Source organism: Kitasatospora sp. NPDC048407 (genome assembly GCF_043200475.1).
GTDB lineage: Bacteria > Actinomycetota > Actinomycetes > Streptomycetales > Streptomycetaceae > Kitasatospora.
Genome location: NZ_JBICXW010000018.1, coordinates 1 through 55,873 on the forward strand (window position 1 = coordinate 1; position 55,873 = coordinate 55,873).

The 55,873-nt window shown below is 72.3% G+C and carries 52 protein-coding genes (1 of these 52 cut by a window edge); 31 read left to right on the plus strand and 21 right to left on the minus strand.

Annotated features, from left to right (window positions below; genetic code table 11):
• The coding region (locus ACGFWJ_RS27355; protein ID WP_392954363.1) for an FtsX-like permease family protein at positions 1 to 1,580 on the minus strand (1,580 nt) is incomplete at its 3' end.
• Between the two features lie 402 nt (positions 1,581 to 1,982).
• Here ACGFWJ_RS27355 and ACGFWJ_RS27360 point away from each other — a divergent pair.
• The 6 genes from ACGFWJ_RS27360 (at position 1,983) to ACGFWJ_RS27385 (ending at position 10,003) form a co-directional block, all read left to right on the plus strand.
• Positions 1,983 to 2,846: an inositol monophosphatase family protein gene (locus ACGFWJ_RS27360; RefSeq protein WP_392954365.1), complete on the plus strand. Its 864-nt coding sequence runs from the start codon at positions 1,983 to 1,985 to the stop codon at positions 2,844 to 2,846.
• 133 nt (positions 2,847 to 2,979) lie between these two features.
• A complete protein-coding gene (locus tag ACGFWJ_RS27365; RefSeq protein WP_392954367.1) occupies positions 2,980 to 4,557 on the plus strand; it encodes an AMP-binding protein in 1,578 nt (525 codons plus the stop codon).
• A gap of 53 nt (positions 4,558 to 4,610) precedes the next feature.
• Positions 4,611 to 5,225: a TetR/AcrR family transcriptional regulator gene (locus ACGFWJ_RS27370; RefSeq protein ID WP_392954369.1), complete on the plus strand. Its 615-nt coding sequence runs from the start codon at positions 4,611 to 4,613 to the stop codon at positions 5,223 to 5,225.
• Positions 5,226 to 5,365: 140 nt separating this feature from the next.
• Positions 5,366 to 7,891 (plus strand): SpoIIE family protein phosphatase, encoded by a 2,526-nt coding sequence (locus ACGFWJ_RS27375; protein WP_392954371.1) that lies wholly within the window; start codon positions 5,366 to 5,368, stop codon positions 7,889 to 7,891.
• A gap of 110 nt (positions 7,892 to 8,001) precedes the next feature.
• Positions 8,002 to 8,472, plus strand: a complete 471-nt coding sequence (locus ACGFWJ_RS27380; protein ID WP_392954373.1) for a hypothetical protein — start codon at positions 8,002 to 8,004, stop codon at positions 8,470 to 8,472.
• Between the two features lie 130 nt (positions 8,473 to 8,602).
• A complete protein-coding gene (locus ACGFWJ_RS27385; RefSeq protein ID WP_392954375.1) occupies positions 8,603 to 10,003 on the plus strand; it encodes an MFS transporter in 1,401 nt (466 codons plus the stop codon).
• Between the two features lie 181 nt (positions 10,004 to 10,184).
• Here the strand turns inward: ACGFWJ_RS27385 and ACGFWJ_RS27390 are convergent, their stop codons facing one another.
• The 5 genes from ACGFWJ_RS27390 to ACGFWJ_RS27410 all read right to left on the minus strand — a co-directional run bounded on the left by ACGFWJ_RS27390 (position 10,185) and on the right by ACGFWJ_RS27410 (position 14,412).
• On the minus strand, positions 10,185 to 10,760 hold the full coding sequence (locus ACGFWJ_RS27390) for a hypothetical protein (RefSeq protein WP_392954377.1): 576 nt from the start codon (positions 10,758 to 10,760) through the stop codon (positions 10,185 to 10,187).
• On the minus strand, positions 10,757 to 12,157 hold the full coding sequence (locus ACGFWJ_RS27395; protein WP_392954379.1) for a hypothetical protein: 1,401 nt from the start codon (positions 12,155 to 12,157) through the stop codon (positions 10,757 to 10,759). The genes ACGFWJ_RS27390 and ACGFWJ_RS27395 overlap by 4 nt, the downstream gene beginning before the upstream one ends.
• Entirely contained in the window at positions 12,154 to 12,960 is an 807-nt protein-coding gene (locus ACGFWJ_RS27400; protein WP_392954381.1) for an ABC transporter ATP-binding protein, read from the minus strand. The genes ACGFWJ_RS27395 and ACGFWJ_RS27400 overlap by 4 nt, the downstream gene beginning before the upstream one ends.
• Positions 12,961 to 13,036: 76 nt before the next feature.
• On the minus strand, positions 13,037 to 13,855 hold the full coding sequence (locus ACGFWJ_RS27405) for a zf-HC2 domain-containing protein (RefSeq protein WP_392954382.1): 819 nt from the start codon (positions 13,853 to 13,855) through the stop codon (positions 13,037 to 13,039).
• Complete coding sequence (locus tag ACGFWJ_RS27410; protein WP_387641289.1) at positions 13,852 to 14,412, minus strand: RNA polymerase sigma factor; 561 nt, start codon at positions 14,410 to 14,412, stop codon at positions 13,852 to 13,854. Before ACGFWJ_RS27410 ends, ACGFWJ_RS27405 begins: the two co-directional genes overlap by 4 nt.
• Positions 14,413 to 15,166: 754 nt before the next feature.
• Between ACGFWJ_RS27410 and ACGFWJ_RS27415 the strand changes: the two genes are divergently transcribed.
• Both ACGFWJ_RS27415 and ACGFWJ_RS27420 read left to right on the plus strand, forming a co-directional pair.
• Positions 15,167 to 15,655 (plus strand): hypothetical protein, encoded by a 489-nt coding sequence (locus tag ACGFWJ_RS27415; RefSeq protein WP_392954384.1) that lies wholly within the window; start codon positions 15,167 to 15,169, stop codon positions 15,653 to 15,655.
• 430 nt (positions 15,656 to 16,085) lie between these two features.
• The gene (locus ACGFWJ_RS27420) at positions 16,086 to 16,472 is read left to right on the plus strand and encodes a hypothetical protein (RefSeq protein ID WP_392954386.1); all 387 of its coding nucleotides are present in this window, start codon (positions 16,086 to 16,088) and stop codon (positions 16,470 to 16,472) included.
• Positions 16,473 to 16,673: 201 nt separating this feature from the next.
• Here the strand turns inward: ACGFWJ_RS27420 and ACGFWJ_RS27425 are convergent, their stop codons facing one another.
• Positions 16,674 to 18,344: an FAD-dependent oxidoreductase gene (locus ACGFWJ_RS27425; protein ID WP_392954388.1), complete on the minus strand. Its 1,671-nt coding sequence runs from the start codon at positions 18,342 to 18,344 to the stop codon at positions 16,674 to 16,676.
• A 216-nt stretch (positions 18,345 to 18,560) separates the two neighbouring features.
• Here ACGFWJ_RS27425 and ACGFWJ_RS27430 point away from each other — a divergent pair, with 216 nt between their 5' ends.
• Genes ACGFWJ_RS27430 through ACGFWJ_RS27475 form a run of 10 tightly spaced genes read left to right on the plus strand, consistent with a single transcriptional unit; the run spans position 18,561 to position 27,299 of the window.
• On the plus strand, positions 18,561 to 19,709 hold the full coding sequence (locus ACGFWJ_RS27430; RefSeq protein ID WP_392954390.1) for a SchA/CurD-like domain-containing protein: 1,149 nt from the start codon (positions 18,561 to 18,563) through the stop codon (positions 19,707 to 19,709).
• Positions 19,710 to 19,751: 42 nt separating this feature from the next.
• On the plus strand, positions 19,752 to 20,183 hold the full coding sequence (locus tag ACGFWJ_RS27435; protein ID WP_387641304.1) for a cupin domain-containing protein: 432 nt from the start codon (positions 19,752 to 19,754) through the stop codon (positions 20,181 to 20,183).
• Positions 20,180 to 21,442, plus strand: coding sequence for a beta-ketoacyl-[acyl-carrier-protein] synthase family protein (locus ACGFWJ_RS27440; protein WP_392954392.1), 1,263 nt, complete (start codon positions 20,180 to 20,182; stop codon positions 21,440 to 21,442). The genes ACGFWJ_RS27435 and ACGFWJ_RS27440 overlap by 4 nt, the downstream gene beginning before the upstream one ends.
• The gene (locus tag ACGFWJ_RS27445; RefSeq protein ID WP_392954394.1) at positions 21,439 to 22,662 is read left to right on the plus strand and encodes a beta-ketoacyl synthase N-terminal-like domain-containing protein; all 1,224 of its coding nucleotides are present in this window, start codon (positions 21,439 to 21,441) and stop codon (positions 22,660 to 22,662) included. Before ACGFWJ_RS27440 ends, ACGFWJ_RS27445 begins: the two co-directional genes overlap by 4 nt.
• A 26-nt stretch (positions 22,663 to 22,688) precedes the next feature.
• The gene (locus ACGFWJ_RS27450) at positions 22,689 to 22,943 is read left to right on the plus strand and encodes an acyl carrier protein (protein ID WP_392954396.1); all 255 of its coding nucleotides are present in this window, start codon (positions 22,689 to 22,691) and stop codon (positions 22,941 to 22,943) included.
• 1 nt (position 22,944) lies between these two features.
• Positions 22,945 to 23,403, plus strand: a complete 459-nt coding sequence (locus tag ACGFWJ_RS27455) for an SRPBCC family protein (protein ID WP_392954398.1) — start codon at positions 22,945 to 22,947, stop codon at positions 23,401 to 23,403.
• The gene (locus ACGFWJ_RS27460; RefSeq protein ID WP_387641319.1) at positions 23,400 to 23,729 is read left to right on the plus strand and encodes a TcmI family type II polyketide cyclase; all 330 of its coding nucleotides are present in this window, start codon (positions 23,400 to 23,402) and stop codon (positions 23,727 to 23,729) included. Before ACGFWJ_RS27455 ends, ACGFWJ_RS27460 begins: the two co-directional genes overlap by 4 nt.
• 34 nt (positions 23,730 to 23,763) lie before the next feature.
• A complete protein-coding gene (gene accA / locus ACGFWJ_RS27465; RefSeq protein ID WP_392954400.1) occupies positions 23,764 to 25,440 on the plus strand; it encodes an acetyl-CoA carboxylase carboxyl transferase subunit alpha in 1,677 nt (558 codons plus the stop codon).
• The gene (locus tag ACGFWJ_RS27470) at positions 25,437 to 25,934 is read left to right on the plus strand and encodes an acetyl-CoA carboxylase biotin carboxyl carrier protein (RefSeq protein ID WP_392954402.1); all 498 of its coding nucleotides are present in this window, start codon (positions 25,437 to 25,439) and stop codon (positions 25,932 to 25,934) included. Before accA ends, ACGFWJ_RS27470 begins: the two co-directional genes overlap by 4 nt.
• Positions 25,935 to 25,943: 9 nt before the next feature.
• Positions 25,944 to 27,299 carry an acetyl/propionyl/methylcrotonyl-CoA carboxylase subunit alpha gene (locus ACGFWJ_RS27475; protein WP_392954404.1) on the plus strand — a complete coding sequence of 452 codons (1,356 nt, stop codon included), beginning with the start codon at positions 25,944 to 25,946 and terminating at the stop codon, positions 27,297 to 27,299.
• A gap of 66 nt (positions 27,300 to 27,365) precedes the next feature.
• Here ACGFWJ_RS27475 and ACGFWJ_RS27480 read toward each other — a convergent pair whose 3' ends face one another.
• Together ACGFWJ_RS27480 and ACGFWJ_RS27485 are read right to left on the minus strand one after the other, a co-directional pair.
• A complete protein-coding gene (locus tag ACGFWJ_RS27480; RefSeq protein ID WP_392954406.1) occupies positions 27,366 to 28,481 on the minus strand; it encodes a methyltransferase in 1,116 nt (371 codons plus the stop codon).
• 46 nt (positions 28,482 to 28,527) lie between these two features.
• Positions 28,528 to 29,730, minus strand: coding sequence for a nitrous oxide reductase family maturation protein NosD (locus tag ACGFWJ_RS27485; protein WP_392954408.1), 1,203 nt, complete (start codon positions 29,728 to 29,730; stop codon positions 28,528 to 28,530).
• Between the two features lie 228 nt (positions 29,731 to 29,958).
• On the opposite strand from ACGFWJ_RS27485, the gene ACGFWJ_RS27490 reads away from it, so the two are divergent.
• Positions 29,959 to 30,246, plus strand: a complete 288-nt coding sequence (locus tag ACGFWJ_RS27490) for a hypothetical protein (protein WP_392954410.1) — start codon at positions 29,959 to 29,961, stop codon at positions 30,244 to 30,246.
• 91 nt (positions 30,247 to 30,337) lie between these two features.
• Here the strand turns inward: ACGFWJ_RS27490 and ACGFWJ_RS27495 are convergent, their stop codons facing one another.
• Positions 30,338 to 31,042: a hypothetical protein gene (locus ACGFWJ_RS27495; RefSeq protein ID WP_392954412.1), complete on the minus strand. Its 705-nt coding sequence runs from the start codon at positions 31,040 to 31,042 to the stop codon at positions 30,338 to 30,340.
• Positions 31,043 to 31,296: 254 nt separating this feature from the next.
• Here ACGFWJ_RS27495 and ACGFWJ_RS27500 point away from each other — a divergent pair, with 254 nt between their 5' ends.
• Together ACGFWJ_RS27500 and ACGFWJ_RS27505 are read left to right on the plus strand one after the other, a co-directional pair.
• Positions 31,297 to 32,073, plus strand: coding sequence for an alpha/beta-hydrolase N-terminal domain-containing protein (locus ACGFWJ_RS27500; protein ID WP_392954414.1), 777 nt, complete (start codon positions 31,297 to 31,299; stop codon positions 32,071 to 32,073).
• Positions 31,956 to 32,321, plus strand: a complete 366-nt coding sequence (locus tag ACGFWJ_RS27505) for an alpha/beta-hydrolase family protein (protein ID WP_392954416.1) — start codon at positions 31,956 to 31,958, stop codon at positions 32,319 to 32,321. The genes ACGFWJ_RS27500 and ACGFWJ_RS27505 overlap by 118 nt, the downstream gene beginning before the upstream one ends.
• A gap of 55 nt (positions 32,322 to 32,376) precedes the next feature.
• Here ACGFWJ_RS27505 and ACGFWJ_RS27510 read toward each other — a convergent pair whose 3' ends face one another.
• The 4 genes from ACGFWJ_RS27510 to ACGFWJ_RS27525 form a co-directional block, all read right to left on the minus strand.
• Complete coding sequence (locus ACGFWJ_RS27510) at positions 32,377 to 33,960, minus strand: MFS transporter (protein ID WP_392954418.1); 1,584 nt, start codon at positions 33,958 to 33,960, stop codon at positions 32,377 to 32,379.
• Positions 33,957 to 34,511, minus strand: coding sequence for a TetR/AcrR family transcriptional regulator (locus ACGFWJ_RS27515; RefSeq protein WP_387641350.1), 555 nt, complete (start codon positions 34,509 to 34,511; stop codon positions 33,957 to 33,959). The genes ACGFWJ_RS27510 and ACGFWJ_RS27515 overlap by 4 nt, the downstream gene beginning before the upstream one ends.
• 285 nt (positions 34,512 to 34,796) lie before the next feature.
• A complete protein-coding gene (locus ACGFWJ_RS27520; RefSeq protein WP_392954420.1) occupies positions 34,797 to 35,192 on the minus strand; it encodes a cell division protein SepF in 396 nt (131 codons plus the stop codon).
• A 424-nt stretch (positions 35,193 to 35,616) separates the two neighbouring features.
• Positions 35,617 to 36,150 carry a DinB family protein gene (locus ACGFWJ_RS27525; protein ID WP_392954422.1) on the minus strand — a complete coding sequence of 178 codons (534 nt, stop codon included), beginning with the start codon at positions 36,148 to 36,150 and terminating at the stop codon, positions 35,617 to 35,619.
• A 147-nt stretch (positions 36,151 to 36,297) separates the two neighbouring features.
• Here ACGFWJ_RS27525 and ACGFWJ_RS27530 point away from each other — a divergent pair, with 147 nt between their 5' ends.
• Positions 36,298 to 36,654: a YrdB family protein gene (locus ACGFWJ_RS27530; protein WP_392954424.1), complete on the plus strand. Its 357-nt coding sequence runs from the start codon at positions 36,298 to 36,300 to the stop codon at positions 36,652 to 36,654.
• Between the two features lie 175 nt (positions 36,655 to 36,829).
• On the opposite strand, the gene ACGFWJ_RS27535 is transcribed toward ACGFWJ_RS27530, so the two are convergent.
• On the minus strand, positions 36,830 to 37,609 hold the full coding sequence (locus ACGFWJ_RS27535; protein WP_392954426.1) for a TVP38/TMEM64 family protein: 780 nt from the start codon (positions 37,607 to 37,609) through the stop codon (positions 36,830 to 36,832).
• 115 nt (positions 37,610 to 37,724) lie between these two features.
• Positions 37,725 to 38,627: a deoxyribonuclease IV gene (locus ACGFWJ_RS27540; RefSeq protein ID WP_392954428.1), complete on the minus strand. Its 903-nt coding sequence runs from the start codon at positions 38,625 to 38,627 to the stop codon at positions 37,725 to 37,727.
• Positions 38,628 to 38,807: 180 nt separating this feature from the next.
• Between ACGFWJ_RS27540 and ACGFWJ_RS27545 the strand changes: the two genes are divergently transcribed.
• The gene (locus tag ACGFWJ_RS27545) at positions 38,808 to 39,452 is read left to right on the plus strand and encodes a class I SAM-dependent methyltransferase (RefSeq protein ID WP_392954430.1); all 645 of its coding nucleotides are present in this window, start codon (positions 38,808 to 38,810) and stop codon (positions 39,450 to 39,452) included.
• A 146-nt stretch (positions 39,453 to 39,598) separates the two neighbouring features.
• Here the strand turns inward: ACGFWJ_RS27545 and ACGFWJ_RS27550 are convergent, their stop codons facing one another.
• Positions 39,599 to 40,792 (minus strand): MFS transporter, encoded by a 1,194-nt coding sequence (locus ACGFWJ_RS27550; RefSeq protein WP_392954432.1) that lies wholly within the window; start codon positions 40,790 to 40,792, stop codon positions 39,599 to 39,601.
• Between the two features lie 86 nt (positions 40,793 to 40,878).
• Here ACGFWJ_RS27550 and ACGFWJ_RS27555 point away from each other — a divergent pair, with 86 nt between their 5' ends.
• The 4 genes from ACGFWJ_RS27555 (at position 40,879) to ACGFWJ_RS27570 (ending at position 45,932) form a co-directional block, all read left to right on the plus strand.
• A complete protein-coding gene (locus ACGFWJ_RS27555) occupies positions 40,879 to 42,186 on the plus strand; it encodes an ROK family transcriptional regulator (protein ID WP_392954434.1) in 1,308 nt (435 codons plus the stop codon).
• 324 nt (positions 42,187 to 42,510) lie between these two features.
• Entirely contained in the window at positions 42,511 to 42,924 is a 414-nt protein-coding gene (locus tag ACGFWJ_RS27560; protein ID WP_392954436.1) for a molybdopterin-binding protein, read from the plus strand.
• Positions 42,925 to 43,121: 197 nt separating this feature from the next.
• Positions 43,122 to 43,823, plus strand: a complete 702-nt coding sequence (locus tag ACGFWJ_RS27565) for a glycerophosphodiester phosphodiesterase (RefSeq protein WP_387865060.1) — start codon at positions 43,122 to 43,124, stop codon at positions 43,821 to 43,823.
• A gap of 975 nt (positions 43,824 to 44,798) precedes the next feature.
• A complete protein-coding gene (locus ACGFWJ_RS27570) occupies positions 44,799 to 45,932 on the plus strand; it encodes an AI-2E family transporter (RefSeq protein ID WP_392954438.1) in 1,134 nt (377 codons plus the stop codon).
• 180 nt (positions 45,933 to 46,112) lie between these two features.
• Here ACGFWJ_RS27570 and ACGFWJ_RS27575 read toward each other — a convergent pair whose 3' ends face one another.
• Complete coding sequence (locus ACGFWJ_RS27575) at positions 46,113 to 47,066, minus strand: alpha/beta hydrolase (protein ID WP_387865054.1); 954 nt, start codon at positions 47,064 to 47,066, stop codon at positions 46,113 to 46,115.
• 187 nt (positions 47,067 to 47,253) lie between these two features.
• Here ACGFWJ_RS27575 and ACGFWJ_RS27580 point away from each other — a divergent pair, with 187 nt between their 5' ends.
• Positions 47,254 to 48,099, plus strand: coding sequence for a spermidine synthase (locus ACGFWJ_RS27580; RefSeq protein WP_392954441.1), 846 nt, complete (start codon positions 47,254 to 47,256; stop codon positions 48,097 to 48,099).
• 213 nt (positions 48,100 to 48,312) lie between these two features.
• On the opposite strand, the gene ACGFWJ_RS27585 is transcribed toward ACGFWJ_RS27580, so the two are convergent.
• Together ACGFWJ_RS27585 and ACGFWJ_RS27590 are read right to left on the minus strand one after the other, a co-directional pair.
• A complete protein-coding gene (locus ACGFWJ_RS27585) occupies positions 48,313 to 49,317 on the minus strand; it encodes a GNAT family N-acetyltransferase (protein WP_392954443.1) in 1,005 nt (334 codons plus the stop codon).
• Between the two features lie 736 nt (positions 49,318 to 50,053).
• Positions 50,054 to 50,269, minus strand: a complete 216-nt coding sequence (locus ACGFWJ_RS27590; RefSeq protein ID WP_387641386.1) for a heavy-metal-associated domain-containing protein — start codon at positions 50,267 to 50,269, stop codon at positions 50,054 to 50,056.
• Positions 50,270 to 50,814: 545 nt separating this feature from the next.
• Between ACGFWJ_RS27590 and ACGFWJ_RS27595 the strand changes: the two genes are divergently transcribed.
• Both ACGFWJ_RS27595 and ACGFWJ_RS27600 read left to right on the plus strand, forming a co-directional pair.
• Positions 50,815 to 51,387: a chloramphenicol phosphotransferase CPT family protein gene (locus tag ACGFWJ_RS27595; RefSeq protein WP_392954446.1), complete on the plus strand. Its 573-nt coding sequence runs from the start codon at positions 50,815 to 50,817 to the stop codon at positions 51,385 to 51,387.
• Positions 51,388 to 51,875: 488 nt separating this feature from the next.
• Positions 51,876 to 52,607 carry a carbon-nitrogen hydrolase family protein gene (locus ACGFWJ_RS27600; RefSeq protein ID WP_392954448.1) on the plus strand — a complete coding sequence of 244 codons (732 nt, stop codon included), beginning with the start codon at positions 51,876 to 51,878 and terminating at the stop codon, positions 52,605 to 52,607.
• Between the two features lie 33 nt (positions 52,608 to 52,640).
• Here the strand turns inward: ACGFWJ_RS27600 and ACGFWJ_RS27605 are convergent, their stop codons facing one another.
• Complete coding sequence (locus ACGFWJ_RS27605) at positions 52,641 to 53,135, minus strand: DUF5709 domain-containing protein (RefSeq protein WP_387641394.1); 495 nt, start codon at positions 53,133 to 53,135, stop codon at positions 52,641 to 52,643.
• 381 nt (positions 53,136 to 53,516) lie between these two features.
• Here ACGFWJ_RS27605 and ACGFWJ_RS27610 point away from each other — a divergent pair, with 381 nt between their 5' ends.
• A protein-coding gene (locus tag ACGFWJ_RS27610) for an AAA family ATPase (RefSeq protein ID WP_392954450.1) crosses the window boundary here: on the plus strand, positions 53,517 to 55,873 show its 5' portion. Its footprint extends 469 nt past the window's final position; only the first 2,357 of its 2,826 coding nucleotides appear in the window; it begins with the start codon at positions 53,517 to 53,519; its stop codon lies off the right edge, out of view.

A 55,873-nucleotide genomic window follows, 5' to 3' on the forward strand; every position in this document is an offset into this window, starting at 1 on the left:
AGCAGCACCGGGCCGTTCGCCCGGCCGGGGCGGCGGGCCAGCTGCCAGCCGCCGAGCGCCGCGCCGAGGCCGCGGCCCCGGGCGGCCAGCCGGGCCCCGAGCCGGGCCGCGAACGGCAGCACCCGCAGCACCAGCAGCGTTCCCGCGCACAGCGCCAGGGTGGGCGCCGCGACCAGCACCGGGTCGATGCCCAGCTGCCCGGCGGCGTCCATCGAGAGGCCGCCGGTGCGGGCGGCCAGCTGCTGGTAGGTGATCACGGCCAGCGCCAGCAGGGTCAGGTCGGCGCCGGAGCGGGCCACGGTGCTGACCACGGCCTGTCGGCGCGACACCACCCGGTCGGCGTCGCGCCGCAGCACGGGCGGCAGCGCGACCAGCGCGACACAGGCCAGCGCGCAGGCCGCGGCCACCGGCCAGCGGACGGTGGTGTCGGTGTGGTCCAGCGGCATCCCGGCCAGCGGGCCCCAGGAGGTCAGCAGCCGCAGCACCGGCCCGGTCAGCAGCGGGGCGAGTACCGCGGCGGGCAGGGCGAGCAGCAGTGCCTCGACGGCCGTCCAGGCGGCGAGTTGCCGCCGGGTCGCGCCGCGCGAGGTGAGCAGGGCGTTCTCCGGGCGCTGCCGTTCCGCCACCAGGTGCACCACCAGCAGCAGCGCGGCCGCGGCCAGCACCGCCAGTTGCAGCGCCCCGATCAGCAGGCTGGAACGGGCGACCAGCGTCGCCGAATGCAACTCGCCGAGCAGGGCCGGCAGTTCGGTCTGCGGTTGGAGTCCGGCGCTGTAGTGCCTGACCAGGTCGGGCAGCTTGTCGGCGCGGGCCCGGACCTGGTCGACGCGCTCCGGGTCGGCGGCGGAGAAGTCGGCGGTCAGCAGCAGGCTTCGTCTGTCCTGCGGCAGCAGGCCGGAGGTGAAGAGGCCGTCGTCCACCGCCATCGGACCGTACGTGGTGAAGCCCTTGACCTGGATCTCGCGGCCGCCGAGCGGGTCGAGCCGCCAGTAGGGGGCGTTCCGGTCGGCGACCTGGTAGGCGCCGGTGACCTCGACGGTGAGCGGCCGGCCGCCGTACCGGTCGGACAGCGTGACCTTGGCGGGCAGCGCGTCGTCGGTCAGGCCGAGCCGGCTCAGGGCGCTCTCCGGCACGGCGGCCTGGACGGTCCCCGCGGTGTCGGGGCCCGCGGGGGCGCCCTTGGCGGTCGGCCACTGGCCGGCCGCCAGCTTCAGCCGGCCGCGGTCCAGTGAGGCCAGCACCGTCAGGTCCGGGTCCTGGGCGTTCGACAGTCCGGGCAGCCCGTACGCGCGGCTGAGCGCGAGGGACTGCGTGGCGACCGGCAGCCCGTTGAACAGCTGGGTGCCGAGCGCGGCGGCCTTCGCGTCGTCCGCCGCCCGGGCGTCCACCGCGTCGTCGGCGCTCAGCACCACACCGACCCGGTTGCCGCCGTCGAGATTCCGGCGCAGGCCGGCCTCGGCGGCGGTGCGGTTGAAGGCCACCAGGGCGGTCAGCACGGTGGTGGTGATCAGCACCGTGAACAGCACGGCGGCAGCCAGCGGCAGCCGCCCGCGCAGTCGGCGCAGCACAAAGCCAAACATTGTTCCCCGTACCCCCGTTCCGGTCAGCGTGTACCGGATGGCGGACGACTCTGTCAGATGGGATCGGGCAGCGGAAGGGGCTTGCGCGAACCGTTGTCAGAGTGAGTAGAACGAGGCCATCCGCTCCCAACTGCCCATGGGAGTAGGTGAGATGACGGAACCGCCAGCTCCGGAAAGCCGCCCTCCGAGACCGGACCGGCCGTGCTGGAGCTGCCGCGCGCGGCGGGTGCGGCCGCCTGATCCCGCTCCGGTCGCGCCGAGCACGAGGGCGCGCGCTCCGGTGCCGGCGTCCAACGGGCCCAGGCGCCCCGGACGCCGTCGCGGGCGGCCTCCGCGCACCGGTGCGCGGTCACATTCGGCGGATCATCGGACTGCACCGGCGCGGGCGGTTACGCTCCCGCCATGCCGATCACGAACAAGTCCGACGAGCGCACCGACGCCGACCTCGCCCGCCGGGCCGCCGAGGCCGGCGCCGAGGCGGTTCGCGCCCAGTCCTGGGCCACCGCCGAACGGCACCACAAGGGCGGCGGCGACTTCGCCACCGCCGCGGACCTGGCCGCCGAGGGCGCCATCCTCGACCTGCTGCGCGCCGCCCGCCCCGGCGACGCGTTCACCGGCGAGGAGAGCGGCCGCACCGGCGCGGCGGACGCCGACCGGCGCTGGCTGATCGACCCGCTCTGCGGCACGCTCAACTACGCCGTCGGCACCCACCTGGTGGCCGTCAACGTCGCCCTGCGCGCCGGCGGGCAGACGGTCGCCGCCGCCACCGCCGACCCGTACACCGGCGAGACCTACTGGACCGACGGCGAACGGGCGTACGTCCGCCACGACGGCCAGGACACCCGGCTCCTCCCGTCCGCCGAGTCCCACCTGGTCGACCTCAACCTCGACCCGCCGTACCCGAACGCCGCCGAGTTCCGCGCCGCGCACCTGCTCACCGACCCCGACTTCGAGGCCGCGTTCCGCCCCCGGGTGGTCTCCAGCACGCTCGCCGTCGCCTGGGTCGCCGCCGGCCGGCGCGCCGCCTACATCACCGACGGACACCTCGCCGACAGCGTGCACTTCGCCGCCGGCCTCGCGCTGTGCGAAGCGGCCGGCTGCACCGTCACCGACCTGCGCGGCAAGCCCCTGCACAGCGGCGACGGCGGCCTGCTGGTCGCCGCCGACCCGGACACCCACGCCCGCCTGCTCGACCTGATCGACCGCCAGTACCGCCAGTACCGCCAGTACCGCCAGTACCGCCAGCACCGCCGCGCGACCCCGTAAGCCCGCCACGCGCCCTGCCCGCGCCCCTCCCCGCCCCGGCAACCTTGGCCAGCGACACACACACGCGCCACCAGCACCGATGCACCGCACCGCGCCATCACTCCCGCCCGCCGAGCCCGCCCCGGAGGCCCGCATGGTGTTCCACAGCGACTACCCGACCGTCGCCCCGCTCGACCGGCCCATCCACGACGCCGTCCTCGGCGACTGCGCCACCGGCGAGCACGCCGAACTGCCCGCTCTGGTCGACGCGCTGACCGGACGCACCGTCAGCTACCGCGAGCTGGACGCGGGCAGCCGCCGGATCGCCGCCGGGCTGGCCGCCGCGGGCGTCGGCAAGGGAGAGGTGGTGGCGCTGTTCAGCCCGAACACCGTGGCCTACCCGCTGGCGTTCTACGGCACCACTCGCACCGGCGCCACCGTCACCCCCGTCAGCTCGCTCGCCACCGCTGCCGAACTCGCCGACCAGCTGCGCGACTCCGGGGCCCGCTGGATCATCACCATCGCCGCGTTCCTGCCGGTCGCCCGGGAGGCCGCCGCCACCCACCCCGTCGCCGAGATCTTCGTCTGCGACGGGGCGGACGGCCACCGCTCGCTCGCCGACCTCGCCGCCGCCGACGCCCCCGAACCGGCCCCCGAACTCGACCCGGCCAACGACCTCGCCGTGCTCCCGTACTCCAGCGGCACCACCGGCCTGCCCAAGGGCGTGATGCTCACCCACCGCTCGGTCTCCACCAACCTCGCCCAGACCGACGCAATGCTGCGCACCGCCCCCGGCGAACGCATCCTCGCCGTCCTGCCGTTCTTCCACATCTACGGCCTCACCGCGCTGCTCAACCGCCCCCTGCGCGCCCGCTCCACCATCGTCGTGCTGCCCCGCTTCGACCTGGAGCAGTTCCTGACCGCCATCCAGGACCACCGCATCGAAGGGGTGTACGTGGCCCCGCCGATCGCCCTCGCGCTGGCCAAGCACCCGCTGGTGGACCGCTTCGACCTGTCCTCCGTCCGCTACGTGCTCAGCGCCGCCGCCCCGCTGGACGCCGAACTCGCCGCCGCCTGCGCCCGCCGCCTCGGCCTGCCGCACCTGCTCCAGGGCTACGGCATGACCGAACTCTCCCCGGTCACCCACGTCGTCCCGCCGCACGACCCCAACCCGCCGGCCGGCACCGTCGGCCGCCTCGTCCCCGGCACCGAACTGCGGGTGCTGTCCTGCGACGAGCCGCGCCGCGACCTCGGCCCCGGCGAGGACGGCGAACTGCTGTTCCGCGGCCCGCAGGTGATGAAGGGCTACTTCGGCCGGGACTCCGACACCGCCGCCACCGTCGACGCCGACGGCTGGCTGCACACCGGCGACGTCGGCCACGTCGACAGCGACGGCTACCTGTACGTGGTCGACCGCGTGAAGGAGCTCATCAAGTACAAGGGCTACCAGGTCGCCCCCGCCGAACTGGAGGCCCTGCTGCTCACCCACCCCGCGATCGCCGACGCCGCGGTGATCGGCGTCACCGACGCCGAGGGCACCGAACGTCCCAAGGCGTACGTGGTGCCCGCGTTCGGCTGCGAACTCGCCGAGCAGGAGGTCATCGAGTACGTGGCCCGCCGGGTCGCCCCGTACAAGAAGGTGCGCGAGGTGGAGTTCCTGGATGCCGTCCCGAAGTCCGCCAGCGGCAAGATCCTCCGCCGCGAACTGCGGGACCGTGCCGCAGGCAAGTGACGATCTGCCAGGATCGGGACGCGCACACCCGCCCAGCCGAGCAGGAGCCGCCGATGACGACCAGCACCCCCGCCGCGCGCGCCCCCCAGCAGGACCGCAGCCGCGCCACCCGCCGCCGGCTGCTGGAGGCGGCGGTGGAGTGCCTGGCCGAGGTCGGCTGGAACGGCTCCACCGTCGCGGCGGTCGCCGAGCGGGCCGGCGTCACCCGCGGCGCCGCCCAGCACCACTTCCGCACCCGCGAGGACCTGTTCACCGCCGCCGTCGAACACGTCGCCGCCGAGCGGCTGGCCGCCGTCCTGTCGCACGTCCAGGAGCTGCCGCCGCCCGGGCCCGCGCGCACCGAGGCGGTGGTGGAGATGATCGTCCGGCTCTACACCGGCCCGCTGTTCCGGGCCGCCCTGCACCTGTGGGTGGCCGCCGCCACCGAACAGCCGCTGCGCGAACGGATCGTCAGCCTGGAGAACCACGTCGGCCGCGAGGCGCACCGGGCCGCCGTCGAATGCCTGGGCGCCGACGAGAGCGCCACCGGCGTCCGGGAGACCGTCCAGGCGACGCTGGACCTCGCCCGCGGCCTCGGCCTGGCGAACCTGCTCACCGACGACGGCCCGCGCCGGGCCGGCATCGTCCGCCAGTGGTCCCGCCTGCTGGACGCCGCACTCGCCGGCTGAGCGCCCCGTCATGCCCCTGACCGGCGGCGACCACCGGCAGATCACCGTCTTCCCCTTGCCCCGAAAGGCCAGGATCGAGGAGACTCTCACCTTCGGTCACGTCGCCCGCACGATCACCAGTCGCAGGCGTGCGGCAGGCCATGCAGTCTGGTGGAAGCCGGAACTACCGGCAGAACCGGGGAAGGTACCGGGCAGGTGGCCAACTGAGCACGCACGGATTCGAAGAGACGCCTGGCCGGGACGCGGCGGGCGACGCTTCCGCGCGCCTGGCCGGGCACCGCCTGGTCCCACTGGCCACCGCGCTGGTCCAGGACGACGGCCGCATCCTGCACTGGAGCGAGGAGGCCGAGGCCCTCACCGGCTGGTCCGCCCACGAGGCCCTCGGCGCGCACCCGGCCCGGCTGCTGCTCGCCGACGACGGGATCGACACCGGCGAGAAGGTGTTCCGCAAACTGCTGGCCGGCCACGGCTGGACCGGCACCCACTCGGTCCGCCGCCGGGACGGCTCCACCGTCGAGCTGGAGTTCCACACCTACCCGATCGCCGGCCCCGACGGCCGCACCCTGCTGCTGGCCACCGCCTCCGACGTGCACGCCCTGCACGAGGTGGAGTCCGACCTGGCGGTCTTCGACGGTTTCTTCAACCAGTCGCCGATCGGCCTCGCCGTCTACGACACCGACCTGCGCTTCGTCCGCCTCAACGAGGCACTCGCCCGGATCAACGGCCTCACCATCGAGCAGCACCTCGGCCGGCGGATCACCACCGTGCTGCCCGGCATCAACGCCGCCGAGGTCGAAGCCGTGATGCGGCAGGTGCTGGCCACCGGAAAGCCCGTCATAGACGCCCGCTCGCACGGCCGCGTCCCCGCCGACCCGCGCCACGACCGGGCCTGGTCGGCGTCCTACTTCCGGCTGGAGGACTCCACCGGCCGGGTGCTCGGCGTGTCCTCCTCGATCATCGACGTCACCGAGCGCTTCCGGGCCGAGGCCCGCGCCGCCCGCGCCCAGGAACGCCTCGCGCTGATCGCCTCCGCCAGCGCCCGCATCGGCACCACCCTCGACCTGAAGCGCACCGCCGAGGAACTGGTCGAGGCGGTCATCCCGCGATTCGCCGACTTCGCCACCGTCGACCTGCTCGAACCGGTGGTGCGCGGCGAGGAACCCGCCCCGATCCAGCCCGGCAAGGCCGTCCAGGTCCGCGCGCTGGCCGTCGGCGAGGCCTACGGCACCAGCCTGACGGGCGCCGCCGACCAGGTCGGCGGCACCACCGAGTACGGCGCCGAACGCACCTACACCCAGTGCATGCGCAGCGGCCGCCCGCTGTTCAAACCGCAGGTCGACGAAGAGGTGCTGCGCGGCATCGTGCCCAGCGAGGACCGGGTCGCCCCCGGCATGGCCGCCGGCATCCACTCCTACCTGCTGGTGCCGCTGATCGCCCGCGGCATGGTGCTCGGCGGCGCCGAGTTCATCCGCACCCGCAACCCCGAACCGTTCAGCGCCGCCGACGTCTCGCTCGCCGAGGAACTCGTCGCCCGCACCGCCCTCGCCATCGACAACGCCCGCCTCTACCGGCGCGAACGCGAAACCGCCCTCACCCTGCAGCGCAGCCTGCTGCCGCAGGAGATCCACCGCACCCTCGGCCTGGAGATCGCCCACCGCTACCTGCCCTCCAGCGTGGTCAGCGAGGTCGGCGGCGACTGGTTCGACGTGGTCCCGCTGTCCTGCGGACGGGTCGCCCTGGTGGTCGGCGACGTGATGGGCCACGGCATCCGGGCCGCCGCCACCATGGGCCAGCTGCGCACCGTCGCCCGCACCCTGGCCACCCTCGACCTGTCGCCCGAACAGGTCCTCGGCCGGCTCGACGAGACCGCCTCCGCGATCGGCGACGGCCAGTTCGCCACCTGCGTGTGCGCCGTCTACGACCCCGTCGACCGCAGCGTGGTGATCGCCTCCGCCGGCCACCTCCCGCCGGTACGGGTCGACCCCGACGGCAGCGCCCACGTGATGCACCTGCCGCCCGGCGTCCCGCTCGGTATCGGCGGCGGCGCGTTCGAATCCACCGAGTTCACCCTGCCGCCCGGATCGACCTTCGCGCTCTACACCGACGGCCTGGTCGAACGCCGTGGCCGCGACATCGACGAGGGCATCGACCTGCTCGCCCGCACCCTCGCCGCCCCCGGCCGCACCCTGGAGGAGAGCTGCGACGCGGCCCTCGCCGCGCTGGTCACCGACGGCACCGAGGACGACATCGCGATGATCATGGCCCGGGCGCTGCCCGTGCCCGCCGACAAGATCGCCACCCTGATCCTCCCCACCGAGGGCCCGCTGCCCGCCCGCGCCCGCCGCTTCACCCGCGCCACCCTCGACAGCTGGGGCCTGTCCACCCTCACCGACTACGCCGAACTCGTGGTCAGCGAACTCGTCACCAACGCCCTGCTGCACGCCGCCGCCCCCCGCCGGCTGCGTCTGTTCCGCGACCGCACCCTCACCCTGGAGGTCTCCGACGCCGGCGGCCAGCCGCCCCGGCTGCGCAGCTCCGCCGAGGAGGACGAGGGTGGCCGCGGCATCCACCTGGTCAGCGAACTCGCCCACCGCTGGGGCACCCGCCCCACCAAGAACGGCAAGGTGGTCTGGGCGGAGATCGAACTGCCCTACCGGCCCGGCTGACATCCGCCGCGCAGACACGCCGGGACAACACCCGCCTGGCGGCCACAACTCGCCCGCACGGCGGGGCTGACGGACAGTCGGAGAAATCCCTCCGTCCGGAAGGTCCCGCCGTGCAGCTCCGCCTCCCCGCCGCCCTCACCGCACTCACCCTGGGCCTTGCCCTGGTGCCCGTCGCCCTCGTGCCCGTCGCCCTCGCCGACCAGGACCCCGACGCCGACGCCGCGACCGTCATCGGGATCACCGGGGTCAGCATCGACCCGAAGATCCCCAGCCGGGTCCGCGTCGAACTCACCTACACCTGCGCCCCCTCCGACGGCCCGCGCTCCCTCAACACCTCCGTCGAACAGACCGACCCCGAGGACCCCGCCAGCATCGCCTTCGGCTCCACCCGCACCTCACCCACCCAGGTGTTGTGCGACGGCACCGAACACATCCAGACCGTGGTCGTGCAGTCCAAGACCAGCAACTGGCTGACCGGCGTCGACGGCGTCGTCATCACCACCCTCACCGACCTGGGCGCCGACCCGCCCGCCTTCGCCGACGCCCAGCAGCTGCTCCTCGACCTGCCGTCCGACGCCTGATCTGCCGCCCGACGCCCGACCCGGCGTCCGCCGACCGGTCGTCAACCCCGGCGCGCCGCCCGCCCGCCCCCGTCCGCGCCGCCCAGACTGGACGCCGCCCGGACCGGGCGCCGGACGGAAGGACACACGTATGGCCCAGCCCACGACAGTCGGCGGCGCGACCACCGGAGTACGCCGCTGGCGGGCCCTCGCGGTGTGCCTGACCGCCGGATTCATGACCCTGCTCGACGTGTCGATCGTCAACGTAGCGCTGCCGTCCGTACGCACCGGCCTGCACATGTCGGAAGCCGGACTCCAGTGGGTGCTCTCCGGCTACTCGCTGGCGTTCGGCCTGGTCCTGGTCCCCGCCGGGCGGCTCGGCGACGCGATCGGCCGCCGCCCGGTCTTCCTCACCGGACTCGCGGCGTTCACCGCCACCAGCGCGCTGGCCGGCGCCGCCCAGAACGAGGACTGGCTGGTCGTCGCCCGCCTGCTGCAAGGCATGTCCGGCGGACTGCTGGTGCCGCAGGTCTCCGGCTTCATCCAGCAACTGTTCCGCGGCGGCGAACGCGCCCGCGCGTTCGGCCTGCTCGGCACCACCATCGGCTTCTCCACCGCCGTCGGCCCGATGCTCGGCGGCCTGCTGATCGCCGCGTTCGGCACCGAGGAGGGCTGGCGCTGGGTGTTCTACGTCAACCTCCCGATCGGCCTGGCCCTCCTCCCGTTCGCCGGCCGCCTGCTGCCCGCCCCCACCCCCGACACCTGCGCCCGCCGCGACTTCGACCCCGTCGGCGTGCTGCTGCTCGGCACCGGCACCGTCCTGCTGCTGCTCCCGCTGGTCCAGGCCCAGTGGCACGACCCCCGCAAGTGGCTGCTGCTGGCCGCCTCGGTGCTGGCGCTCGCCGCGTTCGCCGGATGGGAACACCGGTACGCCCGCAGCCGCGAGCCACTGGTCCACCCCGCGCTGTTCCGCACCCGCTCGTTCACCTCCGGCTCGCTGGTGTCGCTGCTGTACTTCGCCGGATTCACCGCCGTGTTCTTCGTCTTCACGCTCTACCTGCAGGCCGGCCGCGGCTACAGCGCGCTCTACGCGGGCCTCGCCATCACCCCGTTCGCCCTGGCCTCCGCGGTCGCCTCCACCATCGGTGGCCGGATCGTGGTCCGCTACGGCCGACGGCTGATCGCCGTCGGCCTGGCCACCGTCGCCGTCGGCCTGGCGTTCGCCGCACTCGCCGTCCACCTCTTCAACGGCCCGTTCGTCGGCTGGGCCACCGCCCTGCCACTGCTGGTGGCCGGCCTCGGCAGCGGACTGGTGGTCTCCCCGAACCAGGCCCTCACCCTCAACGAGGTACCCGTCGCCCGGGCCGGCAGCGCCGGCGGCGTCCTGCAGACCGCCCAGCGAATCGGCTCCGCAGCCGGCATCGCCACCGTCGGCGCGACGTTCTTCGGGCACCTGCACACGCCGGCCGACTACCCCGGCGCGTTCCAACTCAGCCTCGCCGTGGTGATCGCGTTCGTGCTTCTGGCGCTCATTGCTGCGCTGCGCCCATAAGGGGTGCGAAACCAGGGAGAACACAACCAGGGAGAGCACAACCAGGGAGAGCACAACCAGGGGCGCGGGGAACTGCGCGAAGCGGAAGGCACCCGTCAGCAAGATCGCGACGCAGGACAATGACTTGCACTTGATCGCGACCTTGCGGACGGGCTTTGCGCTTGTCGCGCGCCAATTTCGCTTACCGCCGCGGACCCGCCGCAGCGTAGAGCGTGGTGCCAACCACCAGCAGCGCCGACGCCGTCACGGTGGCCGCCGTGGTCCCGGCCGGCTGGATCAGCCACATGCCCACCCGGCCCTGGACGCCGCCCAGTGGCGGAACCAGCATCGTGAACGCCAGCCAGCCGGTCGGCAGCGCCCACGCGTACGTGGTGCCCCAGCAGGCCGCGCCGAGCGCGGCCAGGCCCGCCAGGCCCGCACTGTCGCGGACCACCACCGAGACGGAGGCCAGCTCCGGTCCGACGGCCTGCACGGCCAGCACGGCCGCTCCGGCGGCGGCGCCGATCAGCAGGACGTGCGCGGCCCGGCGCGGCGCCCAGCGGATCGCGGCGGTGCGGTCGAGCACCGCGTCCTGCCCGCCGAGGCCGACGACGGCGGCCAGCACGTTGGCGGTCAGCACGAGCGCGGTGGTGCCCCGGTCCTCCGCGCCCGCCGGGGCGGCGTCCACCAGCGCCCACACGCTCAGCGCCACGGCAGCGACGACGGCCGCCGAGAGCGGCACCTGACGTGAACGGGCGTACAGCACCAGCCAGTTCATCGGGCCTCCGATCCGGCCAGGACGTTCAGGCGGCGGTTCGTCGAGCAGGACAGCGCGTCGTCGTGCAGCGCGGCGATCCGCGCGCGCTGTTCGGCCGGGGGAGCGGCGGCGAACGCGGTCCAGGCGGCCCGGGCGTTCTCCCAGGCCTGCTGGTCGTACGAGCTGTCGCCCGGGGTCTCCACCGGCACCAGCGCGCTCTCGCCGAGCGCCCAGCTCGCGGCGACGCTCTGCGCGGCGGCGTCGCTGACCAGTCCGCCCTCCCGGTCGGTGCGGGCGTAGCAGGTCGGGACGAGGCCCTGCGCGACCAGGGCGCGGGTGAGGTCCCGGCCGCTCGCGTGGCCGAACTCCCGCTCGTCGAAGTCGACCAGGATCGTCCCGGCGTCGATCCGTCGCGGGTCGCCGAGGGCGCGCGGCTCGGCGTCCTCGCGGATCGCCCGCGGCGCCCCGTCGCCCAGTACGTCGTGCAGGATCCGCAGCGCCTCGGCGCCGCTTTCCGACAGCTCCGGCAGCCGGTGCCGGTCGGCCGTCGTCACGCACACCGGACCGTCGCAGACGGGCCGGGCCGCCGCCGCGTCCACCACGTACGTGTGACGGGCGTCGCCGGGCAGCACCGCCAGCGCCAGCGCCGCGCCCACCAGCACCGGGGTGAGGGCCAGCAGCCGGTTCCGGCGGGTCGCGGCGACCAGCAGGGCGAGACCGGTCGCGGCCAGGCCCAGCAGCCACAGCGTCTGGCCGAGGTGGACGGAGCCGGACAGGGTGAGCAGCGCCTCACGCGGATCGACCGTCACCGGGGAGAACAGGGCGAGCCGGTTCGGCGCGACGGTGGCGCCGGGCACCGCGCCGTCGCCGGTGAACCGCAGCGTGCCCAGCGTCACCAGCGAGAGCACCACCAACGCGGGCGGGGTCAGCACCGACGGCACGGTCTTCGCCACGCCCATGCCGAACACCGCTCCCGCCGCCAGGGCGAGCGCCGCCACCAGCGAGATCGGCACCCAGCCCAGCGTTCGGTACCCGGAGTCGCCGAGCGCCACCTGCACCGCGCCCGCCGTCACCACCGCGCCGAACCCGGCCACCAGGACCCCGGCCATCGCCCCGGCGGGCAGCGCGGCGCGCCGCCAGGCCGGCTTCGGCACCGTGCCGAACAGCTCCGCCGTCCCCGAGCGGGCGTCGCGCAGGCCGTACAGCGCGCCGACGCCCACCGTCAGCGGCCACCAGAAACCCAGCAGCCAGCGCGTCCACATCGCCATCGGCGTCCACTGCGCCGTCCAGCCGGCCGTGCCGTGCCACCAGATGCCGTCGATCAGGAACAGGACGGCCAGCGAGCCGCCGAGCACCAGCAGCCCGGCCCACGGGGCGGCCGAGCGACGCAGCTCGGTCCGCAGCACACGTACGTTCACCAGATACCCCCGGGCTGCTCGGTGCGGCGGAGCAGCGCCGAGTAGCCGCGCTCCAGGGGGCTGTCGCCCGGGTGTTCGGGACCGCCGGCGGCGGCCAGGTCGTCCGGGGTGCCCTGGAAGACCAGGCGGCCGTCCGCGAACAGCACCACGTCGGAGCAGGCGGCGGCGACGTCCTCGACCAGATGGGTGGAGACCACCACGCAGGTGTCCCGGCCGAGTTCCTGCAGCAGCTCGCGGAACCGCAGCCGCTGCGCCGGGTCCAGCCCTGCGGTCGGCTCGTCCAGCAGCAGCAGGTCGGGATCGTTGACGATGGCCTGCGCGATGCCGGCCCGCCGCACCATGCCGCCGGACAGCGTTTTCATCCGGTGGTCGGCGCGGTCCGCGAGGCCGACCCGCTCCACCGCCCGCTGGACGGCGCCCGGGATCTCGGCCTTCGGGACCTCCTTCAGCCAGGCCATGTACTCGACGAACTCCCGCACGGTGAATCGCCGGTAGTACCCGAAGTCCTGCGGCAGGTACCCGATCCGGCGGCGCAGCGCCCGAAGGTCGGCGTGGCCGGCGGCGGTGCCGAGCAGTTCCAGCTCGCCACCGGCGGGGCGCAGCACGGTGGCCAGCGCCCGGATCAGGGTGGTCTTGCCGGCCCCGTTCGGGCCGAGCAGGCCGTGGGCGCCGGTGCCCAGGGCGAGGTCGAGGCCATTGACGGCCATTTTCTTGCGTCCGGCCCGGACGAGCAGGCCCTCGGCCCGGATCTCCCAGGCATGGGTTTTGGGCGCGACGGAGACCGCGCTGACGGCGCGTGGCATGGAGGTGGTTCCTTCCGGAAAAGGGGTGGGTCAGGTGCGGCGCTGGTGGCCCAGACGGCGCGTGGCAGGGAGTGGTTCAGGTACGGGGCGCGGAGTAGGCGCGCCGACGGGCGAGCACCGTGGCGGCGCCGAGGACGAGCAGCAGCGCCCAGCCGGGCAGCTGCTCGGGCCGCAGTACGAACGGCAGGCGGCCGGTGGCCCAGACGGGTGCCGCGACGGCCGCGGCCCAGACGGCGACCAGCGCGGCGGCGGCCCGGCCGACGCCGACGACGCTGCCGAGAGCGAGTGCGGTGCTGGTGAAGGCCAGCGAGGGCAGCAGCCACTGCGCGGCCGTCATCGCCCCGGTCAGCCCGCCTGCCGCCAGCAGTACCGGCAGCACCACGGCCAGTGCGGCGACGGTGCGCCGCAGCAGCAGCGGGAGGCCGGAACGCGGGGTGGCGGCGGTCAGTTCGTGCGCCGGGTCGAGGCCGGGCGCCCACGCGGCGGCGGCCGCGCACAGCGGCAGCACGGGCGCCACCAGCAGCAGCGGCGACACCTGGCCGAACATGTCCGGCGGCCCCGCGGAGTCCAGCGTCAGTGCCAGCAGCGCCACCGCGACGGCGGTCAGCAGCCAGGGCGAAGCGGCCGGCGCGGCCCAGGCCGGCAGCCACCGGGTCCGGCGCCGCACGGGCACCGGGCGGGCCGCGTCCAGCTGCGGCCGCAGCGCGTCGTGCACGGAGCCGACGAGCGCCGCGACGCCGGGCGCCGCGTCGGGCACGGCCGCCGCCAGCAGCCCCCGGCAGGGCGCGCAGCCCTCCAGGTGCGCCTCCAGGGCCCAGACGGTGTCCGCGGGCAGCCCGTCGCCACCTCGCGCATACGCGTCGATCAGCCCCGCCGATGCGTGGTCCGCGCTCATGCCAGTTCCTTCCGCATCGCGATCCGGGCCCGGCGGGCACGGGTCTTGACCGTGCCTTCGGGCAGTCTGAGCAGGACGGCCGCCTCCCGGACGGAGAGCCCGTCGAGGACGGTGGCCTGCAGCACCGCGCGCAGCTCGGGGGCGAGGCGCCGTAGCGCGTCCCCCACGTCGCCGCCGACCGACGCGGCCAGCGCCTCGTCCTCGGCGGCCGGCGCGATGGCCGTCCCGGCCGCGGCGGCCGGCGGTTCGGCGTGGTGCGCGCGGCGGCGGAAGGCGTCGACCAGGCGGCGGGCCGCGATGGTCCACAACCAGCCGACGGCGCTGCCGCCCACCGCGCTGCCGGCGAAAGCGCCCGCCGCGCGCCACACCGCGAGATAGGTCTCCTGCATCACCTCGGCGACGATCTGCTCGTCCGCACAGCGACGGCGCAACCGCACTGCCAGCCACGGCGCGGTGCGCCGGTACAGCTCGTCGAACGCCGCCCGGTCGCTCCTGGCGACCAGCCGGAGCAGACGTTCCTCGTCCAGCTCGTCCAGTGCTCTCCTGCGTGCTCTCACACCTGCCAGACGCGAGCACCCGCGGCCGGGTTCTCGACGTGGCGTGATCCGTGTCACACGTTGGCGGCAGGGCGTGGCAGGGGGCCGGACTACATCGACCGGCCCCGGACCGCCCTCCACGGCGGCCCGACGGCCACCCGGACCGACTAGCCGGCCCCGGCCCGCAACGGGCACACCCAGCCGGAAACGGGTCCCGGGCCTGGGCGGCGACTGGACAAGGCGCAGCGGCCCGGGCCGGGACGGGAACACGGACGCAAGTGAAGCCGGTCAGCTGTCCGCCGCCCTCCCGGCTCGCACGGCGCCGGTCATGAACTGTCGCCTGTGGCACAGGAGGTGACGATGTGACAGATGCGACCGAGCCCGGCTCAGCCCGGTCCTCGCACCGCGAACTTCCCCAAAGGGAAGCCGGTCGCTCGTAAGGGAATGGGTAGACAACCTTCATGGAATTTCTGATCTGGGCCGGCATCATCTGGGCTGCCGTCAGGGTCATCAGCTGGCTCTCGAACCAGGACGACGCCAACAGGCGATCGCGGTACAAGGGCGGCGGCGGAGACAGCGGCGGCGGAGACGGCGGCGGCGGAGGTGGCTGCGGAGGCGGCGGCGGTTGTGGCGGGGGAGGTGGAGGTGGCTGCGGAGGGGGTTGCGGCGGCGGAAGCTGAGTGCCCAGCCGTACCGACGTCTCGTCGGGACCGGGGCGGTCGGCACGAACCTGCTGCCGAGGTAGTTCTTTGGCCATTCAGGACGGAGAAGCGGCGTGCTTCCAGGACGGTTCTCGCGACGGCTCGACCGTATGCAGTCGGCGGTCGACGCGCTTGAACTTCCCCCTGCCGTCTACAAGACCTGTCCCTTCCGGCCGCGGGAGCTGGTCGAGACCGGGCTGCGACAGTGGCTACGGTGCTGCGGAGCGGCCCTGCTGGACGAGCAGGTCATCGGCATGCCCTCGTTCGCTGTGGACGAGGCGTGGCACGGGTTGATTCTGTGCACCGCGCGCTACGCGGCCTTCTGTCAGGCAAGCTACGGGCAGTTCCTGCATCACCATCCCCAGGGTGGTGAGCTCCCCGGGGATGCGAGACGCGCGGGATCGATGCGGGAACAGCTGCACCGGACGGCCGTGGCATGGTCGTTCGTTGCCCGGCCGGACGAGGAGTGCGTCCTTTGGGACCTCGACGTGCGAGTGGGCGTGCCCGAGCCGTGGAGCACGGGCCGGCCCGCTCTCGCTCCCGGCGATTCGGCGCCACGCTGAATCCCCGGCGTAGCTCACAGCAGGTGAACCGGCCTGCCGACTGGAGCGTGACCGCCGAGGTGCCGCTCGAGTCGGCGGTGACGGTACGACCGCTCGCGAGGCGGCGCAGCCGGCGGCACCGGCCGGGCCCGTTCAATGTCGGCCAGTGCCACCGAAGCGAGCTGCTCCTGGTCATCGCCGGCGGTTTCGCGGAGTCCGCCAGGGCATCCCCGCCGTCCGGTCGCTGCGGGGTGAGGGCGAAGGTCGGACAGGTGGTGTGCCACGGGCGAACACCTGCCCCACGGTCGTGCGTGTGACCGACGATGTTCGGGCAAGTCCCCCTGGAGACCAATCACTTCGAGTCACCGGCAATGTCGGATGTGTGACACGCCAGGGCTGCCGGGCACGCTGCGAGCCAGTCAGTTCGCAGGCACACAGCCAGGAGTGAGACGTGCTCAGCAGAGTCCGAACCGCCAGGATCACCGCCGCCGTTGTCGCCACCGCCCTCGCCGTGAGCCTGGGCATCGTGGCAGCGCCGTCCGCCTCGGCGGCCGACAACTGCTGGCCCGGGGAGAGCAACCGGTGGTACTGCTACAACGTGCCCGGCTCTCCGGTCTACGGCACGGTCGGCAACAACCACCTCTACCCGGACCCCTCCACCGTCGTCGGCTACATGAACTCCAACCCCAGCTGGTTCTACTGCAAGGAGGACGGCCAGGCCTGGGTCGGCGGGCCGCACCCGAACCGCTGGCTGATGACCGTCGCCGACAACGGTCAACTCGGCTTCATGAAGGACACCGCCATCACCAGCGAAACCGATCCCGTTCCGGACTGCTGACCACGAGGCGGCGCCGCACCAGTAGCCCGGGCCCCCCGCCGACCTCCCGTCCGGCGCCTGCCCCGAGGGACCCGGGCTGGAGCGGGGCGGGGTGCGGGTGCGGAGTGCAGTCCCCGGGCCGGGCACTGCGCAAGGCCGGCCAATAACTGAAACCAGGGGCGCGTGGGGGTACCTCCCACGCGCCCCTGATTTCGCACCCTGTCAGGCCAGGCCGGCCACCCCCCGCACGCCGACCAGCAGTGCCGCGGCCGGGTCGCCCACGGCTCCGGTCGCGCGCCAGCCGACGAACCCGTCCGGACGGACGAGCGCGGCGCCGCCCGGGTGCAGCCCGTACGCCTCGGGCCAGGTGGTGGGGGAGACCGGGCTGGTGGGGCGGGCGCCGGACGGGAGGTCGGCGGGGGGCTCGGGCAGCAGGTCGCCGCCCTCGCCGATCAGGAGGCAGCGCACCGGGACTCCGGTCTGCTCGGCCACTCGCCGGGCGGCCTCCGGCCATGCCGCGCCGCCCCCGGCGGGGGCCAGCAGGAGCGGTCCGCCGCCGAACAGGTCGAGGGTGGACAGGCGCTTGCCGGCGGCGTCGCGCAGCCATACGTGCGGGGCGCGGGTGCCGGGTTCGCCGGTGGCGGCGAATCGCTCGGGGACGACGCCCGCCGTGGCGTCCGCGCCGACCAGCGCGCCTTCCGGGTAGCGGTAGCCGAGCGCCACGGCCAGGACGTTGGTGCGCGGCCCGCCGGCGGGGGCGGCGTCGAATCCGGGGTGCTGGTGCTCGACGGAGCGGGCCGCGGCCCGGGCCGCGGTCTGCACGGCGACCGGGCGGCGTTCGCTCTCGTAGGAGTCGAGGAGTCGGGGCCCGCCCCAGCCGGCCAGTACGGCGGCGAGCTTCCAGGCCAGGTTGTGGGCGTCCTGGATGCCGGTGTTGGAGCCGAACGCGCCGGTCGGCGGCATCTCGTGGGCGGCGTCCCCGACCAGGAACACCCGTCCGGCGCCGTACCGGTCGGCGACCCGTTCGGCGGCGTGCCACGGGGCCCGGCCGGTGATTTCCACCTCCAGGTCGGGGACCCCGGCGGCGGCCCGGATGTGCGCGATGCAACGGGCGTCGGTGAAGTCCTCGACGGCCTCGCCGCGTTCGGGGTGCCACGGCAGGTGGAACACCCACTTCTCGCGGTTGTCGACCGGCAGCAGCGCGCCCGCGCCCGCGGGGTCGGTCAGGTAGCAGGCGATGAACAGCCGGTCGCCCACCACGTCCGCCAGCCGCTTGGCCCGGAACGTGACGCTGACGTTGTGGAACAGGTCGCCGCGCCCGGACTGTCCGATGCCGAGGCGTTCCCGGACGGGGCTGCGCGGCCCGTCCGCGGCGATCAGATAGTCGGCCCGCACCTCGCGTTCCTCGCCGGTGGCCCGGTCCAGCAGCCGCCCCGTCACCCCGTCGGCGTCCTGCTCGAAGGAGACCAGTTCGGTGTTGAACCGCACGTCGCCGCGTTCGGCGGCGTGCCGCTGAAGGACCGGCTCCAGGTCGTTCTGGCTGCACAGGCACCACGAGGACGGGCTGAATCTGGCCAGGCCCCCGCCCGGGTCGATCTCCCGGAACAGCCACTCCTGCTCGCCGCCGGACAGCGTCTCGGCCTGCAGGATGCCGTGGTTGTCGGCCAGCACCGACGCGGCCGCCCGGATGTCGTCCTCCACCCCGGCGGTGCGGAACAGCTCCATGGTCCGCAGGTTGTTGCCGCGCCCGCGCGGATGCCGGGAGGTCTCCGCGTGCCGTTCCACCAGCAGGTGCGGCACGCCGAGCCGGCCGAGGAAGAGGGACGCCGACAGCCCCACCAGGGAACCGCCCGCGACCAGGACCGGCACCCGGTCCGCCATCTGTGTGTTCATCAGACCTGCTCCATCCGTGCGGGGCGCTGGATGCGCCAGACCCCGCAACCATCCCCCGCCGCCGACGACCACGCAGGGTGCTTCGCCCGGATGGCCGCGAACTCTCGCGCCACCCCCGCGCCCCCGTGACGATCGAGTGCGAACCACGCCCCGCCCGCCGACCCGACGACCGGCCGGCCGAGCACCCATGTGAACAAACGACAGGATCCCGCTGCCATGACCCTGCTCTCCACAACCGAGGAGACCGCCACCACCACCGGCCGGCCCGCCACGGGCCGGCTTCGCGTCGTCCTGATGCTCGACGTCCACGACGGCGCCCAGGACCACTTCCTGGACGTCTACGAACTGCTCCGCCATCAGGTGGCCGCCGTCCCCGGCCACATCAGCGACCAGCTCTGCCAGTCCATCGACGACCCGTCCCGCTGGCTGATCACCAGCGAATGGGAGAGCGCCCCGCCGTTCCTCGCCTGGGTCGACAGCCCCGCCCACCGCGACATGGTCAAGCCGCTGCACGGCTGCGTCCGCGACACCCGCTCACTGCGCTACACCGTGCTGCGCGAAACCCAGGGCACGCACACCATCGACAGCCTCGCCGCCCCGCTGGGCCCCGGCGAACACCACCCGGGCGTGCCCGCCGCGCCCCGGCCCGGGCCCGACGGCGTGGTCCGGCACGCCCTCAGCTTCACCGTCCGGCCCGGCGCCGAGGCCAAGGCCGCCGAACTGCTGTCCGGCTACCGCTCCCCGCAGGCCCGGGTCGACGACACCACCCGGCTGCTGCGCACCTCGCTGTTCATGCGCGGCAACCGGGTCGTGCGCTGCGTCGAAGTCGCGGGCGACCTGGTCGCCGCGCTGCGGCACGTCGCCCAGCAGCCCGAGGTGCGGGCCGTCGAACAGGCCATCAACCCGTACCTGGAGGAGCACCGCGACCTGGACGACCCGATGGCCGCCCGCGACTTCTTCCAGCGCGCCGCCATCCCCGCCGTTCACCACCACGCCGCGCTCAAGTCCGGCCCGGTGCAGCGGCACGCCTACCTGTACCCGGTCCGCCCCGGCTGCGGCGCGGCGCTCGCCGAACTGCTGGCCGGCGAGGACGAGCACGCCGCCGCCGACCCCGGCTCGCCGCTGGTTCGCGCCACCGTCCACCGCCGCGACGACCTGGTGGTCCGGCTGGTCGACCTGCTCACCGACCCCGCGAGCGACCCCGCCACCGCCCTCGGCGTGGCCGGCCCGCGCGCCGCCGCGGTGCTCGGCAAGCTCGCCGACATCCCCACCGAACACCCCGTGCCCAGCGCCGACGGCCTGCGCCACCTGCTCGCCGAATGCACCATGACCCCGGTCACCGACCGCCGCTCCGCCGACGCCTGACCACCCGTCCCGCACATCCCCACGCCCGGAAGGAAGTCCACCGTGACCACCGAGATGCCACCTGTCGTCCACGTCGACGACGCGCCCCCGAACCGCAAGCGCGGCGGCGACCTGCGGGCCATGCTCACCCCGACGGCGTGCGGCGCCACCAGCGGATTCATGGGGGTGGCGATCGTCGAACCGGGGGAGCGGATCGGCGAGCACTACCACCCGTACTCCGAGGAGTTCGTGTTCGTGATGTCCGGCGAACTCGAGGTCGACCTGGACGGCAAGACCCAGCCGCTGCGCCCCGACCAGGGCCTGATGATCCCGATCGGCATGAAGCACCGGTTCCGCAACGTCGGCACCGGCCAGGCCCGGATGGTCTTCCACCTCGGGCCGCTCGCGCCGCGCCCCGAACTCGGCCACGTCGACACCGAGGAGCAGCGCACCTCCGAAGCGGGGCCGCCGGAACCGGCAGGGGCGGCCTCGTGAACCGCCGGATCGCGGTGACCGGGATCGGCGTGGTCGCACCCGGCGGCATCGGCGTCCGGCAGTTCTGGACGCTGCTCACCGACGGCCGCACCGCCACCCGCGGCATCACCCTGTTCGACCCCGACGGCTTCCGCTCCCGGATCGCCGCCGAGTGCGACTTCGACCCCGCCGCACACGGCCTGACCGCCGACCAGATCGCCCGCAACGACCGCTACGTGCAGTTCGCGCTGGTCGCCACCGCCGAAGCGATCGCCGACGCCGGACTCGAACCCGACCGCGAGGACCCCTGGCGGATCGGCGTCTCGCTCGGCACCGCGGTCGGCGGCACCACCCGGCTCGAAGCCGACTACGTGCTGGTCAGCGGCCGCGGCGAGCACTGGGACGTCGACCACCGGCCCGCCAAGCCGCACCTGGAACGGGCCTTCACCCCGGCCACGCTGGCCTCCGCGGTCGCCGAACGGATCGGCGCGCACGGCCCCGTGCAGACCGTCTCCACCGGCTGCACCTCCGGCCTCGACGCCGTCGGCTACGCCGCCCTCGCCATCGAGGAGGGCCGCGCCGACGTCATCGTCGCCGGAGCCTGCGACTCACCGATCTCACCGATCACCGTCGCCTGCTTCGACGCCATCAAGGCCACCTCGGCCCGCAACGACGACCCCGAACACGCCTCCCGCCCCTTCGACAAGAGCCGCGACGGCTTCGTGCTCGGCGAGGGCGGCGCCGTCCTCGTGCTGGAGGAATGGGAGCACGCCAAGCGGCGCGGCGCCCGGATCTACGCCGAACTCGGCGGCTTCGCCACCTTCGGCAACGCCTACCACATGACCGGACTCACCCAGGAAGGCGTGGAGATGTCCGAAGCCATCGACCGCGCCCTCGCCCACGCCCGGCTGCCCGGCGACGCCATCGACTACGTCAACGCGCACGGCTCCGGCACCAAGCAGAACGACCGGCACGAGACCGCCGCCGTCAAACGCTCCCTCGGCGCGCACGCCAGGCGCACCCCGATGAGCTCCATCAAGTCGATGGTCGGGCACTCGCTCGGCGCGATCGGCGCCATCGAACTGGTCGCCTGCACCCTCGCCCTGCACCACGGCGTGGTCCCGCCGACCGCCAACTACACCGAACGCGACCCCGAGTGCGATCTCGACTACGTCCCCCGCACCGCCCGCGAACTGCCGCTGCGCCACGTGCTGTCGGTGGGCAGCGGCTTCGGCGGCTTCCAGTCCGCGGTGGTGCTGAGCAGAGCGGAGGCGGCATGAGCCGAACTCGTAGTGCGGTGATCACGGGCGTCGGCGTGGTCTCCCCGCAGGGCATCGGCGCCGACGACTACTGGAAGGCGCTCAGCCAGGGCCGCTCCGCGCTCACCCGGATCGACCGCGAAGGCTGCGAGAACCTTCCGCTGCGGATCGCCGGCCTGGTGCGCGGCTTCGACGCCGAGGAGTACGTCGAGCCGCGCTACCTGGTGCAGACCGACCGATTCACCCACTTCGCGATGGCCGCCGCCGAACTCGCCATGGCCGACGCCGACCTGACGTCCCACCCCGACGACCCGTTCCAGGTCGCCGTGGTCACCGCGGCGGGATCCGGCGGCGGCGAGTTCGGCCAGCGCGAACTCCAGCACCTGTGGGCCGAAGGACCCCACCACGTCGGCCCCTACCAGTCCATCGCCTGGTTCTACGCCGCCTCCACCGGCCAGATCTCCATCCGCGGCGGCTTCAAGGGCCCGTGCGGCGTGGTCGCCTCCGACGAGGCGGGTGGCCTCGACGCCCTCGCGCACGCCGCCCGCGCCGTCGGCCGCGGCACCGACACCGTGCTGGCCGGCGCCGCCGAGGCACCCATCGCCCCCTACTCGATGGTCTGCCAACTCGGCTACCCCGGGCTGTCCACCACCGACGACCCCGACCGCGCCTACCGGCCGTTCGGCTCCGACGCGGCCGGCTTCGTCCCCGCCGAGGGCGGCGCCATGTTCGTGGTCGAGGACGCCGACACCGCCCTCCGGCGCGGCGCCCGCACCCGGGCCCGGATCGCCGGACACACCGCCACCTTCACCGGCGCCGCCCGCTGGGCCGAGAGCCGCGAAGGACTCGCCCACGCCATCCGCGGCGCCCTCGCCGAGGCGCACTGCGCACCCGACGAGATCGACGTGGTCTTCGCCGACGCCCTCGGCGTCCCCGAGGCCGACCGCGCCGAAGCCCTCGCCCTGACCGACGCACTCGGCGAACACGCCGAACGCGTCCCCGTCACCGCCCCCAAGGCCGGCTTCGGCCGCGCCCACTGCGGCGCCCCCGCCCTCGACGTGGCCGCCGCCGTGCTCGCCCTCGAACAGGGCCTGATCCCGCCCACCCCGCACACCGAGGACTGCCCGTACGGCCTCGACCTGGTCATCGGTCACCTGCGGCCCGCCGAACTGCGCACCGCCCTGGTGCTCAGCCGCGGCCAGATGGGCTCCAACACCGCCCTGGTACTGCGCCGGGCCTGACCCCACCCCACCGCTAGGAGCAACAGATGGCATCCGAGATCACCTACGAGGAACTCGCCACCCTGATCAAGGCCCGGGCCGGCGTCCAGGTCAGCGTCGACGACCTCGCCGACCCGGGCTGCATGTTCCTCGACCTCGGCGTCGACTCGCTGGGGGTGCTCGGCGTCCTCGCCGACCTGGAGAACCGCTACGGCGTCTCCATCGACTCCTCCGAACTGCTCGGACGCCCCGTCGCCGAGTTCCTGCAGACCGTCAACTCCACCGTGAAAGCTGGTGCCTGAGATGCCCGGACACACCGACAACACCATCCTCATCGACGCCCCCGTCGACCTGGTCTGGGACATGACCAACGACCTGGAGAACTGGCCGCAGCTGTTCAGCGAGTACGCCTCCGTCGAAGTCCTCGAACGGCAGGGCCAGCTGGTGAAGTTCCGGCTCACCATGCACCCCGACGACAACGGCCAGGTGTGGAGCTGGGTATCCGAACGCGAGACCGACCGCGACGCGCTCGCCGTCCGGGCCCGCCGCGTCGAACCCGGCCCGTTCGAATTCATGGAGATCCGCTGGGAGTACGAGGACCTCCCGCAGGGCACCCGGATGCGCTGGATCCAGGACTTCGCGATGAAGCCCACCGCCCCCGTCGACGACCTCCAGATGACCGACATCATCAACCAGAACTCCAAGGTCCAGATGGAACTGATCCGCGCCAAGGTCGAACACCGCGCCGGCGGGGCCCGATGACCGGCACCCACCGCGCCCTGATCGTCGCCAGGATGAAGCCAGGCACCGCCGACCACATCGCCGGTGTCTTCGCCGACTCCGACCGCGGCCCGCTGCCCGGGCTGATCGGCGTCCACGGCCGCAGCTTGTTCCAGTACGGCGACATCTACCTCCACCTGATCGAGTCCGAACGCCCCCCCGGACCGGAGGTCGCCAAGTACACCGACCACCCCGAATTCCGCGACATCAGCGAACGGCTCGCCGTCTACGTCGACGCCTACGACCCGTCGACCTGGCGCAGCCCCAAGGACGCCATGGCCCACGAGTTCTACCGCTGGGACCGCTGACCACCCGCCGTTGCACAGGGAAGGGAGAGCCGCCGTGGCCGAACAGAGCGAACCGGCGGACTGGGTGCGCTGCGAAGGCTGCGCCGGCCTGGTCTACGGCAGACGCTACGCACGCACCCTGCAGGTGTGCCCCGACTGCGGGCACCACGGACGGCTCACCGCCCCGCAGCGGCTCGCCCAACTCCTCGACCCGGGCACCGCCGAACCCCTCGGACCGGTGCCCGCCCTGCACGACCCGCTGGGCTTCGTCGACAGCCGCCCCTACCAGGACCGCCTCGACGAGGCCCGCGCCCACACCGGCCTGCACGAGGCCGTGCTGTGCGCCGCCGGACAGATCGAGGGCCAGCCCTGCATCGCCGCCGTCATGGACTTCCGCTTCCTCGGCGGCAGCCTCGGCTGCGCCGTCGGCGCCCTCATCACCCACGCCGCCACCGTCGCGCTCGACCGCCGCGCCCCACTCGTCCTGGTCACCGCCAGCGGCGGCGCCCGGATGCAGGAAGGCGTGCTGTCACTGATGCAGATGGCCAAGACCGCGCAGGCCATGGCCGAACTCGACGAAGCCGGCATCCTCACCGTCTCGGTGATCACCGACCCCACCTACGGCGGCGTCGCCGCCTCCTTCGCCACCCTCGCCGACGTCATCATCGCCGAACCCGGCGCCCGGATGGGCTTCGCCGGGCCCCGCGTCATCGAACAGACCACCGGCGAGAAACTCCCCGCCGACTTCCAGACCGCCGAATTCCTGCTCGCCCACGGCATGGTCGACGACGTCGTGCCCCGGATCGGCCTGCGCCCCGTCCTCGGCCGGCTGCTCGGCCTGCGGCCCCCCGCCGAACCCCGGCCCCCCGGCGACCCCGCCGCCATCCTGCGCGCCGCCGACGAACTCGCCGACCGCGACCCCTGGCAGAACGTCCGCCTCGCCCGGCACCCCGAACGGCCCAGCACCCTCGACTACATCCGCCGCCTGGTCGACGACTTCCAGGAACTGCACGGCGACCGGCTCACCGAGGACTGCCCCGCCATCGTCGCCGGCACCGGACGCCTGGCCGGCACCCCCGTCGTCCTGATCGGCCACCACAAGGGCGGCACCGACCTCGGCGAACGCAAACGCCGCCGATTCGGCATGGCCCAGCCCTCCGGCTACCGCAAGGCCAACCGGCTGATGCGGCTCGCCGCCAAACTCGGCCTGCCCGTGGTCACCATGATCGACACCCCCGGCGCCAACCCCGGACCCGAGGCCGAATCCGGCGGACAGGCCGCCGCCATCGCCGACAACCTGCGCCTGATGGCCCGCCTGCCCGTCCCCATCGTCGCCGTGCTGATCGGGGAGGGCGGCAGCGGCGGCGCCCTCGCACTCGCCGTCGCCGACCGCGTCCTGGTCAGCGCCAACGGCATCTACTCGGTGATCAGCCCCGAAGGCTGCGCCGCCATCCTGTGGAAGGACCCGCAGGCCGCACCCACCGCCGCCGCCTCGCTGCGCATGCACCCCGGCGACCTGCTCAGCCTCGGCGTCGTCGACGGCATCGTCCCCGAACCGCCCGAAGGAGCCCACCAGGACCACGCCGCCGCGGCCGACCTGCTCGAAGCCGCCGTCACCGAGGCCCTGCGCGAACTGATCCCCTGGGACCCGGACCGGCTGCGCGCCGCCCGCCGGGCCCGCTTCCACCGCTACGGCGCCGACACCGCCGCGGCAGATTGGAGCCAGCCATGACCGTCGAGGTGAAACACCAGCCGTCCCACCGACGGATCACCCCCACCGGTGACGGATCCGGCGGCCCCGACCAGGTCGCGGACCTCGCCGAACTGTGCCGCAGCGTCGCCGAACTCGCCCGCACCCGTGCCCGGTCGCCCCGCCGGATCCGGCTCGAACACCTCGGCACCGCCGTCGAGATCGAATGGGACGAGTCCGGTGCGCCGGACCGGACCAGCCCCGAGGTGGAACCCGAGGCGGAACCCGAAGCAGCCGGCCACCACGTGTGCGCCCCGATGATCGGCACCTTCTACCACGCGCCCGAACCGGGCGCGCCGCCGTTCGTCGCCGTCGGCGACACCGTCACCGCCGGCCAGCCCATCGGCATCCTCGAAGTGATGAAGATGATGAGCCCCGTCGAGGCCGACCTCGCCGGCCGGGTGGTGGAGATCCTGGTCGCCGACGGCACCGCCGTGGAGTTCCAGCAGCGCCTGATCGCCGTCGAACCCGCGTAAGGGGCCCGCATGTTCACCACCGTGCTGATCGCCAACCGCGGCGAGATCGCCCTGCGGATCGCCCGCACCTGCCGGGAGATGGGCATCCGCACCGTCGCCCTGTACTCCACCGCCGACCGCGACTCGGCGGTGGTCCGCTTCGCCGACCGGGCCGTCCACCTCGGACCCGCCGCCGCCAGAGCCAGCTACCTGCACATCCCGTCCATCGTCGAAGCCGCCCGGCTCACCGGCGCCCAGGCCGTCCACCCCGGCTACGGATTCCTCTCCGAGGACCCCGACTTCGCCGAGATCTGCGAAGCCAACGGCCTCACCTTCATCGGCCCGCCCCCGCACGTGATCGAACAGCTCGGCGACAAATCCGCCGCCCGCCGGCTGATGGCCGAAGCCGGACTGCCCGTCCTGCCCGGCTCCACCGGCGCCGTCCGCAGCCCCGCCGAAGCCCGCGAGATCGCCGCCCGCACCGGCTACCCCGTCATCCTCAAAGCCGTCGCCGGCGGCGGCGGACGCGGCATGGCCGTGGTCCGCGACCCCGCCGACATGCCCACCGCCTTCCAGGAGATCCGCGCCCACGCCCGCGCCGTCTTCGGCGACGAACGGCTCTACCTCGAGCACTACGTCGACGGCGCCCGGCACATCGAGGTCCAGGTGCTCTGCGACCGCCACGGCAACGCCGTCCACCTCGCCGAACGCGACTGCTCCGTGCAGCGACGCCACCAGAAACTCATCGAGGAATCACCCGCACCCAACCTGTCCGACCCGCTGCGCCACGAGATCTGCGCCGCCGCCGTCCGCGGCGCCCTCGCCGTCGGCTACGTCGGCGCCGCCACCTTCGAATTCGTGCTCGCCACCGACGGAGCGTTCTACCTGATGGAGGTCAACTGCCGCCTCCAGGTCGAACACCCCGTCACCGAGATGGTCACCGGCATCGACCTGGTCCGCGAACAGCTCACCATCGCCGCCGGCGAACCCCTGACGCTCCGCCAGGACGCCGTCCGCCCGCGCGGCGCCGCCGTCGAGGCCCGGGTCAACGCCGAGGACCCCGAACGCGGCTTCCTGCCCACCCCCGGACTGCTCACCGAATTCGTCCCGCCCGGCGGCCCGTTCGTCCGGGTCGACACCCACGCCTACCCCGGCTGGCTGATCGGCCCCGACTACGACTCGCTGCTCGCCAAGACCATCGCCTGGGCACCCGACCGCGAACAGGCCATCGCCCGTCTCGACCGCGCCCTCGCCGAGTTCCGCATCGACGGCCCCGGCGTGCGCACCACCACCGACTACCTGCGCCGCACCCTCGCCGACCCGCGCTTCCGGGCCGGCCGGCACACCACCGCGCTGGTCGCCGAAATGGCCGCGGAGGTGCCGTAGCCCTTCTTCTCGCGATGGAAAAGCCGTCCGGACCGACGTGGTCCGGACGGCTTTGCGGCTCTCCCGCTACGGCACCGTGCAGGTGAAGGCGTGCAGGTACGGGTTGACCGGGGCGACGGCCTTAAGCAGCAGGCCGGACTCCTCGATCAGCGCGGTCAGACTGCCCAGGGTGTGCTTGGCGCCGCCGACATTGAGCAGCAGCAGCAGGTCCATCGCGGTGGTGAAACGCATCGACGGGGAATCGTCGACCAGGTTCTCCACGATCACCACCCGGGCACCCGGGCGGGCCACCTGACGCAGATTGCGCAGAGTGCGGCGGGTCGACTCGTCGTCCCACTCCAGGATGTTCTTCACCAGATACAGATCGGCCTGCACCGGGATCGCCACCCGGCAGTCGCCCGGCACCAGCCGCGCCCGGTCGGCCAGCACGCCACCGGGCAACAGCCGCGGATCGGCGTGCTCGACCACCTTCGGCAGATCCAGCAGCGTGCCGTGCAAGCCCGGCTGGCGCTCCATCAGGGCCGCCAGCGCCTGGCCCTGACCGCCACCGATGTCGGCGGCCGTGGCGACGCCCGTCAGATCCAGGAAGTCGGCCAGATCCTGCGCGGACTGGCGGCTGGACTGCGTCATCGCCCGGTTGAACAGCGCCGCGGACTCCGGCGCGTCGTCGTGCAGGTACTGGAAGAACTCCTTGCCGAACGCGTCGGCGAACACGCTGCGCCCGGTGCGCACCGCGTCGTCCAGCCGGGACCAGGACTGCCAGGTCCACGGCTCGGTGCACCACAGTGCGATGTCGCGCAGGCTGCCCGGCTCGTCGGAGCGCAGCAGACGCGACAGCGGGGTGTGGCAGAAGCGGCCGTCACCGGCGGCGGCGAACACCTCGTAGCTGGCCAGGGCCCGCAGCAGGCGCTCCAGCGGGCCGGCCTCGACGCCCAGCCGTACCGCCAACTCCTCGGCGGTGGCGGGCTGTTCATCGAGCGCGTCGGCCAGCTTCAGACTGGCGGCGGCGCGCACCGCACCGGCGCAGGCGGCGCCGAAGACCAGCTCGCGGAGCAGCATCGCGGGCGGCACACCGGGGCGGGCGGCCGGGTCGGTGACGGGTTCGGCGGGGGTGGTGGTCACCGGAGCGGTCGCCGCGGGGGAGGAGGACGGCGGGACCGGTCGGGTCGGGGCGGAGGTCATGGGCGCGGCGGCCTTTCGTCGGGGCTGGAGGGCTCGGGAGGGCCGGTCAGCAGTGGCCGGCGGGCTGGGAAGTACTGCAGAGGTTGTTCGTGAAGGAGTCCCCGGTGCCCTGGTCACGATCGGCGAGATCGGTGGGCCGGTTGTCGTTCAGCGTGTTGCCGGTGACGACCGCGCGGGCGTTCGGCGCGCCCACCACGCTCGGGTACAGCACGATGCCGCCCGACATCGGGGAGTTGCCGGAGTGGTCGGCGACCAGGTTCTGGATGACCGCGACGTCCTCGGTGCCGGTCAGCAGGATGCCGGTCCCCTGGACCGAGTCCAGGCGCGGATTGGGCTCGCAGTAGCGGTTGTTGGCGCGCACCACATTGCCGGTGACGGTCAGCGCACCGGCCCGCGGCACCCCGTCGTCGCCGACCACGAAGATGCCGCCGCAGTTGCCGGACACCAGGTTGGCCATCGCCGTCAGGTCGCGCACCCGGCGCAGCTGCAGGCCGATCCTGTTGCCGGTCAGCCGGTTCGCCGCCACCTGGGTGCCACGGGTCTCCAACGCGCCGCCCTTGCGGTCGAACCAGTTGGCGATGAAGATCCCCGCCTGGCCGTTGTCCCGTGCCTCGTTGTCGATCACCGTGGCGCGGGTCGACATCTCCACGCTGATGCCCTGCAGGCCGTTGTCGTGGGACGTCACCCGGCGGACCGTCAGCCCGTCGGTGACGGCGGCGGCGATCCCGTTCTTCGCGAACCCCGCCACCGTCAGCGCCTCCACCACCGCGCCCGACACCGGCCGCACCGGCGCCCCGTTGCCGTCCGCCACACCCGTCACGCACAGCCCGTTGCCGGCCTTGGCGCAGGCGCTGCCGTCCGCCGGGTCGGGCACCAGCACGGTGCGGCTGCCCTGCCCGCGCAGCGTCACCCCGTCGGTGGCGAGGGTGACGCTGCCCGGGTAGCTGCCCGCGGCCAGCTCCACCACGTCACCCGGGTGGGCCGCGTCGACGGCGGCCTGCACCGAGGCACCGGGCGCGAGGTGAACCACGTTCGGACGCGCGGCAGGGGCAGAACCGGCGAACGCGGCGCCCGGGAACGGGACGGGGACGAGGACGTGGCCGGGGACGGCGAAGAGAGCGGACGTCAGGACGGTGGAGACGGGCGGCGCCGGACTGACGGCCAGCAGGGCGGGCACGGTGGCGGCGGAAGCGAGCAGGACGGCGGCGAGGCGGGAGCGCGGGCGCGCCGGAGCGAAGAGAGGAGTCATCAGGGAGAGCCGGTTTCCAAGGGTTGCGGTCGCGGACGGCTTTGGCGCGCGCCCGCCGCTTCGAAGCTATGGCCGCGACCCGCCCGCGGCCAGCCGGGTTCGGTCGCACGAGTTGCCCACACCCGCCGACCGGGTGGCCCGGGAGGACGGCACCACCCGTACACCCGATCGGGGGGCACTTCGGCCGGGCACCGGGCCCCCCTCGGCCGGTCGAACCACTATGGACCCATGACCCTGCAACGTGGACGCACCTCCGAACAGACCGACCCCGCCCCCGACGACCTGCGCCCCGTCGGCGCCGGCCGGACCGACCTGTTCCCCGCCGAACCGCACTCCGCCGACCACTACCGCACCGAGCGGCAGCGCAGCGAGGAGTACCGGCTCGACGAGGAACTCGCCGCCCGGCCCACCGCCGCGGACATCGGCCCCGAGAGCGAAGTGGAGACCGCGAGCTGGCCGGACGCCGAGGACCCCGCCTGGGACTACGACGACGTCATTTTTCGGTCGGTCAACTGAGTGCCCCTCAGCGCACTGTGCCCGCCACTCGACCGTGATCGAGCGGCGGGCACAGTGCGCTGAGGGGCACTCAGCGGACACTCGCTGCGGGTCAGTAGCGCTGGGCCTTCACCACCACCGGCGTCAGCGTGGTGCCGGCGCCCTTGGTGGAGAACGCCACCGGGTTCACGGTCGCGCCCGGCACGACGTTCTCCACCCCCACCACCGAGGAGTCCACGCTCTGCCCGTTGGGGTCCGTGAAGTCCACCTGGATCGCGTACGAGCGGGTCTCCTGGGTGCTGTTGGTGATCGTCACCTTCGCCGCCGACACATCGCCGGTGGTCTGGGTCGGAATCCCGGTCAGGGTCACATCGCCCAGCGCGTTGCCCGACCCCTGAACGGTCGACAGCACCGCCGTCGCCTTCTCCCGGCCCGCCGCCAGCTGCGCGTTGGCCGACGCCTCGAACTCCGCCGCCCGCTGCGAGGCCGACGCCTGCGCCGCCGACACCGACGCCAGCGCGGACGAGTGCAACGAACCGAGCGGGGACGGCGGCTCGCCCGAGAACCGCTCCGTCCCCACCACGAACGTCGACATCGCCGCCTGCACCGGATCCTCGCCCGACGTGCCACCGCAGGACGCCATCACCGCGATCCCGGCCGCGCCCGCGCCCAGCGCCAGCATCAGCCGCGCGCCGCGGTGGACCCGCCGCCGTCCGGGCTGCTCCGGCCGGGCCGGCGGGCCGACCCGGCCCTGGCGCACCAGCGGCTGGCGGGGCGTCGGCCCCCGGCCGGAACTGTTCTGGTCCGCGTCTCGCATCGCGCTGCACCCTTTCGCTCAGAACCGCGCCGGCCACTGCGCGCCGCGGTCGATCCGACGAGCCGTCGGCCCGCGCCCGGACGTGCGGAACCAACGCTCCGCTCTCCGTCCCCATCGTCGGAGCCGGGCAACCCCTCCGGCCAGCGGCGCTGCGCCATTCGGGGGGAGTCCGACGGAGCGTCAGATCGGCAACGGCGGTGGGGAGATACGTATGCCGGGTGACTGACGGGCGAAGGAGCGCGGGGAGGGCGCCGATGCCGGTGGGGGAACCGCGGATCCTACGGCGGCTGCCGAGTTGGAGCGCGCTGGTCGGGGCGGTGCTGTTCTACTGCCTGTCGTTCACGCCGTCGCTGCTGCCCAGGCCCGGGCTGCTGCAGGCCGCCGCCGGGGCGATCACCGCATTCTTCGGGTACGGACTCGGCGCGTTCTTCGGCATGGTCGCCCGCCGCTGCGGGCTGCTTCCCTCGCCGGCCGTGCGGCGTGCCGGGTGGTGGCTGCTGGCCGTCGTCGGCGGCGGCTCCGTCGTCGCGATCACCGCCTGGAGCGTGCGCTGGCAGGGCGACCTGCGGCGGGCCGTCGGCCTCGACCCGCGGATCGGCTGGTGGCAGTGGGCCCTGGTGCTGCCGGTCGCGCTGCTGCTCGGCGCGCTGCTGGTGCTCGCCGCACGGGGCGTCCGGCTCGGCACCCGGACGCTGCGGGAGGTCCTCGGCCGGGCCGTTCCCGGCTGGGCGGCCGCCGCCGGCGCAGCCGCGCTCGCCGTCGTACTCGTGACCGGCTTCGCCCAGGGCTTCCTGCTGCGCGCCCTGCTCGGCGCCGCCGAACGCGGCGCCGCGCTGACGGACCGCTCCACCAGCCCCGGCACCGTCCGGCAGCCGTGGGCGGCTGGCGGCCCGTCCACCAGGACGGCCGCACCGTGCGCTTCGCCCAGCAGACCTCCGACTTCACGGTGCCCGGCGCGCCCTGGCCGCAGCCCCGGGTGGGCTACCTGCAGAACGGCAGCGACCCCGTGGTGTGGTGGGAGCCCGCCCTGATCTGGAGCCGGCCCGCCTGGCTCAACGGGCAGCGCGCCCACGACGTCTCACCGACCATGCGCTGGTACCCCCTGGTGACCTTCTGGCAAGTCACCTTCGACCTGACGGCCTCCGAGGCGGTGCCCGACGGGCATCGGCACCGCTACCGCCGGATGCCCATCGAGGCCTGGGCCAGGATCGTCCCGCCCGACGGCTGGACCCCGCAGGACACCGAGTGGTTGGTGGCGTACCTGGGGGAGCAGCCTTGACGGGGTGTTGTTGACGCGAGTTGTTGACGCTGTCCGTTGACGGGCCCGGCCGGTTTCAGTGGTGAACCGGCTCGTGGGCGGTCTCGGCGTTGGTGGGGGTTTCTGCGCGGCTCCGGGGCCGGAGGAGGTGGCGGGCGAAGGCGGCGGAGGCCAGGAGCAGGGCGGCCGAGACCCACGCGGCGATGTTGATGCCGTGGACGAACGCGTCGTTCGCGCTGGTCAGCAGCTGGTTCGCGAGGTCGCTGGGCAGCGTCGAGGCCGCCTCCACCGCGCCGCCGAGGGACTGCCCGGCCTGGTCCACCAGGGCCGGGTCCGTGTGCGCCGGGACGGTGAGGGCCCCCGCGTACAGCGCCGTCACGATCGAGCCGACCAGGGCGATGCCGAGCGCCGCGCCCAGTTCGTACGCCGTCTCCGACACCGCCGAGGCGGCACCCGCCTTGTCGGCCGGGGCGGCACCCAGCACCAGGTCCGAGGAGAGGGTGTACACCACACCCTCGGCGGTACCCAGCGCCAGGAAGGACGAGCCGAGCAGCAGGTACGTGCTGTCGACCCGGACCATGCCCAGCGCCGCGATGCCCAGCCCCATCACCAGCAGGCTGACCGTCAGCACCCGGCGCGCACCCGCACGCCGAGCCAGCCGGGCCGTGAGCAGGCCGCCCACCACCGAGCCGACGAAGGCCGGCATTTCGGCGACACCCGCCGAGAGCGGCGAGTAGCCGCGGACCAACTGGAGGTACTGCGACATAAAGAAGATCACACCGGACAGCCCGATCAGGCTGATCAGCGAGGACACCACCGCCGCCGTGAACCGCGGGTCACGGAACAGCCGGACCTCCAGCAGCGGGGTCTCCAGGCGGAGCTGACGCCGCACGAACAGCGCCAGCGCCGCCACACCGAGCACGAAGGTCGCCGGGGTGATCCAGGTGTCCAGGCCGTGCGCCGCGAACTCCTTGATCCCGTACACCGCGCCGATCACACCCGCCATCGACAGCAGCACACTCAGCATGTCCCAGCGGCCCGGGCGCGGATCGCGGGACTCCGGCAGCAGCCAAGCACCGAACACCAGCAGCAGCGCCATCACCGGCAGGTTCAGCAGGAACACCGACCCCCACCAGAAGTGCTCCAGCAGCACCCCGCCCACCAGTGGCCCCAGCGCCGCACCTGCCGTCGCGCCCGCACCCCAGATGCCGATCGCCGTCGCCCGCTCCCGGGCGTCCGGGAACAGCGAGCGGATCAACGACAGTGTGGACGGCATGATCGTCGCGCCCGCCACACCGAGCAGCGCCCGGGCCAGGATCAGCCAGCCCGGCCCCGGCGCGTACGCCGCCAACAGCGAGGCCACGCCGAACGCGGCCGACCCCGCCAGCAGCACCCGCTTGCGGCCCAGCCGGTCACTGAGCGCGCCCATCGACACCAGCAGGCCGGCCAGCACGAACGAGTAGATGTCGCCGATCCAGAGCAGCTGGGTGCCGGACGGGCGGAGGGTTTCGGTGATCGACGGGATGGCGAGGGACAGCACCGTCGCGTCCACCGCCACCAGGGTGACGGCGAGCACGAGGACGCCGAGACCGGTCCAGCGGTGGCCGGACCGTCCGTTCCGGACGGTCCGGGTGGACTGGTCGGCGAGGGGGGAACTCATTGGGTATCAGGTCTCCGTAGAGCGCCGCCGAGGAACAGTTCGGCGAGCGAGAATGCGCTTTCGCGAGGGGCGAGCCGGCCTTCCTGGACGGCCCAGCCGATGCCGGCCACCAGATCGAAGAACGCCTCGCTGAGCCAGCCGGCCGAGAGCTCGATCCGGAACGTTCCTTCCCGCTGCCCGCGCAGGAACAGCGCGCGGACCCGGGCGTCCTGGAGCTCCCAGAGGTCATTGATGTCGGGATCGTCGTACAGCTGGTTCTCGCCGGCCAGGAAGGCGCACAGCGCCGCATCCGGCACCACCGCATCCACCAGTCGGCGCAGCGCCGCCTCGGCGTTGCCCTCCTCCACCCGCGCGGTGTCCAGCGCGGCGGCGAACCGGCGCAGGCCGAGCGCGCCCACCTCGCGGATCAGGGCCTCCCGGCCCGGGAAGATCCGGTGCAGAGTGGCGCGGCTGATGCCGGCGGCGCGGGCGATCTCGTCGAGATGGGCCGTCGGGCGTCGGGAGAGGACGCCGACGGCTGCCTCGAGGACGGAGTCGCGGTCGGTTGCCATGAGAGCAGCATAGTGCAAGTGAGACATTGATGTCTCACATTGGAGCTGTGAGTCTCGCGCTCGGGGTCTCGGGCTCGGGGTCTCGGGCCTGGGTTCGGGCTCGGCGGGTTTTGGGCTCGGGCTCGGGTTTTGGGCTCGGTGTCTTGGTTTCGATGGGGTGGTGGGGTGCGGGTTGCGGGGAGCTTGGGGGCGCACGCAGAAGACCCCGCGCGGGGCGCGGGGTCCTCTGGGGCGTGCTGTGGGGTTGTGCCGTCGGGCGTGGGCCCGATGGGCTGCCCGATGAGGTCAGCTCTGGTTGTAGAAGCCGGTCTCGTCGAGCGGGCGGTCGATGACCATCACCTCGACGTCCGCCGGCGTGAGCAGGAACACCCGGCGGGCGATCCGCTCGATGCCGCCTCGGGTGCCGAAGATCAGACCGGATGCGAAGTCGACCATCCGCTTGGCCTCGGCGTCGTTCATCTCGGTGAGGTCCATGACCACCGGCGTGGCGGCGCGGATGTGCTCGCCGACGGTGCGGGCGGCCTCGAACCCGGTGGGCCGGAGCGAGACGATCTTGGACGGCCCGATCTGCCCGCTCGGCAGCGTCTCCTCGCCGTCCCACGATTCCTCGTACATCGCGGCCGGGTAGCTACCGGAGGGCATAAGCCACCCGTTGTGGTGCTCGTCGCGAAGTGCTCCCATTAACCGCGCCTCCCTGTCTCGTTCCGTACTCGTCCCCCGGGGGACGACGAGTCGTTTTGACACGTCATCCACTTGTTGGAACTGTCCGAGTATCGCACTGATCACCGCGGAAGTGCCCGCACGCGCCCGCCCCACGGTTGTGGCGCGGGCGAATATCCGTGCTTACTCGGATATTCGTAACGACGCAGGCGGTCGGTGAACGGTTGCGCCCAACGACACTATCGGTGGGGACCTAAGGGCAGTTGACTGAGTGTCAACAATCGTGTAGCGGCGTCACCTGATGGGGTTCATTTCGGCCGCAGGTTCTCGGTTCTGTCCCCGGCGTGTCGCGTGTGTCGTGGGTGTCGTGGTTTGGGCGTGTGTGTCGTGGTTTCGGTGTGGCTCGGCCGGGTCGGGGGCCTTTGGCGAGCCGGGGTTTGTGCGGTCACTCGCCGGTCGCGCCGTCGATCCGCTCGCGGATCAGGTCGGCGTGGCCGTTGTGCCGGGCGTACTCCTCGACCATGTGGAACAGAATCCACCGGAGCGTCACCTCGTTGCCGCGCCAGGGGCGCCTGGCCACCGTGTCCAACGAGACGCCCTCGACCGCGGCGCGGGCGTAGGCGACGTCCTGCTGCCAGGCGGCGGTGTCGGCCACCAGATCCGCGGAGTCGACCAGGTCGAAGTCGCCGTCCGGGAACTCCTCGGTCCAGTACCGGCCGACCGGCCCGAGATCCTCGCCGTTCAGATACAGCCGGAACCAGTGCCGTTCCACCTCCGCCATGTGTCGGACCAGCCCCAGTAGCGACATTGGCGATGGAAGGCAGGACCGTTCGCGGAGCTGGTCCGGTGTCAGACCCTCGCACTTGAGGGCGAGGGTGGCGCGGTGGAAGTCCAGCCAGGAGTTGAGCATGGTCGCTTCGTCGGAGGCGAAGGCCGGGCTGACGCGGGCGGTGGCAGGGGAGCCGCTGGTGTTCGTCATGCCGCCATGGTGGGGGCGGGTCGGCGTAGGGGGCGAGCCGTTTTCCGGAGCTGGGCGGTGGTGTGCGGGCACGGAGGCGGTGCGCGGTGCGATGATCTGATGTTCATTGCTGGTCGACTCGGGTGGGGTGTCGTTGTGCGCAAGGTGATGACGGGGGTCCAGCTGACGCTACGTCTGCTGCTGGAGCTGGCCTCACTGGCCGCGTTGGCGGTGGGTGGCTACGGGCTCTGGCACGGGGGCCCCGTGGTGGTACGGGTGCTGATCGCGCTCGCCCTGCCGGTGGCTGCGGCCGTGCTGTGGGGGCGCTATGCGGCACCGCGACGGCCCGTGCGTGACTCGGCGGTGGCCTGGTACGGCGTCCAACTGCTGATCTGGGGCGGCTCGGTCGCCCTGCTGGCCGTCACCGGCCACTCGGGCTGGGCGATCTGGCTCGGTGCGCTGATGGTCGTCAACACGGTGTGGCTGCGGCTGGTGGGTGAATGGTCGCCGGAGATCGAGCGGTAGGCGGATGGTCGGTGCCGCACTCGTTCTCCGGTGCGGCGCCGGGACGTTGACGTGTGTGCGGATGTGGCGTGCGGCCGGGTGCCGGTCCGGCTCGGGAGCGGTGTTGGCGTCGGCGGCGGCGTGATGCTTGGGCGGTCAGGCGGTCAGGCGGTCAGGCGGTCAGGCGGAGCGGCGGTCAGGCGGAGCGGCGAGGTCGGGCCCGCCAGAGCGAGACGGCGCTGAACACGCACATCGCGGCGATCACCGACGCCGAGATCAGGAACGCCGGGGATCCCGGCGAGCTCGCGCTGGCCCCTGCGATGACGTACGCGGCCGTGGTGGGGACCACTCCGAGCACAGTTGCCGCCAGGTACGGCCAGAACCGGACTCCCGAGAACGCACACGCGAAGTTGCCCGCCTGGAACGGTGCCCCCGGAAACAGTCGCACCAACAGCACGCTGCGGAAGCCCTGTTCGGACAGCCGGCGGTCGATCTCGGTCAGCACCTTGCCGCGCACCAGCGGCCGCAGCGCCTCCCGGCCGAGCGACCGGCCGAGGGCGAACGCCGCGATCGCGCCGATCGCCGACCCCGCGACCGCCAGCGGCACGCCCCACAGCGAACCGAACAACAACCCCATCCCTGCGTTCAACGCCGGGCGAGGCAGGAACGCCACCGTGCCGAAGGCGTAGGCCGCCAACGCGATCGGCATCCGCCACGGACCGGCCGCCGCCGCGAGCACCGCCGTCGGATCCCAGAGCAGCAGCGAGGCCGCTGCGGCGGCGAGGACGGCCGCGAGCACACCGAGGCGCAGCAGCGCGTGGCGGTGCGGGCGCGGGCGCGGTGCGGGCGCGTTCGGTGCGTCGGCTTCGGTGCGGGTGTCCGGGACGGCGCTTGCGGTGGTGCTGGCGTCGGTGCCGGCGTCGGCGTCGGCGGGGAGTGGCGCGGTGGGGCCGGATGTCGGCTGCGGGGCGGGCACCCGGGGAGCTTAACCGGCGCCCGGGCCGGGGCGTTTGCGAGGGGCCTGGCGGGGGCGGGGGCGGGGGCGGGTGCGGGCTTGGGCTTGGGCGGCAGCGCGGTCAGTCGGTGGGCGCTCAGGTGGTGGGGAGGCGCAGCTGCTTCAGTAGGGCGATGTCGGCGGCGTGCCGGACGCCTTCGATGCGCTCGGGGTCGTGGCGGCCGTCCGGGGTCTCGATGATCAGCGGGACGCCGGCGGTGGCCGGGTGCGCCAGCAGGGCCTGGAACGCGGGGGCGCCGATGTGACCGGCACCGATGTTCTCGTGGCGGTCCTTTCGGGCGCCGGCCACGTCCTGCGAGTCGTTGGCGTGGATCAGCCGGAGCCGGTCCGGGCCGACCGCCCGGTGCAGGGCGTCGAAGAGCTCGTCGACCCCACCCGGGGCGGCCAGGTCATGACCGGCGGCGAAGGCGTGGCAGGTGTCCAGGCAGACGCCGACCAATGGGTGGTGGTCGAGCGCGTCCAGGTAGGCGGCGAGGTCTTCCATCCGGGCGCACAGCGAGCTGCCCTGCCCCGCTGTCGGTTCCAGCAGCAGCCAGGGCGCGTCGTTCCCGTACCGGTCGAGTCCGTCCAGGATCGGCAGGACCTGCGCGCGAACCTGGGCCAGCGCCTCCTCGCGAGTGCCGCACAGTGCCGAACCCGTGTGAACCACCGCACCGAGCGCGCCGATCGCCGCCGAGCGGTGCAGCGAGTGCGTCAGCGACTCGGCCGAACGTTCGCGGGTCGCCGCCGAATCAGAGCCGAAGTTGATCAGGTAGGGCGCGTGGACGTAGGCCGGGATGCCCTGCTCGGCGCAGGCCGTGCGGAACGCCAGGTCGTGCGCTGGATTCCCGGCCGGAGTGGCCCACCCACGCGGGTTGGCGACGAACACCTGCACTGCCTCCGCGCCGACCTTCTCGGCGTAGGCCAGCCCCGTCCCCACCAGGCCCTTTCCGGCAACTGGAACATGGGCGCCGATCGGGTTTCGCGGGGCGGAATTCATGGCCACGAGCATCCCACGGCAGGATGGACCGGCAGGTCACCGGGGTCGGCAGCGGCCATTTCGATGCGGCGGCCGGCAATTCGGGGGAGTCGGTCAGCAAGAGCCGGCCGGGCAGAGCGGGTCAGGCAGAGCCGGCCGGACGGTTGACGGGCGGCTGCAGGACGGAAGGCGAGAAAGCAGATGGACAAGTCACTGGCGCGGGCGCAGCGCGAGCACTGGGAGCGCACGTACTCCGAGCACCCCGGCATGTACGGGGACCAGCCGTCGGAGTCGGCGGAGTACGCCGCCACGGTGTCCACGCCAGGGGGGACCGTGCTGGAACTGGGCGCCGGCCATGGGCGCGACGCCCTGTTCTTCGCCCGCCGGGGCTTCACGGTCACCGCAGCCGACTTCAGCCCTGTCGCCCTCGACCAACTCGGCGAGCGGGCCGCCGCCGACGGTCTGACGGTGACCACCGTGGTGCAGGACGTCCGCCAGCCGTTGGACCTGCCGGACGCGTCCGTCGACACGGTGTACGCGCACATGCTGTTCTGCATGGCGCTGTCCACGGCGGAGCTGGAGGCATTGGTCGGGGAGGTGCGGCGGGTACTGCGGCCCGGAGGCGTGCTGGTGTACACCGTGCGGCACACCGGCGATGCGCACTACGGGGCCGGGATCGGCCACGGCGACGACATCTGGGAGAACGGCGGTTTCGCCGTCCACTTCTTCTCGCGGGAACTGGTGGACCGCCTCGCGGAGGGCTGGGACCTGGCCGAGGTCGAGCCGTTCGAGGAGGGCGATCTTCCGCGCCGGCTCTGGCGGGTGACGCAGCGCCGGACCGACTGAGACGCGGCGCGGGGCAGGCCGAGCGCGTGGGTGCGGTGGGCCGGGCTGACGTGGTGAGGGGTGCGGGGTCGGTTCCCGCACCCTCACGTGGCGGTTCGGTTGGCGGCTTGGCCGGTGGCGCCGGCGGTCCGGCTGCCGGCACAGTCTCAGCGTGATGGCTCCAGGGGGCCCGACGCGGCCGGTGAGTCCGCCGACCTGCGCTGGCGCATGGCAGTGGCGGACGGGATCAGGGCGGCCGCCAGCAGCGTGACGACGAGGAACGAGACCGTCAGCGAACTCGCCTGGGCGATGCCGCCCACCACGGCCGGGGCGACCAGGCCGGAGGTGTACGTGATGGTGGCGACGCCGGCGATGGACTGGCTCGGGTTGGTACCGGCCCGTCCGGCGGCGGCGAACGCGAGCGGAACCACCACGGCGATACCTATGCCGATCAGCGCGAACCCCGGAATGGCCAGGTACGGGCTGTCGGCGACGACCACCAGCAGTCCGCCGACGCCGGCGACCGCGCCGCTGACCCGTACCGTGCGCACCGGGCCGAGGCTGCGGATCACCGCGTCGCCCGCCAGGCGGGCTGCGGCCATGGTGGCGGCGAAGGCCGTGAAGCACGCGGCGGCAATCGACGCGGAGGCGCCGGTGATGTCGCGCAGGTACACGCCGCTCCAGTCCATCGACGCGCCCTCGGCGAAGACCGCGCAGAACCCGACCAGACCGATGAGCAGTGCCTCCTTGGGTGGCAGTGCGAAGCGGGGCGGTGCCTCCTCGTCGACGGCCGGCCGAACGTCCAGGACCCCGCGCGACACGATTTGTGCGAGCAGCACCAGAACCAGTGCGGTCACCGCGAACTGGATCCGGGCGTCCACCTGCTGATGCGCGGCCAGCACACCGAAGCCGGAGGCGACCAGACCGCCCAGGCTCCACATCCCGTGCAGACCCGACATGATCGACCGGCCGAGCCGTTTCTCGACCTCGACGCCCTGGGCGTTCATCGCCACGTCCGACATGCCGGACGTCGCGCCGTAGATGAACAGCGAGAGGCAGAGGACCACCAGGTGCGGGGAGAGTGCGGGCAGCGCCAGCGACAGGCACCACAGCGACAACAGGCCCTGCAGCGCGGCCCGGGCGCCGAAGCGGTGCACGATGCCTCCGGCCAGCGGCATCGCGATCGAGGCGCCGATCGCCGGGAACACCAGGGCGAGACCGAGCTGGCCGGGACTCAGATCCAGCTGGTCCTTGATCCACGGGATGCGGCTGACGAAGGTGCCGGTGACGGCCCCGTGGACGGCGAACACCAGCGCCACACTCAGCCTTGCGCGCCGGACGTCCTTGAGAGTTTCGCCCACGCCGGGCTCCCCCCTTGGGTCGGTCGGATTGGAAATAAACTATCAGGGACCCTGCCTGATAGAAACCTCTGGAAGGATGCAGGCTCATGACGACCGCTCGCACTGCCACGCCGAGCACCGCCCGGGCCATCAACGACCGGCTCGCCCTCAACCTGCTGCTCGAACGGGGCCCGCTCACCGCATCCGACCTTCGCACGCTGACCGGACTCTCCCGGCCCACCGTCGCCGACCTGCTCGAACGCCTCCAACGCAGCGGATTGGTCGCCCAGGCAGGGGAGAGCGCCGCACTCCGCCGGGGCCCCAACGCCCGGCTGTACGGGCTGGTCGCCGATCGGGCGCACCTCGCCGGGATCGACATCCGCGCCACCGGTGTCAGCCTGGTCGTTGCCGACCTGACCGGCCGCACCCTCGGCACGGCCACCATCGCGGCACCGGCGCGGAGCGAGGCCGAGGGACCGGGCAGGCCTCCGACCGCGGTCGATGGGGCGGCCGGAACCGCCGGAGCCGCTGTTGATGTCTCGTCGCCGACCAGGGCGGGAACAGCCTCGTCCGCCGAGGGCGGGCCGGGGGACGGCGATCTTCTCGTCGAGCGGACGGTCGAGGCACTGCTCGCGACCGCCGCTGCGGCCGGTGCGCAGGACCTGCACACCGTCGCGGTCGGCGCGCCCGGGCTGGTGGACCCGGTGAGCGGCGCACTCAACAACTCCGGGAAACTGCCCGAGTGGCACACCAAGTTGCTCGCCGCCCTGCGCGCCCGCCGCGGGACAGAGGTGATCCTCGAGAACGAGGTGAACCTGGCCGGGATCGCCGAGCACCGGATCGGCGCAGCCCAAGACCGGAAGGACTTCGCCCTGATCTGGTTGGGCCACGGCGTGGGCGCGTCGGTCGTCCTGGATGGTCGGCTGCGACGTGGAGCCTCCGGCGGCACCGGTGAGATCGGGTTCCTGCCCGTCCCGGGAACCGGCGGCCTGCCGGACGCCACCCGGTGCGACGGCGGCTTCCACGCGCTGGTCTCGAGCGCCGCGATCTGCGAACTCGGCGCCCGCCACGGCCTGGACGCCGAGCCTGACGGATCGGAACCCGGCGCCGAAGCCGTCGTACGACTCGCGGTCCGGACCGGAGCCCACGACTTCCTGGAGGAACTGGCCGGACGGATCGCCCTCGGAGCCTCGTCGATCTGCGTGGTACTCGACCCCGGCTGTGTGGTGCTGGGCGGTGAGATCGGCCAGGCCGGGGGCCCCGAACTGGCCGCCCGGGTCGAGCGCCAACTCGCCCGGCTCTCCCCACTTGCCACCGAAGTCCGCGCCGGTACGGCCGGTGGCGGCGCCGTGCTCGCCGGTGCAGTGCTGACCGCCGGGGACGCGGTGCGGCGCGAGCTGTTCGGAGGCGAGTGAGGCTCGGGTCGTGGCCGACGCGCGGGTTGGATGTGGTCGTTTCGTGCGGCCGGCGGGTGGTCGGGTCGTGCGTGGGCAGCGCGCTTTCTGGGGTGAGCAGGGCCTTCGAGGGACTGGATCGGCGCCGCGACTGCTGATTGCCGCCTTGGCGTGGTCGTCGGGAGCTGCGGCGCGGCTGAGGTGGGGGCCAATCCGGAGACCCAGCCGCGATCGTCCGGGCGGCGGTTCGGAGGCCACCGATGGTGGGGTCGGTACGGGGCCGGCTGCCGGTAGGGCAGGATGGCGGAGTCTCCACCTTCCGTGAGCTGCCCAGGAGCTGCATCCATGGTCATCCCCGACCCGCCCGCCCACCCGTACCGCATCGGCGAGGCGGCCTCGATGCTCGGGGTGAGCGCCGACACCATGCGGCGGTGGGTGGATGCGGGGCGGCTGCCGGCGACCCGGGACGAGCACGGGCACCGGATCATTGCCGGGGCCGAACTCGCGGCCTTCGCACGTGAGTTGGCGCGCCCCGAGAACAGCGAAGCGGAAGGCCGGTCCTCGGCCAGAAACCGGTTCCCGGGGATTGTGACCGCGGTGGTGCTGGGCGACGTGGCCGCGCAGGTGGAAATCCAGGCCGGGCCGTTCCGGGTGGTTTCGCTGATCAGCCGCGACTCCGCAGAGGAGCTCGGTCTGGTGCCCGGGGCACCCGCCACCGCCGTCATCAAGTCGACCAACGTCGTGGTCGAACGCCGTTGACCCGTTGCCCGGCCGATGAGCCGAGGCCACGTTTGCAGTGGCCTCCCGGCCCGGCGGGGCGTGATGCCCGCCGCCAGGTATCGGAGGTACCTGCACAGCGACGAGCGGACGCCGCCTAGGATGCGGAGTTCTGCGGCCAACCGCCGGCGAGGCGGCCCGTGGTGTGAGCTGCCCGACCGTGTGAGAGGACGACCCCGTTGAAGAGCCGCGTGCGCGCCGTTGCCCACCGTGGTGACCCGTACCAGCACCGCGAGAACACCCTGCCCGCGGTCAGTGCCGCCCTCGCGGCGGGAGCGGACGCCGTCGAGGTCGACGTCCAACTCACCAGGGACGGCGTGCCGGTCCTGCTCCACGACCGGACCCTGGAACGGCTCTGGAACGACCCGCGCCCGATCAACCGCGTGACCTCCGAACAGCTCGAGGAATTGGCCACGCCCGGCCTCCGGATCCCCACCCTCGCGGAGATCCTTCCGGTCGTCGCGCAGGCCGACGGCCGACAGCTGCTGGTAGACCTGGACGACGCCCAGCCGGCCGCCGCGACCTGGCGCACCGTCAGCGATCTCGGCCTGGCCGACCGCGTCGCATTCTGCGGGTCCGTCGCCGCGATGCTCGCCGTGCGGGAGCTCGCACCCCAGGCGGAGATCTCGCTGACCTGGAACCGACTTCAACTGCCCAAGCAGCGGCTGCTGGACGAACTGCGCCCCAGCTACCTCAATCCCCCCTTCGGGCTGGTCGACGAGCGACTGGTGGCGACTGTGCACGACGCCGGCCTCGCCCTCGCCACCTGGACCGTCGACCTCCGCAGGACGATGCGACGAATGCTCGACCTCGGCGTCGACTCGCTCACCTCCAACCGAGTGGCCTTGCTGCGCCGGACGATCGACCAGCACGCCCGCTGAGCCGGGGCGCCCGGGCCGCGCCGCCGGTCGGGCCGGGCCTGACGCTGAAGGGCTGTGGCGCACCGACTTGATGTCCGAACCGGTGCTGCGGTCGCGGTTCTGGTCGGTGGCCGCCGTGAGGCCGACCGCAGGCTCGAACGTCGGGCCTTGGGCCCTGCCCCGGCGATGGAGCCGGTGTGCGGGCATCGGGGCTGCACTGCGTGCGACGTCTGCGGCGGGCGGTGTCTCAGGGGTCGGCGAGCCTCGTGACACCCCACAGCTGTAGGGCTCGCCGGCGAGCCGCCGGAGGAGACGCCAGTGTGTTGTCCTCCGCGCGATGCCGAAGACCCGAGCGGACGCCCTGGAGAGGAAGGCGAATGCCGTGCAGACAGTGCTGACAGGTGCGGTCACAGTATGTCCAATCTGCTTGTCGACCCGGCAGCGTGTCCGGGAGTGCGAGGGCGTAGTGGGCGGCGGGGGGTTCTGGATTGGGCTGGGAGCCAGGTAGCGCTGACGAGTTGATGGTCCGTTCGGCGGCGGCGTGGGCGGCGCGCCGCCCCACAGGCGACTACCTGCTGTGACGGCAGGTGTGTGCTGAAATGACACGATCATGGCGGCGCGTGGGCGGAGGTGGCGGTGGCAACGGAAGGCCCCCCGGAACCTCGCGAACCGAACCAGCACCCCGGGCCGCCAACGCCGTCCGGTGACGAGGACGGCTCGGAGCAGCCCAATGTGAACGACTCGGCGGGTGACCCATCAGGGGCAGAGCCGGCCGACAACTCCGGCGCATCTGGGCCTGCTGATCGCAGACCGTCCTTGGGCGGAGACTCCGGTCCGGCCGATGACGGCGCAGCTGGTGAGACCAGCGGAGAGAGGGCTGGCGGTACCGCCTCCGGCGAGAAAGCCGGGAAGGGCGGCCGGCGCCCCTCCGGTGGGGTACCGGCAACTGGCGAGCAATCGACGTCAAGTGCGTACACCTCCATAGGTGCTGAGGGCTTGTCGGAAACGGGCGCGGTGGTGGCCACCCGCAGTACGGCGCCGGACGATCGGAGGCCGGCCCTGATGCTGCCGCCATCCGTTCGAGCCGCCGCTGCCTGGTCGGCCGCGGTGATCCTCTTCGTCACCGTCGCCGGGGCTGCGGTGTTCGTGGTCGTGGCGCTCAGAGCAGCGACCATCCCGATGGTGGTTGCACTCCTGGCCACCGCGCTGCTCTACCCGGTCATGCCATGGCTGGTGAACCGGGGCGTCGGCCGTGGAGCGGCAGCTGGACTGACCTGTACCACCCTGGTCCTCGTTGTCACCGGAGGCATCGCACTGCTCGTCAACTCTCTGGTGAACAGCGCCCCACAGATCGCTGCGGGACTCCAACAGGCGGGCGACCGGATCGCCTCGTGGCTCGGACCACTCGGCGACAGGATCCAGTACGCGCTTCGGCAGAGCGCAGGCTCGGGAAGCAACCTGGTGGATTCCCTCGCCAACGGGGTCCTGTCGGGACTTGGCCTGGTCACTCAGCTGCTTACCGGAGGAGTGCTGGCCCTCGCGCTGGTCTTCTTCTTCCTGCGCGACGGCCATCGGTTTGCCGACGCCATCCACGAACTGATGCCGGGCAAGCACTCCGACACGGTGATCGCCTGCGGTCAGCAGGCCTTCGCGGCCATGGCCGGCTTCATGCGCGGCACCACTTTGATCGCGCTGATCGACGCGACATTCATCTCCATCGGACTGCTGCTCCTCGATGTTCCGGGTGCGGCCGGACTGGGTGCTCTCGTTTTCATGGGGTCCTACATTCCGTTCGTCGGGGCCTTTCTCTCCGGGACTGTGGCGGTACTCGTGGCCCTGGCGAACGGCGGTCTCGGCACAGCCCTCTGGGCTCTTGGCGTGGTGCTGGCAGTGCAGGCGATCGAAGGCAACGTGCTCCAACCGGTCATTCAGAGCCGGACCGTCGAGCTCCACCCGGCGACGATCATGATCGCCGTGGTGGCCGGCTCCGGGATCGCCGGAGTCATCGGAGCGTTGCTCGCCGTGCCGGTCAGCGCGGCCGGCCTCGGTGTGGTGTCGGTGCTGCGTGGCGGCGCGGAGACACCTGGGGCGCCCACGAGCCGCCGCAGGCGAGTGCGCTCCGAGAGCTGAGGTGTTCGCTGATCAGTGGCTTGCCGTGGCGATCGTAGTTGGGTGGGGCGGACAGCTGCGGATCTGACTGCTGGTCAGCGATGGCCTCCTGGGTTGAGGTCCCGGCGGTCGACACCGGGCCGACGGTTCGGCAGTACCACCGGGTCGGGTTGGGTGGTTGCCCCGGTGGTGGTGCGGTGGTCAGGGAGCGGGGAAGTAAGCGGCGAGCCAGCGGTCGAGTTCGGCGAACACCTGGGCCCGGACCGGCTCGGCCGAGAGGACCAGGTCATGGATACCGCCTTCGATGCGGATAGTGGTGACGTGCTGGCCGAGGCGTGGTGCGAGCGCGGCGATGTCGTCGGCGCGGAGGACCGCGTCGGTGTGCATCAGTGCGGGATCCCACCGACTGGTGACGGTGGACGCGGTGGAAGCCATCATCAGGATCGGGCAGCCGAGGGAGAGCCCGCGTCGGACCGTACGGTGTCCGCGCTGGATCGCCGCCAGCCAGCCGGCGTAGAGCGGGAAGCCCTCGGCCGGCTTCAGAGCGAGGTCGAACTCCCAGCTACCGCGGTGCTTCCGGTGAAGACTGTGGACATAGTGCGGGTTGAGCGGTGCCGGCAACTTCCGGGTGGGGGCGGCCCGGCCGAGAGCATCGAGGGCCGGCGCCCCGAGCTTGCGGACTGCGGGTGCGGCAGGCATCGACAGGAACGGGCTGTTGAGGAACAGACCGTCGACCAGTCCACGTCCACCACGACGGGACGCCCACAGCGCCGCCACCAGCCCACCCGTGGAGTGCCCGTTCACCAGCACCCGACTGTGGCCGTCGAGTTCCCGGATCACGCGGACGGCTTCGTCCAGTTCTTCGTCGTACGAGGCGAGGTCCGTGACGAAGTTGGGGGACTGGTGGGGCCGAAGCGACCGGCCGTACTTGCGGAGATCCAGGGCGTAGAAGGAATAGCCGGCGGCGGTGAAATGATCGGCGAGGTGGGTCTGGAAGAAGTAGTCGGTGTAGCCGTGCAAGTACAGCACCGCCTGGCGGGATCCCGGAACCAACCGGCGGACCAGCGTGGCGCTGACCTCTCCTTCTTCGTCCGGGATCAGTGGGAGCTCCGCCGCCTCGTACGGGGCACCCAGGATGTCTTCGCGGAACTCCATGTCAACCACACCCACTTCCTGCTCTGCTCGCCGCCCCGAGGCCGTTCGAGGCGGTGCCACTTCCGCGACCATACCGGTCGGTAGGTCGTTCCGTTTGGGAAGACTGCCCTGGTCGGGCCTAAGCTGCCCGCATGGCTGCCCCTTCGTTGATCGTTCTCCTCACCGTCACCTTCCGGAGGGCTGTCCGATGACCGGCCCGGCCGCCGGCCTGCCGGAGCCGCGCCCCGTCGAGCGCGAGGTGGCGCTGGGGACAGCCAAGCTGATGCCCGACATCGATGACGAGGGCGGTTGGCTGCTCACCCTCGACGGCACCCCGCAGTCGTATGTTGACCTCCAAGACCCCACGCATCTCGAGTTCGAATACGTCCAGCGAATTGCGCATCTGCTGGACGTGGTCGCGGACTCCGGAGAGCCGCTCGACGTCCTGCACCTCGGCGGTGGTGCGCTCACCCTGCCCCGCTACCTGGCACATACTCGGCCCGGCTCGCGGCAGCAAGTGGTTGAGGTCGACGGGCCGTTGACCGAGTTCATCGCGGAGCACCTTCCTTGGCCGTCCGGCATCGACGTGGTGGTCGGCGACGCGCGGTCGGCACTCGAATCTGTGGCGCCGAGAACATTCGACGTCGTGGTGGCTGACGTCTTCCGGGGCTCGCGGACGCCGGCACACCTCACCAGCGTGGAGTTCGTCCGGCTTGCCGCCGCCACGCTCAGGCCCGGCGGGTGCTACGCGGCGAACCTCGCAGATGGCCCGCCACTCGCCTTCGCCAAGGCCCAGGTGGCCACCGTCGCCGCTGTCTTCGCTCACGTCTGCCTGGTGGCCGAGCCCAGCGTGCTGCGAGGCCGGCGGTACGGGAACGTTCTGCTGATCGGCTCCGATGAGCCGCTGCCCACAGGGGAGTTGAGTCGGCGGCTCGCCTCCGACCCCTTCCCTGCCAGGCTGACGGAATCGCCGCAGCAGGCTTCCGAGCCGGTCACGGATGCGACTGCCGAGGATTCGCCGCCGCCACCGGCCGGGGCGTTCTCGCTGAGCTGAGGTGGACTGCGGGTCACGCGGGCTGCTGTGCTGGAAGTCGTACCTGATGGCGAGCTCCTTCCCTGGAGGCGAGGTCGGCTGGTCGGCTTTGGCCGGCGAGCCGAACATTGGCTGAGGCATCGGCTGGACGGAACGCTGGAGAGCGGCGGCGTGGGCGGACCGTCCAGCCGACTTCGCGCGTGGTCGGGCGGATTGGCTGTGTGGTGGGGCTGATCAGTCTGCGGAGAGAACAAGCCGGCGCGCTGTCTCGCGGTAGCCGAGCAGTTCGAAGGCGGCGATCATCGGGTGATTGGCGAGGTCCGTGTCGGCGCGGATGACGGTTGCCTTGGCCTCGGTGGCGAGGACCCGGGTGACCTCGGCGAGGATCTCCGCCACGAAACCCCGCCCGCGGAACTCGGGAAGGACTCCGAGATAGCCCACCACCGAAGCGGCGGAGTTGCGTGAGGGGATCCCGAAGCCGACCACCTGCCCCGTGGGAGTTCGAGCTATTCGCCACCAGGAGCGGTCACCGAGCATGTCATGGTGGTAGAAGGCGACGTCGTTCCGGGCTTGCTCCGCCGGCCCGAGAAGCAGCGACTCCCGTGTGGTGGCCGCGTCCAGGCTCCCGGGTAGAGCCCGGCGGAACAGATCGACGAAGACCTCGTCGTCGGGTTCCGGTACGAACACCAACCGCTCGGACACGGTGGGGACTGGCCGCTCCGCTTCCCACTCGAAACGGAGACGCTCGGTGGCAAGACGGAGGCCGGCCAGCTTCGCGGCCTCGCGGCGCCACTTCACTGCTGCCGCAGCCTCAGGTTGGCCGCGCCAGTTCGCAGGCAGGAACAGGTGGTACTCCGGTGGGACGGCCAGGCTGTCGGCGGCGAAGACCTGGTGGGCTGCGGTGAGCAGAGCGGCGGCGATCGCAGAGCGAGGGTCGCTGGGCAGCAGGCGCGCTCCAGGCCCCGGTGTATCGAGGTTTGTGAGAGCTGTGGCCGCCTCAGTGGTGAACAGTGCGTCCAGGCTTCGGGGAAGGATGTCGTCGGGCAGGCCCCACCAGATGGCGAGCGCCAAGGGCACTCGTTCAGGGCCGGCCTCCGCGATCCAGATCCACTCGGGTCGGTACTCGCCATCGGCGATGCGGGCGCGGACGACCTCGGCGGAGATCGTGGTGGACGGGTCGGACCGAAGGCAGGTCAGGGCCGTGTCGAGTTCTTGAAGGACGATCGGGCGGAAGATCACAGGGTCTCCGAGGCAGGGGAGTAGTGGACGCATCCCGACCGCGATGATCCGTGGCGACCGCCCAAGTGGGGGCGTGTCAGCTGGACGCGCGGGTGATCGGATGCGCTGTGGGACGGAGCTGAGTTATCGGGACCACCACAGGACCTCCTCTCGGTGCGGGGCATCGTGGGTGCGAAGCCACTCTGCGGCTGGGCGTGCACTGGACCGTCGGTAGAGTTGATCCACCGTCAGTGGCCCGAAGCTTAGAGAGGTTGGTGGGTGGGTCGCAAAGTATTTTTCGGAGATTTTTTCGCAGGCTTGCTGCGGCCGGGAAAATGGGTTGCTCCGGGGGTGGTGCCGAGTGGTGACGCTCGCATATTCAGCGGGAGAGCCCGGCAGGTTCCTGTGTTGTGAAGCGCTGTTGAAATAGCCTGCGTTATGAAGCTTTTTCTATAAGCATCCATTTGAGGCTGGGTTGGTTTTTGGTGTGACAGGGGGTCGGGCAGCGACGCGCATCAGGGTCGTCGGGTGCGTAGATGGTGAAGAGCCGGAGCAGGTTACGCTGAATTACTCGAAAGAGTGGATCGGGAAATATCGACCATGAGTGCGGTTGGTGCTGATCCGGCGGCGGTAGAAATGTCACTGGCGGCAGCGAACCTGGGAGGAGGTGTCGGCGAATGAGCGGGTGGAGTGGCAGGCCGGCGCACGTGGGCACCGGCCGCTAGCACTTCGGGCGGTGTCGGGGGATGCCAGGAGATCAGATACGGACACCGAGGATGAAGCCGGATCCGGTTACGGCGGATCGGACCTGGTCGTCATCCAGTGGCTGGGCCGACTCGATGGTGACTTGGCCGGCCCGCGTGTCCACGGTGACATCAGTGATACCTGGCAATGCGGTCAACTCGGCCGTGACAGTCCGTTCGCAGTGGCCGCAGCTCATTCCTTCGACGGTGAAGACAGTGGTGGTGGACATGGGTTACCTCCGTTGAGCTGGCTGGGTGTGGCGGGTTGTCCGGTGGGGCAAGGCGCCGCCGTGTTGCTCAACGGGCGCGCCGCGACGGGGGCATCGGGGCGCACTGTCAAACGCCCCCAATGAGTGGTTTCTCGACAGGGAGGGAGGGTGGCCGAGCCTCGAGGGCGGACTGCGTGAGGCATAAGCGGCATTCGCTGTCGCCTGACGCTCATGCCGGGGGCGATGGTGCTTGCCGAAGTGTTCGTGATGTGTGGATTTGATAGGAAGGTTTTGGGTCGTAGGGGCCTGGGGTGAAATTTTGTGAAATGCTCACTCTGGCCTTGAACCTGCGAAGGCTCGGGTGGTGATGGTGACGGGAATGTGAACCGTCTTGGGTTGCTCGGCTCGGCTGGGTCAGATGGACCGTTGTGGTTGGGTCGGTGAGGCTTTGGCGTCCTTGGCCCATCTATGGATCGGCATGCGGTTTCTGGCATGGGTGGCTGATGGGGTCGATGGGCGTGCCGGAGACTCGACTTGTCGAGATGTCAAATCAATGGAACGAAATAATGGGTGATCACATGAGTGAAGCGCCAGGGCGCATTATCTTCCTCAACGGAACGTCGAGCTCGGGAAAGTCGAGCATCGCACGTGAGTTGCTGGAAATTCTCGACGACGAGGTCTGGTTCCATCTTGGCGTCGACATGTTCAACGCCATGCGGACGATGCGCGCGATGGAGCAGGCCCAGTTCGATGAGGCGCTGAAACGGACCAGGAAGGGATTTCACCGGTCGATCGCGGCGATGGCGGATGCCGGCAACAACGTGATCGTCGACCATGTCCTGAGCGAGCCGTGGCGGCTGTCCGACTGTTTGGACGTGCTCAGTCCCTACCGAGTCATGTTCGTTGGGGTTCGTTGTGACGTGGAGGAGTTGACCCGGCGCGAGGAAGCTCGGGGTGACCGGCCCCCCGGTCTGGCAGCCCAGCAGCACGGCCTGGTGCACCAGCACGGCGACTACGACTTCGAATGTGACAGCGGAGCGTACTCGCCGCACGAGTGTGCCGAGCGGATCAAAGCGTTTCTGCCGAACCAACCGGACCCGACCGCCTTCGAGCGACTGCGGGAGGGCATACGTCGGTAGTCCCGATGTCCCAGAAAGCCGCCCGAGCAATGGGTGGGAATTTGGGAGAAGCGGACAGCGCGATCACGTTGGGACACCGCCCAATTGGCGAGCTGATGGGGTGGCGTCGCCGGTCGCAACGACCGGAACGAGTCGGTGACGGAGGCTCGCAGGTCTGAGCGGTGAGGCGCGGTTCGGGGCTGACTGAAGGTCAGCCCCGAACCGCCAACGGAGAGCAGAGGGCCGGTCGCGGTCAGGTCGGCAGGGCGCGTAAGCCCGGTTCCGGGTGGCGACTGGGAGTCCCGCCGGAGGCCGGGGCCGGACGCCCTACGGTGTACCTCGAACTGTCCTGATCGGACGGGAGTAGTCGGGCGCGGGGCAGGGCGATCCACAAGTGCTGTTGCCAGTGGCGTGGTGGTGGCGGGCCCGCAACGCGGGCCCGGGCAAGGGCGGTGTGGTGATGGCCGGTCAACGAGACGGGTGATGGCGTGTCGGAGGAAGGAAGCAGCATGGGACGGGTTCGGGTGGCGGCGGCTCAGTTCGAATGTGTGCCGGGAGATGTGGAGGCGAACATCGAGCGGATCACGACGCTGGCGCAGCAAGCACGGGAGGCCGGCGCGGCTGTGGTGTTCGGGCCGGAGTTGTGCCTCACCGGATATGAGCTCGGGATGATCGCCGCGGATCGGGGGCTGTGGACGGAGCCGAACGACGCGCGACTCGATCCAGTGCGCAGTGTCGGTATTGCGGTCGTGGTCAATGGCGTCGCTGCGGGGCCGGGGAATCAACCGCAGATCGTCAGCACCGTGTACGGGCCGACTGGGGACGTGGTGACGACGTACGCGAAGGAGCACTTGTACGAGAACGAGCAGGAGGTGTTCGCAGCCGGCAGCGGTGGTGGCCGGTTCTGGCTGGATGGGGTCGGCTTCTCGCTGGCCACCTGTTTTGACAACCACTTCCCAGAGGTGTCGGCGCGAAATGCGGCGCTGGGATGCCAGGTGCACCTCGCCAGTTCGCTGTACGGCACCGAAGGTGGGAGGGAAGAGCGGCGGACGGTGCATCCGGCGATAGCGAAGGCGACCGGTATGCACGTGATGCTGGCCAATCATGTGGGCGTCGCCGGGCCGTGGACGGGCTGCGGAGGCAGCGCTGTGTGGGCTCCGGACGGGGCCGTGGTGGCGGAGGCGGACGAGACTGGTCCGCAGGTGCTGGTGGCTGACCTGGAGGTGGAGATGAGCAAGTGAGACAGGCCGGGAGTCGGAGGTGGGCGTTGGTCGTCAGCGGAATTCGTCGTCGGGCACCCTGTCGGCCAGGTCGTCGAGAACGGTGAACTGGACGGCCTCGCGCAATGGCTCGTCGGGTGCTGCGTCATCGAACTGTGCCTCGGCGTCCTCGTCCGGGTAGACCAGGTGCACGGCGGCCTCCTCGGCGCTGGCCGCCCCACCGTCGGGGCCGACATCGGAGCCTGCGGTGTCGATTCCGTCCTCGACCAGGCGTCCGGCGCGTGGGGACGGCCCTTCATTCCAGCGGTCGTCGACCATCTCCGGGGTGTCGTCGGGCTCCTCCTCGGACAGCAACTGGTCGAGGGACTCCCCGCGCGCGGCCTCCCCGGGTGTCGTTCCGTACGCGGTCGAGCCGTAGTACCCGTCGGGAGGGATGACTCCGGTGTCCAGCGGGTCGTCGTCGAGCCGGTCAGTGAGCAGGGAGTCGGCCGGTTCGAGAACGCCGTCGTCCTCGGCGGGTTCCGGGTCCTGAGGGTCCCAGTCGGTCATGACAGCACCTGTCCTCGTCACTCGGGGTGAGGTCCCACGCAGCTTCTTCATGCTCGCCAGGGAGCCACCCGGCTCGCAACACGGCGCGGCGGCAGCAGCCTGAGAGGGAGGGCGCGGGAAGGCCGGACAGGTTGGCGTTGCGGGTGGGGTGGGGTCGCGTGCAGATTGCGGCGGAGGCAGGTCCCGCTGCGGTGCTTGGAGCCGTTGGTCCACGAGGTGGCGTGTCGAGGGGCCAACGGATCGACGGCGGCGAAGGGAGGTGGTGAGCGGAGCTGGTCGGGGTGGTGGAGCAGCAGCGCATGATGAGCGGAGCGGAAGCGATGTGCTCCCGCCGATGGGCGAGCTCGGAACGGTCGACGGAGAAGGTGTGCGGTGTTGAGGGTGCCGGGGTTTGTCGGGCGGCGGCGTGAGCGGGCCCGGTTGGTCGCCGCCTTGCGGGCGGCACCTTCGGTGGTACTGGTGGAAGGTGAGGCGGGTGTCGGCAAGTCCGCACTGGTGCGACAGGCTTTGGCGGAGGCCGGCGTGGCGCCGGGGCGGGTGCTGACCGGGCGCTGCCATCCGGTTGCCGAGCCGACGCTGTACGGGCCGGTGCTCGATGCGCTGCGACGCAGTGGTCCGTTGCTTGCGGAGGCGGCGGAGCTGCCACCGAGTGCGGGTGCGCTTCGGCCGTGGCTGCCTGACATCGGAGCCTGGCTTCCGGGAGAGGTCGGGGGCGGCGACGAACGGTACCGGCTGATGCAGGGCATGCGGGCGCTGCTGGGTGCGCTGGGTGGCGTGGTGTTGCTGATCGAGGATGCGCAGTGGGCGGACCCGGCGAGCCGCGAGCTTTTGCTGTTGCTGGCCAGGGATCCGTTGCCGGGCCTGTCGTTGCTGGTGACCTACCGGGCGGAGGAGATGGCGGTAGGTGTGTCGGTGCTGGGTGCGGCCTATCGCTGCCCGCCCGGGGTGGCCGGTGGGGTGGTCCAGCTCGGTCCTTTGCGGGAGTCCGAGGTGCGGGAGATGGTCGGCGGGGAGTGGGGTGCTGATGCGGTGACCGGGCTGGCAGCCGTGCTGGCCGAGCGGTCCGGGGGGCTTCCGGTGGTTGTCCTGGAGGACCTGACGGCCTTGCGAGACGGCGGCCCGCATTCCGATCCGGTTGCGGCGTTGATGGCCGCGGAGCCACCGCGGGGTTTGCGGGACGCGGTCACCGAACGCCTGGCCGCGCTCGGATCGGACGCGCTTGCGGTGGCGGAGACAGCCGCAGTGCTGGGTGAGCCGGCCGGGGAGGAGATGATCGGCGAGGTGGCGCAGCTATCGGCCGAACGGGTGGCGGCGGGCCTGGTGGAGGCGCTGCGGGCGGGGGTGCTGGCCGAGCCCACCGCAGCCCGGTACGCCTTCCGGCGGGAGCCTGCCCGGCAGGTGGCGTACCGGCGTATTCCGGGGCCGTCGCGGTCGGCGCTGCACCGGCGGGCGATCGCTGTGCTGCGCGGCCTCGAGCCGCAGCCGCTCATCCGGATCGCCGCACACACCGGGGCCCTCGGTGATCGGGAGGCGTGGCAGCAGGTGGCCGAAGCGGCGGCCGAGCAGGCGATGGAGCAGGGTGATCCGGCGGCTGCGGGGCTGCTGCTGCGGGAATTGCTGGCCGAAACGGATTTGGCATCCGAGCGACGGGTGCGGGTCGCCCGGGCCCTGTCGGCGATCGCCGCGAACGCCGCCGACGACACCGCGAGTACCGCGGCGCTGGTCGGCATCATCGCGGACCCGCGTCTGCCGGTCGGCGATCGGGGCGAGATCCGGCTGACGCTCGGCCTGCGGGTGGCCGTGCAGGGCGGCGACCGCGCCGGGTTCGCGCAGATCGAGCAGGCTGCCGACGAGCTTGCCGGGCGTCCCGCCCGGGCGGCGCGGGCACTGCTGGCGCTGGCGATGAACGAACGAGACGGTGCCGGTGCTGCCGCCCGGGACCGCATGGCGAACGCTGCGGCAGCGCTGGAGGCCGAGCCGGACGAGGAGGTCACCGCCGCGTACCGGGCCACCCTGCTGACCTTCCAGGCCCGCGAGGGTGACCCCGAACTGTGGCCCGAACTGGACCGCTTGCCGCGCCACTCCACCAACCCCGAGGTGGTCCGGCAGACCACCCGCGCCCTGTACAACGTCGGCGACATCGCCCTCGACACGGGGCACGACCAGCAGGCGGGTCGGCTGCTCGCCGAGAGCCGGGCGCTGGCCCGGCAGGCCTCGATCGCCTACCTGGAGTGCTACAGCCGAATTGCCCTGCTGAGGTTGGACGGGTTGGCCGGGCGGTGGCAGGGGCTCGAGGAGCGGTTCGCGGCGCTCGGAACGGAGTTCCCCGACGTGGCCATGGCGGGTGCCGAGCGGGCCATGCTGTTGGGCCGGCTGGCCGCCGCCCAGGGGCGGTTGGCGGTGGCCAGGGCCGAGTTCACCAGCGCGGCCAGGTACGGCGAGCGGGAGTCACAGGTCACCGCCGCGCTGCGGGCTGCCGCCGGTCTGGGTTCGCTCGAACTGGCCGAGCGCGGAGGGGCGGCGGCTGCCGCAGTGGTGGCGCCCGCCGTGGCGATCCTGCGGCAGGCGGGGGCGTGGGCGCGCAGTGCGGAACTGCTGCCGCTGGCGGTGGAGACCGCACGGGCGGTCGGCGACATCGACGCCGCCCGGCACCTCACGGAAGAGGCGGCGGAGGCGTTGGAAGGCGTCGATGCGCCGGCCGCGCACGCCGGACTCGAACTGGCCAGGGGCTTCTTGTT

Bases quoted from the DNA above. Each gene is read 5' to 3' on its own strand.
- ACGFWJ_RS27360 (WP_392954365.1), top strand. From the start codon at position 1,983: ATGCCGATCACGAACAAGTCCGACGAGCGCACCGACGCCGACCTCGCC.
- ACGFWJ_RS27365 (WP_392954367.1), top strand. From the start codon at position 2,980: ATGGTGTTCCACAGCGACTACCCGACCGTCGCCCCGCTCGACCGGCCC.
- ACGFWJ_RS27370 (WP_392954369.1), top strand. From the start codon at position 4,611: ATGACGACCAGCACCCCCGCCGCGCGCGCCCCCCAGCAGGACCGCAGC.
- ACGFWJ_RS27375 (WP_392954371.1), top strand. From the start codon at position 5,366: ATGCAGTCTGGTGGAAGCCGGAACTACCGGCAGAACCGGGGAAGGTAC.
- ACGFWJ_RS27385 (WP_392954375.1), top strand. From the start codon at position 8,603: ATGGCCCAGCCCACGACAGTCGGCGGCGCGACCACCGGAGTACGCCGC.
- ACGFWJ_RS27390 (WP_392954377.1), bottom strand. From the start codon at position 10,760: ATGAACTGGCTGGTGCTGTACGCCCGTTCACGTCAGGTGCCGCTCTCG.
- ACGFWJ_RS27400 (WP_392954381.1), bottom strand. From the start codon at position 12,960: ATGCCACGCGCCGTCAGCGCGGTCTCCGTCGCGCCCAAAACCCATGCC.
- ACGFWJ_RS27405 (WP_392954382.1), bottom strand. From the start codon at position 13,855: ATGAGCGCGGACCACGCATCGGCGGGGCTGATCGACGCGTATGCGCGA.
- ACGFWJ_RS27425 (WP_392954388.1), bottom strand. From the start codon at position 18,344: ATGAACACACAGATGGCGGACCGGGTGCCGGTCCTGGTCGCGGGCGGT.
- ACGFWJ_RS27430 (WP_392954390.1), top strand. From the start codon at position 18,561: ATGACCCTGCTCTCCACAACCGAGGAGACCGCCACCACCACCGGCCGG.
- ACGFWJ_RS27445 (WP_392954394.1), top strand. From the start codon at position 21,439: ATGAGCCGAACTCGTAGTGCGGTGATCACGGGCGTCGGCGTGGTCTCC.
- ACGFWJ_RS27450 (WP_392954396.1), top strand. From the start codon at position 22,689: ATGGCATCCGAGATCACCTACGAGGAACTCGCCACCCTGATCAAGGCC.
- ACGFWJ_RS27455 (WP_392954398.1), top strand. From the start codon at position 22,945: ATGCCCGGACACACCGACAACACCATCCTCATCGACGCCCCCGTCGAC.
- ACGFWJ_RS27460 (WP_387641319.1), top strand. From the start codon at position 23,400: ATGACCGGCACCCACCGCGCCCTGATCGTCGCCAGGATGAAGCCAGGC.
- ACGFWJ_RS27470 (WP_392954402.1), top strand. From the start codon at position 25,437: ATGACCGTCGAGGTGAAACACCAGCCGTCCCACCGACGGATCACCCCC.
- ACGFWJ_RS27475 (WP_392954404.1), top strand. From the start codon at position 25,944: ATGTTCACCACCGTGCTGATCGCCAACCGCGGCGAGATCGCCCTGCGG.
- ACGFWJ_RS27480 (WP_392954406.1), bottom strand. From the start codon at position 28,481: ATGACCTCCGCCCCGACCCGACCGGTCCCGCCGTCCTCCTCCCCCGCG.
- ACGFWJ_RS27485 (WP_392954408.1), bottom strand. From the start codon at position 29,730: ATGACTCCTCTCTTCGCTCCGGCGCGCCCGCGCTCCCGCCTCGCCGCC.
- ACGFWJ_RS27490 (WP_392954410.1), top strand. From the start codon at position 29,959: ATGACCCTGCAACGTGGACGCACCTCCGAACAGACCGACCCCGCCCCC.
- ACGFWJ_RS27495 (WP_392954412.1), bottom strand. From the start codon at position 31,042: ATGCGAGACGCGGACCAGAACAGTTCCGGCCGGGGGCCGACGCCCCGC.
- ACGFWJ_RS27500 (WP_392954414.1), top strand. From the start codon at position 31,297: ATGCCGGTGGGGGAACCGCGGATCCTACGGCGGCTGCCGAGTTGGAGC.
- ACGFWJ_RS27510 (WP_392954418.1), bottom strand. From the start codon at position 33,960: ATGAGTTCCCCCCTCGCCGACCAGTCCACCCGGACCGTCCGGAACGGA.
- ACGFWJ_RS27515 (WP_387641350.1), bottom strand. From the start codon at position 34,511: ATGGCAACCGACCGCGACTCCGTCCTCGAGGCAGCCGTCGGCGTCCTC.
- ACGFWJ_RS27520 (WP_392954420.1), bottom strand. From the start codon at position 35,192: ATGGGAGCACTTCGCGACGAGCACCACAACGGGTGGCTTATGCCCTCC.
- ACGFWJ_RS27525 (WP_392954422.1), bottom strand. From the start codon at position 36,150: ATGACGAACACCAGCGGCTCCCCTGCCACCGCCCGCGTCAGCCCGGCC.
- ACGFWJ_RS27530 (WP_392954424.1), top strand. From the start codon at position 36,298: ATGACGGGGGTCCAGCTGACGCTACGTCTGCTGCTGGAGCTGGCCTCA.
- ACGFWJ_RS27540 (WP_392954428.1), bottom strand. From the start codon at position 38,627: ATGAATTCCGCCCCGCGAAACCCGATCGGCGCCCATGTTCCAGTTGCC.
- ACGFWJ_RS27545 (WP_392954430.1), top strand. From the start codon at position 38,808: ATGGACAAGTCACTGGCGCGGGCGCAGCGCGAGCACTGGGAGCGCACG.
- ACGFWJ_RS27555 (WP_392954434.1), top strand. From the start codon at position 40,879: ATGACGACCGCTCGCACTGCCACGCCGAGCACCGCCCGGGCCATCAAC.
- ACGFWJ_RS27560 (WP_392954436.1), top strand. From the start codon at position 42,511: ATGGTCATCCCCGACCCGCCCGCCCACCCGTACCGCATCGGCGAGGCG.
- ACGFWJ_RS27575 (WP_387865054.1), bottom strand. From the start codon at position 47,066: ATGGAGTTCCGCGAAGACATCCTGGGTGCCCCGTACGAGGCGGCGGAG.
- ACGFWJ_RS27580 (WP_392954441.1), top strand. From the start codon at position 47,254: ATGACCGGCCCGGCCGCCGGCCTGCCGGAGCCGCGCCCCGTCGAGCGC.
- ACGFWJ_RS27590 (WP_387641386.1), bottom strand. From the start codon at position 50,269: ATGTCCACCACCACTGTCTTCACCGTCGAAGGAATGAGCTGCGGCCAC.
- ACGFWJ_RS27595 (WP_392954446.1), top strand. From the start codon at position 50,815: ATGGGTGATCACATGAGTGAAGCGCCAGGGCGCATTATCTTCCTCAAC.
- ACGFWJ_RS27600 (WP_392954448.1), top strand. From the start codon at position 51,876: ATGGGACGGGTTCGGGTGGCGGCGGCTCAGTTCGAATGTGTGCCGGGA.
- ACGFWJ_RS27605 (WP_387641394.1), bottom strand. From the start codon at position 53,135: ATGACCGACTGGGACCCTCAGGACCCGGAACCCGCCGAGGACGACGGC.